Source organism: Rhizobium sp. NLR16a, assembly GCF_017948245.1.
Taxonomy (GTDB): Bacteria; Pseudomonadota; Alphaproteobacteria; order Rhizobiales; family Rhizobiaceae; genus Rhizobium.
The window spans coordinates 3950877-4008547 of record NZ_CP072865.1; the positions used below are offsets into that span (position 1 = coordinate 3950877).

The window sequence follows — 57671 nt, forward strand, 5'->3', positions numbered from 1 at the left end:
AACGCGTGAAATCCGGTTCCAGATCGGTTGCGCGCATCACGAAATCGATTCCGGGCAAGGCAAGCTGGAGCTGATTGAAGCGCGGCGTCAGCCAACGCGTTGCGAGGCCCGGCACGCACCAGATGCGCAACACGGTGCGGTTGACCGCTGGGCGCAATTCCGCCGTCGACTTGGCAATGAGGTCGAAAGCGATCCCCACGGTCTCGGCAAAAATCCGGCCTTCCGCCGTGAGCCTGATGCCGCGCGGTCCGGCATCGACAAGCCGTGTGCCAAGCCAGGCTTCGAGGTTACGGACGTGACGGGATATGACGGTGTGGCTGAGATTGAGATCGTCCGCGGCCCTGCAACAAAAAGCGCCTTTCCGCCCCTTGGGACATCCGCCAGCATTGTCCCTAGCAAAACCGTCCGCCTCTTGGAGATGACACATGGCAAGCCTGCTGCAGCCGGGCTTTGCTTATCCCACAGGCGCGGCTGACGAGATCGCCAACGATTCAGAAGATCGTGGCTGTCAACCAGGCGTCTGAGACGCTCAACAAACAAGGGAAGCGAATGAAACTCAAGAACAGGTCTACGATTGCAGCTCTGGGACTGCTGTCATTGGCAGTCGCTGCCGGGCCGAGCGTGGCCAGGGACCTCACCATAGCTTCCTGGGGTGGGAACTTTCAGGATGCTCAACGAAAGATTTTTTTCCAACCCTTTTCTGAAGTCACCGGCAAGCCCTTGCTCGATGAGGCCTGGGATGGCGGTATCGGTGTACTTCAAGCGAAGGCCAAAGCTGGCAATCCTTCCTGGGACGCCGTGGAGGTCGAGGCAGACGAGCTTGCGCTCGGCTGTGCAGACGGTCTTTTTGAAAAGGTGGACTGGAGCAAGCTCGGCGGCAAGGATGCATTCCTCCCATCCGCCGTCAGCGATTGCGGCGTCGGCTCCATCGTTTGGTCGACAGCAATCGCCTATGACGGCGCAAAGATTGCCAAGGGCCCGGAATCCTGGGTCGATTTCTGGGATGTGAAGAAATTTCCGGGCAAGCGTGCGCTGCGCAAGGGGCCGAAATACACGCTCGAATCCGCGCTGATGGCCGATGGCGTGCCGGCAGATCAGGTTTACGAGGTCCTGGCGACATCGGCAGGCGTCGACCGCGCCTTCGCCAAGCTCGACGCCTTGAAGCCGAGCCTCGTCTGGTGGACCTCGGGCGCCCAGCCGCTGCAACTGCTTGCCTCCGGCGAGGTTGCCATGACCAGCGCCTATAACGGCCGCATCACCGGCATCAACCGCTCGGAAGGCAGGAAGTTCAAGGTTGTCTGGCCGGGCAGCATCTACGCCGTGGACAGCTGGGTCGTCCTTAAGGGTGCCGAAAACAAGGATGCGGCCTTTGACTTCGTTGCCTTCGCCAGCAAGTCGGAAAATCAGGCCAAACTGCCGCAATATATCGCCTACGGTCTTACGAACACAGAAGCCGGCAAGACCCTGCCGCCCGACCAACTGGCGGACCTGCCGACGACCCCGGCCAACATGCAGGGTGCCGTCAGCCTCGATACAGACTTCTGGATCGACAATTCGGAAGCGCTGACCAAAAGATTCGACGCCTGGTTGGCACAGTAGCGGCACAATATCGCCCCACGGATCGCTCGTGCCGAGGATCCATGGGGGCTTCCGCACATCCTCGTCACTTCGTCTCCTTGAGAACCGATAATCCGAACGGAGGGCCGCCTTGGCTACGCCGCGCATACGCTTTGATAGAGTCTCCAAATCCTATGGCACGCTTCAGGTCGTCAAAGACCTGTCGCTCGACATCGAGAGAGGCGAATTCGTCAGCCTTCTCGGACCTTCGGGTTCCGGCAAGACAACCTTGCTGATGATGGCGGCGGGTTTCGAAAACCCAACCGGCGGCAGCATCTGTCTCGACGGCCGCCGTATCGACCATCTGCCGCCGCATCGGCGCGAAATGGGTGTCGTTTTCCAGAATTATGCACTCTTTCCGCATATGTCGGTCGCCGACAACATCGCCTTTCCGCTGAAGATGCGCGGTACCGGCCGCAGTGAGATCGAGGATCGCGTAAAACGAGCGCTCGACATGGTGCAGCTGTCTGCAATGAGCAGCCGCAAGCCGGCCCAGCTCTCCGGTGGCCAGCAGCAGCGCGTGGCACTTGCCCGCGCCCTGGTGTTCGAGCCGGCCGTCGTGCTGATGGACGAGCCACTTGGTGCGCTTGACAAGCAGTTGCGGGAACAGATGCAACTCGATATCCGCGCACTCCACAAACGTCTGGAGCTGACCGTGGTGTTCGTAACCCACGATCAGGCCGAGGCGCTTACCATGTCCGATCGCATTGCGGTCTTCGACCATGGGAACATTGAGCAGATCGGTTCGCCGCGTGATATCTATGACCGCCCGCAAACACGCGTCGTCGCCGAATTCATCGGCGAAACCAATCTGATAGAAGGAACGGTGAAGACGACGGGAGCAGCCGGGGCTTCCATCGAGATCGCCGATGGACGGCATGTGATGGTATCCGGCAACGGCTCCCTCTCGGTCGGAAGCCGCGTCCATATTTCGGTCCGCCCCGAGCGGATTTCTCTTATGGCCCGCGGCACCGGCTCTGCGATGAATGCCTTGCCGACGAAAATACTCGACAGCGTATACCAGGGCGATCACTTGCGGGTACAGCTTGACCACGATGCCTTCCGCTTCGTGGTTCGGACCGACAGGCGATCGGTGGAGTGGCCAGCCGGCGCCGAAGTGGTGGCGCATTTCGCACCGGACGATTGCTGGGTGATTGCGGCATGAGCGCTTTCCGTCAAAGCGTGGGCAGCCTCGCCCTCGTCCTTCCTCTTACCCTGTTCCTGGGTGTCTTCTTCATGTGGCCACTTCTGACAGTGCTCGAGCAGGCGGTGTCCGATCCTGTCGTCAGCCAAAACCTGCCCCGGACGACCGCCGCGGCCTCAACCTGGAACCGTATTTCCCCACCCTCCGACGACATGCAGACAGCGCTTGTCGACGACCTGAAATCGATCGACGACGATCAGAAGCTGGGCGAGGTGGTCCGAAGACTGAACAGCGCCCAGCCGGGCTTCCGCACTCTGATGAGAAAGACCGTCGCCGCGGTGAAAGACGGCGCTGGGGCGGCAACCCTCGGCGAGGTGGACGCGCGATGGAACGATGCTGCGTTCTGGAGAGCGATCGCCGAGGCGACCAATCCTTATACCGATCGCAATCTCCTTGCCGCGGTTGATCTTCAGCACGACACATCGGGAGCGATCGTGGCGATGCCGGATGGAGAGTCGGCCAATCAGGCGATTCTTCTAAGAACTTTCGGTGTGGCTGCCGTCGTGACCTTGGCGACATGCCTGACCGGCCTGCCATATGCGATGCTGGTCGCAGCCACCAGTGGCTGGCGGCGACAGCTTCTCCTTGCCGCGGTGCTCCTGCCGCTATGGACATCGCTGCTGGTGCGCACCGCGGCGTGGTACATTCTCCTGCAGGACAAGGGGCTTATCAACTCCTCCCTCCTGTCGCTCGGCCTCGTCAGCGACGCGTTGCCACTTCTCTTCAACCGAACGGGTGTCATTATCGCCATGACGCATGTTCTGCTGCCCTTCATGGTCCTCCCGATCTACAGTGTCCTCATCGCAATCCCTCGAAATCTCATGCCGGCGGCAGCCTCCCTCGGTGCGAGACCGATCCGGGCCTTCCTGCATATCCTGTTGCCTCTGACATTGCGCGGTATCGCTTCCGGCGGGCTGCTCGTTTTCATGGCAGCACTCGGTTATTACATCACGCCGGCGCTCATCGGCGGGCCGAAAGACCAGATGATCAGTTCGGTGATTGCCTTCTACGCCACCGGCTCCGCCAATTGGGGCATGGCCGGCGCGCTCGGTATCGTGCTGCTTGCCGCGACCATCGTGCTCTATGGCGTCTATGGCCGGCTCACGACGAAGACGGCAGGTGCATGACATGATAGTTCGTTTGCTTAAATCTCTGTACGGCGCGGCAACGGTGATTTTTCTGCTGGCCCCGCTTTTGGCGATCCTTCCGATCGCATTTACCTCCAGCAGTTTCCTGGCCTATCCCATCCCTTCTTTTTCGACCCGCTGGTTTGCGGAACTCGCAAACGAGGACGCCTGGCGCCGGTCCATCGTCAACAGCCTGCTGATCGGTACGGGGACCACTCTGCTTTCAACCGTGCTCGGCATGCTGGCCTCGCTTGCGCTGCGCAGGCGCATTGTCTTCGGCTCAACGCTGCGGACAATGTTCCTTCTGCCGATGGTCGTTCCAGCGGTCGTGCTCGGCGTCGGGCTTCAAATCCTATTTGCCAAGCTCGGATTTCCGAATACCTTTGCGGCCGTCATCATAGCGCATACCGTTGTCGCCGTCCCCTTCGTGCTGATCAGCATTACCGCATCGCTTGAAGGTATCGACTATCGTGTCGAGCGGGCGGCGACGAGCCTGGGGGCTTCCCCGGCAAAGGTCTTCTGGAAAGTGACGCTGCCGCTCGCCATGCCGGGCGTGCTGTCGGGCGCGGTGCTTGCTTTTGCCACCTCGCTTGATGAAGTCGTGCTGACATTGTTTGTTGCCGGCCCAAATCAGTTGACGCTCGCGCGCCAGATGTTCTCGTCGATTCGCGAAAACATCAGCCCGGCCATCGTCGCTGCGGCATTTCTCTTCATCCTCGGAACGGTCTTTCTCGGAGGCCTGCTGGCCGTCGTGCACAAACGCGCCGCCCGTTCCACAATCGTGGGATGATCCGGGGCTATGGAGTGCAGCGCCTCACGTCGAGCCGTGATGGCGCTGCTCATGCCGATCAATCGCCCTCGCTCCGTCCGGAAACGATCTCGCGCTTGCCGACATGGTTTGCTGGGCCGACGAGACCTTCCTTCTCCATGCGCTCGACGAGCGAAGCGGCTCTGTTGTAACCGATGCCGAGGCGGCGCTGGATATAGGAGGTCGAGCACTTCTTGTCGCGCATGACGACCTTGACGGCCTGCTCGTAAAGCTCATTGCCATCCTCCGAAGCCATGGCGCTCTTGTCGAAAACGGCGCCGGCGTCTTCCTCTTCCGGCTCTTCCTCCTCGTCGGCCGTCACGGTGTCGAGATATTCGGGGCGCCCCTGCGTCTTCAGGTGCGCAACGACTTTCTCCACTTCGGCATCGGAGACGAAGGGACCGTGGACGCGGGCGATGCGTCCGCCGCCCTGCATATGCAGCATGTCGCCCTGGCCGAGCAGCTGTTCGGCGCCCTGCTCGCCGAGGATGGTGCGGCTGTCGATCTTCGAGGTGACCTGGAAGGAGATGCGGGTCGGGAAATTCGCCTTGATCGTGCCGGTGATGACATCGACCGACGGGCGCTGGGTCGCCATGATCAGATGAATGCCCGCGGCACGCGCCATCTGCGCCAGACGCTGGATCGCGCCCTCGATCTCTTTGCCGGCGACCATCATCAGATCGGCCATTTCGTCGACGATCACGACGATATAGGGCATCGGCGCAAGATCCAGCTCTTGGCTTTCCTCGATCGGCGCGCCGGTCTGCCGGTCGAAGCCGACCTGGACCATGATGTGGATGGTCTCGCCCTTTTCGCGCGCCTGGGAGACGCGGCCATTGTAACCGTCGATGTTGCGCACGCCGAGGCGCGACATCTTGCGATAACGCTCCTCCATTTCGCGCACGGCCCATTTCAGCGCCATGACCGCCTTCTTCGGATCGGTGACGACGGGCGTCAGCAGATGCGGAATGCCGTCATAGACGGAAAGCTCAAGCATCTTCGGGTCGACCATGATCAGTCTGCATTGCTCCGGCGTCATGCGGTAGAGCAGCGACAGGATCATCGTGTTGATGGCGACCGATTTGCCCGAGCCGGTGGTGCCGGCGACGAGCAGGTGCGGCATCTTCGCGAGCTCGGCGATCACAGGCTCACCGCCGATGGTCTTGCCGAGTCCGAGCGCCAGCTTATAGCCGCTCTTGTCGAAATCCTGGCTCTCGATCATCTCGCGGAAATAAACTGTTTCACGGGTGACATTCGGCAGCTCGATGCCGATGACGTTGCGGCCGGGAACGACGGCGACGCGAGCCGACAGCGCCGACATCGAGCGGGCGATATCATCGGCCAGGCCGATGACCCGCGACGACTTCACGCCGGGCGCCGGTTCGAATTCATAAAGGGTGACGACGGGGCCGGGGCGGACATGAATGATCTCTCCCTTGATGCCGAAATCCTCAAGCACGCTTTCCAGAAGGCCGGCATTCTGCTCCAGCGTCTCCTGCGACATGATCTCGCCGAGACGTTCAGGCGGCTCCTGCAAAAGAGCGCGCGGCGGGAATTCATAACCCGATGCATCGATCTTTTCAGGCCTCGCCGCAAGGCGCGGCGACGGCAGGACTGCGGCGACCGGGGGCGTAGGCCGAGACACGGGGGCGGCCTGGGGCACGAGGGCAGCCTGAGACTCTGGGGCGGCCTGAGGCACCGGCGTGACCTGAGGCATCGGCGCAGTCTGGGGCGCGGCCTGCGGCGCCGGTGCAGTCGCCGCCTCGCGGGTACGGACGGGCCTTTCCAGGGAAATGGCCGCCGGCGGGCGCGGAGCTATCGGCGCGGGCGCTGCAGCCGGCGGCTGGACCGGTCGGGACGCCGCCTGAGTGGGCTTCGGCGCGCCCGGGCGCCATTCCATGATGCGAAACAGCGAGGTAATTGATTCGGGTGCGGTCTCGATCTTCGGAAGAATGATCGAGGGCGCGCGCACCGGTTCGCCCTCCTCGAAGGCCATGACTTCCCAGAAGGCAAAATCGGAAATCGAAGACAGTTCGGAAGCGACGCGCAGGGTAGGAGCCTCCAGCGCGGCGGCCGGCGGCTGCGGCGTCTCGGTCGCCTGAGCCGGTGCTGCGGCAGCTTCAGCGGGCTCCGGCAGGTAGATATCGAAGGGCACCTCTAGCGTGACCGGTTCTATCCGTATCGCCTGCTGTTCCGCTTCCGGTTCGCTGCGAACGGGGTCGTTCGACGGGCGGCGGCGGCTGATCAGCGTTTCGGGCGTGCGGGTGAAGCGAACATTCGGCGCGAGCGAGAAGTTGCTCTGCCAGATCGGCGCCGGCGGCCTCTCGCCTGGATTTTCCTCCGGAAGCTCCGTTTCAATGCCGCTGGAAAAATCTGCGGCATCCGTCAAATTGGTTCTGGGAAAACGCATGCGTCCGCTACTCACTCATGCCTAACAAATTACGACCCTACCGGGATAGAAAAGGAAGGTTAATAAGTTCCTTCCAGCCGTATCGTTCCGATACGAACCAGGAAAGCACATCGTCGTGAATTCAATAAGTTAGGGGAAGCGGAAAAATCTTTTTCGTTTTGGGGAGGCGGTTAATGCGCCTCGTCCCAATTGCTGGCGGCGCGAGCATCGACCTTGAGCGGCACGCGCATTTCGAGCGCCGGCATCGTGGCGTTTTCCATGACGGAGACAATGACCGGCATCGCCTTTTCGACGTCCTCGTCCTCGACCTCGAAAATCAGCTCGTCATGCACCTGCAGCAGCATGCGCACACGCTCGGCAAGACCGGCTTCGGCCAGCGCCGGCTCCATCTTGATCATCGCCCGGCGGATGACGTCGGCAGCAGAGCCCTGGATCGGCGCGTTGATCGCCGCCCGTTCGTTGAAGGCGCGCACCGAAGGGTTGGAGGAGCGGATTTCGGGATAGTTGATGCGGCGGCCGAAGATCGTTTCGACATAACCCTTGTCGCGGGCCATCGCCTTGCGGCTTTCCATATAGTCGCGGATGCCGGGGAAGCGCTCGAAATATTTCTTGATGTAGTCGCCGGCTTCCGAGCGCTCGATCGAAAGCTGGTTGGCGAGGCCGAAAGCGGAGATGCCGTAGATGATGCCGAAATTGATCGCCTTGGCGCGGCGGCGCACCTCACCCGGCATGCCTTCGACCGGCACGCCGAACATTTCCGAGGCCGTCATGGCGTGAATGTCGACGCCATCCTCGAAGGCCTTGGTCAGCTGCGGGATCTCGGCCACATGGGCGAGCACCCGCAGTTCGATCTGGCTGTAGTCGGCGGAGATCAGCTTGTGACCCGGCGTCGAGATGAAGGCGGTGCGGATCCTGCGGCCCTCTGCGGTGCGCACCGGAATGTTCTGCAGGTTCGGTTCGGACGAGGACAGGCGCCCCGTGGTCGTCGAAGCCAGCGAATAGGAGGTGTGGACCCGCCTGGTTTCCGGATGGACATAGCCCGGAAGCGCGTCGGTATAGGTGGATTTCAGCTTGGTGAGCTGGCGCCAGTCGACGATCTTGCGCGGCAGCTCGAAACCGGCGGCGGCGAGGTCCTCGAGCACTGAGGCGGAGGTCGACCATTGTCCGGTCTTCGTCTTGCTGCCGCCGGCAAGTCCCATCTTGCCGAACAGGATGTCGCCCAGCTGCTTCGGCGAACCGATGTTGAAACGCTCGCCGGCGAGCTGGTAGATCTCGTCTTCCAGGCGCGCCGCACCCTGAGCCAGTTCGCCTGACAGCCGCGACAGGATCTGCCGGTCGACGGTGATGCCGCGCGCTTCCATACGCGCCAGCACCGGCAGCAGCGGCCGCTCCAGCCGCTCGTAGACGCTGGTCAGCCCCGTCGCCGCCAGCCGCGGCTTCAACACCAGCCACAGGCGCAGCGTCACGTCGGCGTCTTCAGCGGCATAATGGGTGGCGCGGTCGATATCGACCAGATCGAAGGTGACGTTCGCCTTGCCGCTGCCCGCCACATCCTTGTAGGGGATCGGCGTATGGCCGAGGAATTTTTCCGAGAGCGGATCCATGCCGTGAGCGCCGGTGCCGGCGTCGAGCACATACGAGATCAGCATCGTGTCGTCGAAACTCTTCGTCTCGATGCCGTAGCGCTTCATCAAGAGGTAGTCGTATTTCAGGTTCTGGGCGATCTTGAGGACCGATTCGTCCTCCAGCAATGCCTTCAGCCGCGGCAAGGCGTCACCCATGGGAATCTGGTTGTCGGCCAGGCCGCCGCCGAGCAGATCGCCGACGCCGTTCTTGTGGGCAAGCGGCACATAGGCGGCGCGAATCTTCGTTCCAGTGGGATCGCTGACATTGTCGGCGATCGCCATCGCAAAACCGACAAGCTCGGCCTGCATCGCATCCAGCGACGTGGTCTCGGTATCGAAAGCCACGAGGCCGGTGTCGCGCGCATCGGCGATCCATCGGTCGAGCGCCGCCAGATCGCGGATCGTCTCATAGGTCGAATGATCGAAAGGCAGCGCCGCAAAAGCCTCGGCCCGCGCTTTGGCTAGATCCGCCGGCGAAAAAGCGCCTTCGACACCGCTCTTTGCCTTCGCGCGCGGCGGCACGGGCACCGATTCGCCCGAAACGTCGGGGATGCCGCCGGCAACGGGCTCCGGCTCGGCCGCATCGAGATCGGGACCATGGGCCGCCTTACCCCATTCGATAGGGACGACCGCCGGTTCGATCGCGCTCGCATCGCAATCGCAGACTTCGGCGACGCGTCGGGTCAGCGACGTGAATTCCATCGTCTTCAGGAAGCCGATGAGCTTCGGGCCATTCTGCGGTTCCAGCACCAGCGCGTCGAGATCGAGATCAAGCGGCACGTCGGTGCGCAGCCGCACGAGTTCGCGCGAAAGCCGCGCCATCTCGATATTGGCAAGGATCGTCTCGCGGCGTTTGACCTGCTTGATCTCGGTGGCGCGATCGAGCAGCGTGTCGAGATCGCCATATTCCTCAAGGAGCTGGGCAGCCGTTTTCGGGCCGATGCCGGGAATGCCGGGAACATTGTCGACGGAGTCACCGGTCATCGCCTGCAGGTCGATCATCTTTTCCGGCGGCACGCCCCATTTCTCGACGACATCGGGAATGCCGATCTGCTTGTCCTTCATGCTGTCGTACATGTGGACATTTGAGGTGACGAGCTGCATCAGATCCTTGTCGGAGGAAACGATGGTGACATCGGCGCCCGCCGCCTCGGCCTGGCGGGCGTAGGTGGCGATGATATCGTCGGCCTCGAAGCCTTCGGTCTCGATGCAGGGCAGGTTGAAGGCGCGGGTCGCCTCTCTTATCAGGCCGAATTGCGGGATGAGCTCTTCCGGCGGGGCCGAGCGGTTCGCCTTGTAGGCGTCATAGAGATCCTTACGAAAGGTCTTGGCGGAATAGTCGAAAATGACGGCAAGATGGGTCGGCGTTACGCCGACATCGGTGTTGCGCGCATCCCTCAAGAGCTTCCACAGCATGTTGCAGAAACCGGAAACGGCGCCGACCGGCAGACCGTCGGTCTTGCGTGTCAGCGGCGGCAATGCGTGAAACGCCCGGAAGATGAAGCCGGAACCGTCGACTAGGAAGAGATGATCGCCTTTTTTCATGCGTGCATGGATAGCGCGGGCAGGAAACCAGGTCCATATAAAGTTCGGTGCACCAGGAGCGGAACGGATTTCCGCTCACCAAACTGTTACCAATTTGTAACGTACCGTGACCCTTGAAAAACCACATTCGTAGCCACAAATCCATATCACCGGCGCTTGATCGCGTCGCGGGTCTGATTACCGGCTTGTCCCCCGCCGCATCAGGCTTGGACAAAGGCCTTATCCCCCTCTCCGGGCCTTTGTCCCCATTTTAAAGTCGCCATGGCCAACCTCCAGGTCATGGCGACTTTTATTTTCCAGGTCCGCGCAGTTCCGGCTTACATTTTTTGCAGCATCCTCTGCGATTTGCTGCATTGTCTCCGGCACGGTTTTGAGCCTAACTTGCAATCATGGGATTTAACCGCATGGATTCGGGAGCTTACCTTGCCAGCCAGCTGGCGAAGGGTTTTGCCCGCTCGCTGCACCAGCGCGCGGTAGGGCTCGGTTTCTCTCCCGGCCAGTTTCCCATCCTGCTGGAACTCTGGGCCGAGGATGGGCTGACCCAGAAACAGCTTCTCGACCGAGTTGCTATCGAGCAGGCGACCATGGCCAACACGCTTTCGCGCATGGTCCGCGACGGGCTGATCGAACGCCGGCCGCATCCGTCCGACAAGCGGGCGCAGCTGATTTTCCTGACGCCGAAGGCCCGTGCCATGGAGGCTGAGGCGATCGAGACCGCGCGTGAGGCGGACCTGGCGCTGTTCAAAGGCTTTCGCGGATTCGAGCGCGAGCTGACGCTCGAATATATCCGCCGGCTGCTGGAAAACGCCAAGGCGCTCTGACCGGGACTACTCGCAGGCAAGACGCGTAGGTCGCCGCCACGGTGTTGACAGCGCGTCGGAGTCGGCCGTCGAGGACAGAAGACTTTTGCGGGCGGCGAGCTTGATGCTCGGCTCGATATCCGGCTTGCCGAGCAAAAAGCCCTGTACCTGGGCGCAGCCTTCTTCGACGACGATCTGGCGCTGCGTCTCGGTTTCGACGCCCTCCGTTACGACAGGCATGCCGAGGCTGTGGCCGAGACCGATGATTGCGCGCACGATCGAACGTGACGCAGCGTCATGTTCCAGCATGCCGGTGAAGCTGCGGTCGACCTTGATCTTGTCGAACGGGAAGGTTCGCAGGTTGGAAAGCGAGGAAAAACCGGTGCCGAAGTCGTCCATGACGATGTGAACACCCAGACTGCGCAGGCGCTGCAGCGTGGCCATCACCCGATCGCGGTCACGGATGAGAGCGGCTTCGGTGATTTCGATTTCCAGCCGGTCGGGCGCGAGCCCCGTTTCCTCGAGGATTGCCTCGATCCGCTCGCAAAGGTTCGGCAGCATGAACTGCACCGGCGAGACATTGACGGCGATCGTCAGCGGATGCGGCCAGCGCGCAGCCTCTGTACAGGCCTCGCGCAGCACCCATTCGCCGAGCTGGACGATCGATCCGCTTTCCTCGGCGATTGGAATGAAGACATCCGGCTCGCTGATGCCGTGCCCCGGCCGGTTCCAGCGCATCAAGGCCTCATAACCGCTGATCTCGCCGCTAAGCGCACCGTAAATCGGCTGATAGCAGACATGGATCTGATTGCGGGTGATGGCGTGGCGCAGTTCGCTTTCGATTTGGCGGCGGGCTCGCGTGGCCTCGTCCATTTCCGCATCGAAGAAACAGGCCTTTCCGCGGCCGCCGTGTTTGACCCGATAGAGTGCGATATCGGCATTGTTGCAGATCTCGTCGACATCACGTCCGTCGGCCGGGTAAAGGGCGATGCCGAGGCTGACGCCGACGGCGGTGGGGTCGCGCGCCGTATCCATCTCGGCGGCGAATTCGTCGAGGATCGCGGCTGCGAGCTTCTGTGCGGCCGCCGGTTGCTGTCCGGCGGGCTGGATGATGGCAAATTCATCGCCACCGAGACGGGCGATCGTATCGCTTTCATCAGCGACGCGACGGAGAATCGAGGCGACCTTGCGGAGAATTCGGTCGCCCTCGGCATGGCCGAAAATATCGTTGACGCTCTTGAACCGATCGAGATCGATGTAGAAGAGAGCCACCTTGCTGCTCTTTCGTTCGGCCATCTGCAGCGCCTGGCGGATGCGCGTATCGAACAACGACCGGTTGGGAAGATCGGTCAGAACATCGTGGTGGGCGAGATGTTCTATCATCTCTTCGGCCTGCCTGCGCTCCGTCAGATCGCGCACCGCCAGCACGTCACAATTGTGACCGCGATAGACGATCCGGCTCGTATTCACTTCGACGGCGATCTCCTTGCCGCTGCTGGTGCTGAGCAAGGTCTCGCCGGGCCTGTTCTGCCCCTGGATGACGGTCAAGGCAGCGGACGCCGCCTTGCCGGCAAGATCGGCAAGCTTCCAGCCGGAAAGAGCCTGGAAGCGTTCATTGGCATCGATGATCCTGCCATCGCGCAGGATCAGCAATCCTTCCTGTGAGGCATTGGCGAGCCCTCTCAGATCCGTCAGATGGCTTTCGATAAAGACCACCGCGATAGCGGTCAGAATGAGAGCGGTCGCCGCTACCACCACGATCGCCGCCAGCAGACTGGTATCGAGCACCATCGCCGGAACCTCTTTGCCGGGATCCGGCACGAGCGTGATGCTTGCCATCGAAATGAAGTGGAGAGCGCAGATTGCAAGGACGAAGGTGACGGACGAGGTGAGGAGCCGCCTCGGGCCCCTCCACCGGAAGAAGGCGTGGAAGGCAGCGCTCGACAGCAGCGCCCCCGCCAGAACCGCACTCAGCGTCATGTAGGGATCATAGACGATTACCGCCTGTGTCTCGATCGCCTGCATACCGGTCAGGTGCATCGAGGCGATGCCGAGCGCCATCAGGACGCCGCCGCGGATGCGCGAAAACCTGCCGCGGCTCTCCGAAGCGACGACGATCGCCGCCCACGAACCGGCAACCGACAGGAGGAAGGAAAGCGCCGTCAGCCCCAGTTGGTAGCTGATCGGCATGCCGCCGTCATAGGCCAGCATCGCGATGAAGTGCGTTGCCCATACGCCGGTGCCGAAGGCGAAAGCCGAGGCGCCGATCCAGAGCTTGCGGCGCCCGGCATCGCATTCTTGAGCGCGCGAAAGCGGCAGCATTGCTGCCATCGCGCCGACCAGACAAACCGCGGCGGCCGCAAGTACCAGCCGCCAATCATGATCGTCCCGAATACATGTAATGACCGAAAACATCCGTCCCCCCGAACAGCTGAATTCAGTCAGATTATTTAGGTTGTACTAAATAACTGTAAATTGAATTAGAAGCTTCTTCTATATTAACCGGCAATCTTCTTGCACCCCGATCCGGATATGGCCGCGTTCGCGCCGCCCATTTTGCTTTTCCGCCTCGCCTGCCTTCCTCGTTTGGTCTATCGTCCGGCCAAATTTCAAAAAGGAGTCGACAATGGCGGATCTACAACAGGTGCTTGCGCGCGCGGATCACAACCTTTCCTCAAGCCTCGAAAAGCTGTTCGAGCTTCTGCGCATCCAGTCGATTTCCACCGATCCCGTCTACAAGGCCGAATGCCGAAAGGCAGCCGAATGGCTGGTCGCCTATCTCGAAGGCCTTGGCTTTACCGCCTCGGTGCGTGACACTCCGGGCCATCCGATGGTGGTCGCCCACCATGGCGGCGCTTCCGCCGACGCGCCGCATGTGCTTTTCTACGGCCATTATGACGTGCAGCCGGTCGACCCGATCGAGCTCTGGGAAAACGATCCCTTCGAGCCATCGATCAAGGATGTCGGCGATGGCCGCAAGATCCTGACCGGGCGCGGCACCTCCGACGACAAGGGCCAGTTGATGACCTTCGTCGAAGCCTGCCGCGCCTATAAGGAGATCAACGGCGCACTTCCCTGCCGCATCACCATTCTGTTCGAGGGTGAGGAGGAATCGGGCTCACCGTCCTTGAAGCCTTTCCTCGAAGCAAACGCCTCCGAACTCAAGGCCGATTATGCGCTTGTCTGCGATACCGGCATGTGGGACCGCGATACGCCGGCAATCGCCGCGGCACTGCGCGGCCTCGTCGGCGAGGAGGTGGTCGTGACGGCCGCCGACCGCGACCTGCATTCCGGCCTCTTCGGCGGTGCTGCGGCCAATCCGATCCATATTCTCGTCGAGGCGCTTGCCGGCCTGCATGACGAGACGGGCCGCATCACGCTCGACGGTTTCTACGACGGCGTCGAGGAAACGCCCGACAACATCAAGGCGTCATGGGAGACGCTCGGCAAGACGGCCGAGAGCTTCCTCGGTGAAGTCGGCCTTTCCATTCCCTCCGGCGAAAAGGGCCGGTCGGTGCTGGAACTCACCTGGGCAAGGCCGACGGCCGAAGTCAACGGCATCTGGGGCGGATATACCGGCGAAGGCTTCAAGACGGTCATCGCCGCCAAGGCCTCGGCAAAGGTTTCGTTCCGGCTCGTCGGTACCCAGGATCCGGCTGCTATCCGCGAAGCTTTCCGCAGCTATGTCAGGTCGAAAATTCCGGCCGACTGCTCGGTGGAATTCCATCCGCATGGCGGCTCGCCGGCGATTCGTCTCTCCTATGATTCGCCTGTTCTGACCAAGGCGAAGACGGCGCTTTCCGACGAATGGCCGAAACCTGCCATCGTCATCGGCATGGGCGGCTCGATCCCGATCGTCGGCGATTTCCAGAAGATGCTCGGCATGGAATCACTGCTCGTCGGTTTCGGTCTCAGCGACGACCGCATCCATTCGCCGAACGAGAAATACGAGCTTGTTTCCTATCACAAGGGCATCCGCTCCTGGGTGCGTATCCTTCAGGCACTGGCCGGCTGAAGGGCAATGGCGTGCCTGACCAGGAAAACAAAAACAAAAGGCCGGCCGCCCGGCCTTTCGTCATCCGCTCGGCTCGGTGCCAGTTCATCCGTGGTCAAGGAGCAAGCAGGTATTGACGCCAGATTGCAGCCGCAAGGTTAACAGAGCGTTAACGCTTCGAACGCAACCGATTTCCGGGACGAGCATGAGAGCACAAATCTCCCCCGTTCAAGCTACGTTCATCGCGCTCAATCTATAAAGCATTGAAAGACAAGCGAATGATGACGCCCTAACAAATGCCGGCGATCGCTCTATCTTTTGTTCCAGATGGCATATGCCAAGGAAACGCAGCCGAGTGCTGCCTGAAAACACGCCAACGAGGAGTAAGAAGCGTGAAAAACCTGATCGTCAAGATAGCCGGGGCCGCGCTGCTGTTGCTGGCTCCGGCAATCGCGCAGGCCGCCGAGGGTTACTCGACGGCAAACGTCAATATGCGTGCGGGTCCGAGCACCCGGTATCCCGCCGTCGCCGTCATACCCGCCGGATCATCGGTCGAAATTCGCGGCTGCCTTTCCAACGTCAACTGGTGTGACGTCGAGTTCTATGGCGGCCGCGGCTGGGTCTCGGGCCAGTACGTGCAGGCAGTCTACCAGCAACGCCGCGTCTATGTCGGGCCGGAATATTATCGCCCGCTGGGCATTCCAATGGTCACCTTCAGCGTCGGCAATTATTGGGACCGTTACTACCGCCATCGCGATTTCTATCGCGAGCGCGACCGCTGGAGCCGCGGCCCCGACTATTATTACCGCAACCGCGACGGCGATTATTACCGCAACCGCGACGGCGATTATTACCGTGACCGCGATCGCGGTTATTATTCCCGCGACCGCGACTACCGGGAACGCAACCGGGACTGGCGCGACGATGATCGCAGAGAGGAAGTCCGCCGGCCCGAGCGTCGGAAAACCGACACGGATTTCCGTGACCTGCCGCAGTTCAGAGGTGGTAAGGCCGACACCCACAATCGTCCGGATCCAAGGGCTTCGCCTTTCGTCTGCCGTCCGGGCGATCCCGCCTGCGACTGAAACATTGAGGGCGGCAGCGATGCCGCCCTTTCTGCGTCACGGGGTGCTTTTGCGAAAATCGAGCTAAGAAAGAGCCCGGCGCTCCTTGGGGGGATGCACCGGGCCTGATGTCGATCGGCGCGCGTTGAGGGGAGACGGCCGATCAATCGCGGGACGTGAGGGGCTGTCCCGCTTCCCTATAAACAATCGTCGAGCCTATTGGTTCCGCTCGCCGCATAATTCCTTAAACCGGAAATCCTGTTTGCTCGGCCGGCGCAACGCGTCCCTATCTCTCTGGTCATGACCATGCGGCTTCGACAATGCGCCGGGCGCTTGTCGGCCTTTAACACCCCGTTAAATCGCCGCAATTACAGTTCACTCGGATGATCGCGTCGCCCGCTGCATAGTTCCTTAAATCGAAACCAGTTTAAGGAAAAAATTATGCAGCACTTCAAAGTGCTACAGCGTCCTTCGCGCGTCTAAAGACACGCCCGGCGCTGTAATAGGGGCGCCGTTATGCGAAGTGGGCTTCGCGATCGAACAGGGGATGCGACCGGTCCGCGATGGCAGGCAGAGGCAAATCAGGCGACAGAATCGAACCGTCCTTCAGCGGCCGCCCGGCCCGCGAAGATGATGAATTTTCGCTCGACGCCGATGACCGCGTCATCGGAAGTGGATCCGTGCGCCGCGGCGGCTCCAAGCCGCCGCCGCAGCGTGCCGCCCGCCAGCGGCGGCGCGAGCCGCGGGAGCGTGAGGGCGGCGGCCTTTTCGGCTTCTTGCGCCGCGTGGTCTATTGGTGCGTCGTGCTTTTCATCTGGGCCGGCATCGGCATTGCCGGGCTCGTCCTCTACTACGGCTCGCGCATGCCGAGCGCCAGCACATGGGCGATTCCCGAGCGGCCGCCGAACGTCAAGATCACCGCCGTCGACGGCAGCGTCATTGCCAATCGCGGCGCCACCGGCGGCGAGGCGCTGTCGCTGGAAAACATGTCGCCCTATATTCCGGAGGCCGTCATCGCGATCGAGGACCGGCGCTTCTATTCGCATTTCGGCGTCGATCCGCTCGGCCTCGGCCGGGCGATCGTCACCAACTTCACGGCCGGCCACATGGTGCAGGGCGGCTCGACGCTGACCCAGCAGCTTGCCAAGAACCTCTTCCTCTCTCCCGAGAGAACACTGGAGCGCAAGGTGCAGGAGGTTCTGCTCGCGCTGTGGCTGGAGCAGAAATATACCAAGGACCAGATCCTTGCGATGTATCTCAACCGGGTGTTCTTCGGATCGAACGCCTATGGCGTCGAGGCAGCGTCGAGGCGCTATTTCAACAAATCGGCGCGGGATGTGAACCTCGGCGAGGCAGCAGTGCTGGCAGGCCTGCTCAAGGCGCCGTCGCGGCTTTCGCCGGCCCGCGACGCGGAAGCGGCGAATGCGCGCGCCCAGCTCGTGCTCGCGGCCATGCGCGAGCAGGGTTTCATCACCGATTCCGAGGTCAAGACAGCAATGTCGCAGACCCCGGCTTCGGCCAAGAGCTACTGGTCGGGCGCCGGGCATTACGTCGCCGACATGGTCATGGACGAGCTGCCGGGCCTGATCGGCGACGTCAAGGAAGACATCATCGTCGATACGACGATCGACAAATCGCTGGAGAAGAAGGCTGAGCAGTCGCTGGTCGACGTGCTCGACAAGGAGGGCGGCAAGCTCGACGCCTCGCAGGCGGCCCTGGTTTCGATCGACGGCACCGGGGCGATCCGGGCACTCGTCGGCGGCAGAGACTATGCGACGAGCCAGTTCAACCGCGCCGTCAAGGCCAAGCGTCAACCGGGATCTTCGTTCAAGCCCTTCGTCTATACCGCGGCGCTGGAAAAAGGGCTGACGCCTTTTTCGGTGTTCAACGACGCGCCGATCCGCATCGGCGACTGGACGCCGGAGAATTACGAAAAGAAATACAATGGCGAAGTGACGCTGGCGACCGCGCTCGCCAAGTCGCTGAACACGGTGGCCGCGCAGCTGGTGATGTATGACGGGCCGGATCAGGTGATCAAGCTCGCCCACCGGCTCGGGATCGAAAGCGAGCTGCAGCCGAACGCCTCGATTGCGCTCGGGACGTCCGAAGTGTCGTTGATGGAATTGACCGCCTCCTATGCCGCCTTCATGAACGGCGGCTACAAGGCGACGCCGCACGTCATCCGCCGGGTGACGACCGCCGAGGGCAAGGTTCTCTACGAAAATACTTATGACAGTCCGCCGCGCGTGCTTTCCGAGCAGATCGCCGCGCAAATGGATACGATGATGATGGGCGTCATCGAGAACGGCACCGGCAAGAGTGCTAAGATTCCCGGCTGGCAGGCGGCGGGCAAGACCGGCACGACGCAGAATTCGCGCGACGCGCTGTTCGTCGGCTTCACCAGCAATCTCACGACAGGCGTCTGGTTCGGCAATGACGACGGCAAACCAATGAAAAAGGTGACCGGCGGCGGTCTTCCTGCCAAGGCCTGGAAGGAATTCATGATCGCCGCCCACAAGGGTCTTTCGCCGGCACCGCTCTTCGGCAACGGCCAGCTGATCGACAATCCGAACAGCGGTCAGCCGATGGCGCAGGCAACGCCCGACGGCGGGCAGCCGGTCACGGCCGAAGTGCCGCCGCCAACGACGATCGGCGGCATCATTTCCGGCGTCTTCGGCGGCGGCGAGAATGCCGAGCGTTATCCGCAGGCGCCTGTCCGGCAACCGCGGGCAAGCCCCGGAAACGGCCCTGTTCCTCCTGCAGACGTTGCCGAAGGCGGCGGTTCAAGCTACGACGGCATCGTGCCGCCCGGCGATGTCGGTGGGCCGCAGACGACCTCGTCGGTGCAGCCTCGGCGCACGACTCTGCTCGATCTGATCATGGGTCAATGAGATTCCGTGCTGCATGCCCGGCGCAGGCCACATTTCCTAGAAATCGCACGCTTCCGGGGGATCGGGCGGCCTCTTTCCCGGCTGCTGCGAAAATTGAAGGCAACACATTCGTTTTGCTGGATTCCGGGCTATTTCCCGCCTTGCAGTCCAGAAAACCGCTCCTTATATACGCCGCATCACCGCAATCACGATTGCGTAATCTCAAATAGACCCATCCCGTAAGGGGCTGTCAGGGAAATGCCTTCTGGGGGTTCCGACAGCTTGCTTCAAGGAGAGAATGACATGGCAAAAGTAATTGGTATCGACCTTGGAACGACGAATTCCTGCGTCGCAGTCATGGACGGCAAGGACGCAAAGGTCATCGAGAATGCGGAAGGTGCGCGCACGACCCCTTCCATGGTGGCCTTTTCCGACGATGGCGAGCGCCTCGTCGGCCAGCCGGCCAAGCGCCAGGCGGTCACCAACCCGACGAACACGCTCTTTGCGGTCAAGCGCCTGATCGGCCGCCGCTACGAAGACCCGACCGTCGAGAAGGACAAGCATCTCGTTCCCTTCAGCATCGTCAAGGGCGACAATGGCGACGCCTGGGTCGAAGCCAATGGCAAGGGCTACTCGCCCGCACAGATTTCCGCGATGATCCTTCAGAAGATGAAGGAAACCGCCGAATCCTATCTCGGTGAAAAGGTCGAGAAAGCCGTCATCACTGTTCCCGCCTACTTCAACGACGCGCAGCGCCAGGCAACCAAGGATGCCGGCAGGATCGCCGGTCTCGAAGTGCTGCGCATCATCAACGAGCCGACTGCTGCCGCTCTCGCCTACGGCCTCGACAAGAAGGACGGCAAGACGATCGCCGTCTACGACCTTGGCGGCGGCACCTTCGATATTTCGATCCTCGAGATCGGCGACGGCGTCTTCGAAGTGAAGTCCACCAACGGCGATACCTTCCTCGGCGGTGAAGACTTCGACATGCGCCTCGTCGAATATCTCGTTGCCGAATTCAAGAAGGACAACGGCATCGACCTGAAGAACGACAAGCTTGCCCTGCAGCGCCTCAAGGAAGCTGCCGAAAAGGCGAAGATCGAACTGTCGTCCTCGCAGCAGACCGAAATCAACCTGCCGTTCATCACGGCTGACGCCTCCGGTCCGAAGCACCTGACGCTGAAGCTGACCCGCGCCAAGCTCGAGAGCCTGGTCGACGATCTCGTCCAGCGCACGATCGCTCCGTGCAAAGCGGCTCTCAAGGATGCCGGCGTCACCGCTGCCGAAATCGACGAAGTGGTCCTCGTCGGCGGCATGAGCCGCATGCCGAAGGTGCAGGAAGTCGTCAAGCAGCTGTTCGGCAAGGAGCCGCACAAGGGCGTCAATCCGGATGAAGTGGTTGCGCTCGGCGCCGCCATCCAGGCCGGCGTTCTGCAGGGCGACGTCAAGGACGTCCTGCTGCTCGACGTCACCCCGTTGTCGCTCGGCATTGAGACACTCGGCGGCGTCTTCACCCGTCTGATCGAACGCAACACGACAATCCCGACTAAGAAGAGCCAGACCTTCTCGACCGCCGAAGACAACCAGCAGGCCGTCACCATCCGCGTTTCGCAGGGCGAACGCGAAATGGCTGCCGACAACAAGCTGCTCGGCCAGTTCGACCTCGTCGGCCTGCCGCCGTCGCCGCGCGGCGTGCCGCAGATCGAAGTCACCTTTGACATCGACGCCAACGGCATCGTGCAGGTTTCGGCCAAGGACAAGGGCACCGGCAAGGAACAGCAGATCCGCATCCAGGCTTCCGGCGGCCTCTCCGACGCCGACATCGAAAAGATGGTGAAGGATGCCGAATCCCACGCTGCCGAAGACAAGAAGCGCCGCGAGACCGTGGAAGCCAAGAACCAGGCCGAGAGCCTGATCCACTCCACGGAAAAGTCGCTGAAGGATTACGGCGACAAGGTCTCCGAAGCCGACCGCACCGCCATCTCGGATGCGATCGCCGCGCTGAAGTCCTCGACCGAGGCAACCGAAGCCGACGCCGAAGACATCAAGGCCAAGACCCAGACGCTGATGGAAGTTTCCATGAAGCTCGGCCAGGCGATCTATGAAGCACAGCAGGCCGAAGGCGGCGCTGCTCCCGATACCTCCGCGGAAGGCGGCGACAATGTCGTCGACGCCGACTACGAGGAAATCAAGGACGACGACCGCAAGAAGTCCGCGTAATCCGCGGCGGCGTGGTTATGCTTCAACACCTGATCCGGCTGCTCACCATGGCAGCCGGAAATCCATTTCCGGGGTTTAATCCTTAATGGCAAAAGCGGACTTTTACGAAACTCTGGGTGTAGCCAAATCGGCGGACGAGAAAGAGCTGAAGAGCGCCTTCCGAAAGCTGGCGATGAAATATCATCCGGACAAGAACCCGGATGACAAGGAAGCCGAACGGAAGTTCAAGGAAATCAACGAAGCCTATGAAATGCTCAAGGACCCGCAGAAGCGGGCAGCCTATGATCGTTATGGCCACGCAGCCTTTGAGCATGGCGGCATGGGCGGCGGTGGCGGCGGCTTTGCCGGCGGCGGCTTCTCCGACATCTTCGAGGATATTTTCGGCGAGATGATGGGCGGCGGACGGGCGCGCCAGCGCTCGTCGGGAGGCCGCGAACGCGGCGCCGATCTTCGCTACAATATGGAAATAACGCTGGAAGAGGCTTTCTCGGGCAAGACGGCGCAGATCCGCGTTCCCACCTCCGTCACCTGCGACGTCTGTTCGGGTTCAGGCGCCAAGCCCGGCACGCAACCGAAGAACTGCGGCACCTGCCAGGGCACGGGCCGCGTGCGCGCGGCGCAGGGTTTCTTCTCGATCGAGCGGACCTGCCCGACCTGCCACGGCCGTGGCCAGATCATTCCCGATCCGTGTCCGAAGTGCCACGGCCAGGGCCGGGTGACGGAAGAGCGGTCACTCTCGGTCAATATTCCCGCCGGCATCGAGGACGGCACGCGCATCCGCCTACAGGGCGAGGGCGAAGCCGGGGCTCGCGGCGGACCGGCCGGCGATCTTTATATCTTCCTGTCGGTGAAGCCGCATGAATTCTACCAGCGTGACGGAGCCGACCTCTATTGCGCCGTGCCGATCTCGATGACGACGGCTGCTCTCGGCGGAACCTTCGACGTAGCGACACTCGACGGCACCAAATCGCGGGTGAGCGTGCCTGAGGGCACGCAGGCCGGCAAACAGTTCCGTCTCAAGGGCAAGGGCATGCCGGTGCTGCGTTCGGCGCAGACGGGCGACCTTTATATCCAGATCCAGATCGAGACACCGCAAAAGCTCACCAAGCGTCAGCGCGAACTGCTGCAGGAATTCGAGCAGATTTCTTCCAAGGAGAACAATCCGGAGTCGACGGGTTTCTTTGCCCGGATGAAGGAATTCTTCGAAGGCTGAGCCGTCGATCGATAGGCAATCGCGAAAGCCGGGGACGGAAACGTCTCCGGCTTTTTTTGCACCCGCAAATCCTGATTTGGGACATGGGCAGTTCCTGCCAGGCGATCTGTTCCAGATCTGCCGCGCAATCTGTTCCAGATCGACACGGTGCCCACTCGGAACAGGAACTTGCGTTAACGCAGCCCGATGATGCCGCTTGCAAGTTTTTAAAATGACTCCAATCTCTGCTGTCAGCGCATGACCCAGGAGCTCGGAATCGATGTCAGGGGGTGATGCGCAGTTTCAGAGCGACAGAGCGTTTCCCGCGCGTCCAATTGGACGCAGGCGCTCTAACGGGGACCACGAAGCAAGAGTATCCATCATGGCGCCAGCCTTTTCCTCTCAGTCCGAAGATGTCGACGTTCTCGCCGGCGCCATTTACACATGGTGTGCCGAGCGCAATATCAAGCTTCGCAGCCAGCAGGGCCTTTCCATCGCCAGTATCGCGATCGACCTCTACCACGCCGGCCACCAGACGCAGGACGACCTGCTAACGGCGTTGCATGGGTGCGAGATTCACTGATTCACCAACGCGTCGCGAAATGCGTCTACCGCTGGGGACAGGCAGCCCCCCCGACATGGCTCGGAGGTCATCCCTGTCTGGAGAAGTCTTGCTTCTCCCGAAGGTCAGCTAACCGCTTCAGCGGAGTCAGGCGGCGCTATCGACCGCTTCGCCGCTCATCAGTGTAAGGATTGTCTTGACCGCTTCCTTGCCTGCCGCCGAATTCAGCTTGTCGTAGCTCAGCGCAAGGGCATAGGCATCAGGGCTGAGTTCGATACGGCCGCCGAATTCCGATATATCGGTCCCCTCGAAGAGGGCGGCGATCTCGACGCCGAGAAAAACCGCGATCTGATGCAGCTTGCTGGCTGAAACCCGGTTCGTTCCCTTTTCATATTTCTGGATCTGCTGGAAAGTCAGTCCGAGTGCTTCACCGAGCTCGAGCTGGGAAACACGACGAATGGCGCGAAGCTGTCTGATGTTGCGACCAACGATGATATCGACCGGATCTGGCACTTCACCACTCTCTTATACATGAACCTTTTGTTCACCATATCGTTTTCCCGAGATAAGGCAATCCTGTAGTTGCAAAATTCAACCGGCTTTTTGCAGGCGTCACGTTACGTCAGCAAACGCCGAGAAATGCCGCAGAAGCCCTGTCATCCAGGTGATCGGAGCGCGACGACGACGGCTGTCGTCGGTAAGGACGGCCAATCTCGACGCCTCGGATTCGGTTGTATTTTTCGCGGGTTCGAGAAAACCGTACCGAAAAGTTCCGGAATTGACCGTGTTTACGATGCTCCCCGTCAAGCGGGCGCGATCCGCGCGCGAAGCTGCGCGCTTGCCATCTGCGCCGCTTCGGCTTAGCTGTCACGCTTCACGGACCCGGATACGCAATGCCGCATAAGGTTTCTCTCTCCCGTCTGAAGCTGACGGACTTCCGCAATTATGCGGCCGCGAGCCTTAGCCTCGATGGTCGGCACGCCGTGCTGACCGGAGACAATGGCGCCGGCAAGACCAATCTCATGGAGGCGGTCTCGCTGCTTTCGCCCGGCCGCGGCCTGCGCCGAGCCGCCTATGGCGACATTACCCGCGTCGGCGCGGCCGGCGGCTTTTCGATCTTCGCGGCGCTGGATGGCATGGAGGGCGAGGTCGAGATCGGAACCGGCATAGAAGCGGGTGAGGAGACCACAGCCCGCCGGCTTCGCATCAACGGCACCCCGGCAAAAACCGCCGACGAGTTGACCGATCACCTGCGTCTTCTCTGGCTGACACCGGCGATGGACGGGCTCTTCACCGGCGCCTCCTCCGACCGCCGGCGCTTTCTCGACCGGCTGGTGCTGTCGCTCGATCCGGCCCACGGCCGCCGCGCCAGCGATTTCGAGCGTGCCATGCGCAGCCGCAACAAACTGCTGGACGAGAGCCGCTTCGACCCTTCCTGGCTTGCGGGTATCGAAGAACAGATGGCAAGCCTCGGTATTGCCATGGCGCTCGCCCGCCAGGAAATGCTCGGCCTTTTGAGCCGGCTGATCGAGGAAACACTGGAGAGCTCGCCTTTCCCCTCGGCCTCACTGCAGCTCTCGGGCTTCATGGACGGCCAGTTCTCGCGCCCATCGGTCGACCTCGAGGACGACTACGCGGAAATGCTGGCCGAGAGCCGCTACCGCGATGCCGGCGCGGGGCGCACGCTGGAGGGACCGCACCGGGCTGACCTCATCGTCCACCACCGCGAAAAGGCGATGGAGGCGGCGCGTTGTTCCACCGGCGAGCAGAAAGCGCTGCTTGTCGGCCTGGTGCTTGCCCATGCACGACTCGTCGGCAATCTTACCGCCCATGCGCCGATCCTGCTGCTCGACGAAATCGCCGCGCATCTCGACGAGAACAGGCGCGCCGCGTTGTTCGACCTCATCGACGGACTGGGCGGTCAGGCCTTCATGACCGGAACGGATCGGGGAATGTTCTCGGCCCTCGGCGACAGGGCGCAGTTCTTTACGGTTGCGGACGGAAGGGTGTTCGGATGAGGGAGACAGCTTTTCCCGATGTCGCTTTTCCCGATGTCGGGGGCCATGCTACCATCGCCGCCATGGAACCTCTCAGCCCCGATGAAATCGCCCGGTATCAACGCCATATCCTGCTCCCCGAAATCGGCGGCGCAGGCCAGCAGAAACTCAAGGCCGCCCGCGTGCTGGTGATCGGCGCCGGCGGGCTCGGTGCGCCGATTCTGCAATATCTCGCCGCCGCCGGTATCGGCACGCTCGGCATCGTCGACGACGACCGGGTGTCGCTGTCCAATCTGCAGCGCCAGGTGATCCATGATTCCGGCACGATCGGCGAGCGGAAAACCGAAAGCGCCGCCTTGGCCATTGCCAGGCTCAACCCGCATGTGCGGCTCATCCGCTTCGAGGAACGCTTTTCTCGCGAGACTGCCCGGCGTCAATTGTCCGGCTTCGATCTCCTGATCGACGGCTCCGACAATTTCGATACGCGTTATGCCGCGGCCGATGCGGCGGAGGAAGCACGTATCCCACTCGTCACCGGAGCCGTCGGTCGTTTCGACGGTTCGCTGACGGTGCTAAAACCTTACGCGACGGCCGAGGACGGAGCGCCCAACCCAGGCTACCGCGACCTGTTTCCCGAGGCGCCACCGGCGGGCCTGATCCCCAGCTGCGCCGAAGCCGGTGTCATCGGCGCGCTCACCGGCGTCATCGGCACGATGATGGCGATGGAGGCGATCAAGCTCGTCACCGGCGCCGGCGAGCCGCTGATCGGGCGGCTGCTGCTTTACGACGCACTCTCGGCCCGGTTCGAAACCGTGCGCTACAAGCGCCGCCGCGCAAGGCAGGCCGGATGACGATTATCCGCCTTGATCGGAGCTTCACGCGCTGGGACGAGCTGCTCGCCCTCATCCTCACGGCCTTCGCTTCGATGAACGGGAGGATCGATCCGCCGTCCTCGGCGCTCAGTCTGACGGCGGAGGCGCTGGCAGCAAAGGCTGAGGCCGAGATCGGCCATGTCGTCATCGACGATGGCAAACTGACCGGCTGCCTGTTTCTGCGGCCGGAGGCCGATTGTCTCTATGTCGGCAAGCTCGCCGTTCTGCCGGCAGCGCAAGGCAAGGGCCTCGGCAGGCGTTTGCTCGCAGTTGCCGAGGAGACGGCTGCAGAACTCGGCTTTGCCGCTTTGCGGCTGGAGACACGCATCGAGCTCACCGACAATCACGCCGTCTTTGCCGCCTGGGGATTTTCCAGAAGCGCCGAAAAGGCCCATCCTGGTTTTGCCAGGACGACCTTCGTCGAGATGCGGAAGATCCTTACTCGCTGACGCGCATCGACCGAATCCGCTCCCCGAATTAGCTCACCGGCCCGGCAGCACCCGGTTCGGCGGTCTGTGGCCGTCGATGAAGGTGCGGATATTGATGATGACCTTGTCGCCCATGTCGATCCGGCCTTCGATCGTCGCCGAACTCATATGCGGCAGCAGCACGACCTTGCCCTCATTGGCGAGCTTGACGAGCTTCGGATTGACGGCCGGCTCGTTCTCGAACACGTCGAGGCCGGCGCCGGCGATCTTGCCCTCCCTCAGGCATTTGATCAGCTGGGCTTCATCGACGACGTCACCGCGCGCTGTATTGACGAGATAGGCGGTGGGCTGCAGCAGCGCCAGGCGGCGCGCCGAAATCAGGTGAAAGGTTGCCGGTGTCGAGGGGCAGTTGATCGAGACGATGTCGACACGGGCCAGCATCTGGTCGAGGCTTTCCCAATAGGTTGCCTCCAACTCGTCCTCGACGGCTGGATTGACGCGCTTGCGATTGTGATAGTGGATCGAAAGACCAAAAGCCTTGGCGCGGCGGGCCACCGCCGTGCCGATACGCCCCATGCCGACGATGCCGATGCGCTTTCCGTGAATGCGCCGGCCGAGCATCCAGGTGGGAGACCAGCCGGCCCACTCGCCCGGCTTGTCGGTCAGGATCCGCGCCCCTTCGCCGAGCCGCCTCGGAACCGCGAGAATCAGCGCCATTGTCATATCGGCGGTGTCCTCGGTCAGGACGTTCGGCGTGTTGGTGACGGTGATGCCCTTGCGCGCCGCCGCCTCGACGTCGATGTGGTCGGTGCCGTTGGAGAAGCTGGCAATAAGCTTCATCTGCGGCCCCGCCTCTTCGATCAGGGCCGCATCGATGCGATCGGTGACCGTCGGCACCAGCACGTCGGCAGTCCGGACAGCGGCGATAAGCTCGGGAACGGAGCGCGGCGCGTCATCGATGTTCAGCTCGGCATCGAACAGCTCCCGCATTCGGGTTTCGACGGCATCCGGCAGCTTGCGGGTGATATAGACCTTCGGTTTTTTCTTCGCTGTCATGGCTGCCTGCGGTGCCTTGTTCAGAGGTCTTTAACCAAGAGGGGTGATAATTTTCCCGTTCCGGGCAATTTCTACCAGACCCGCACGCGAAGACAAACAAAACTCGTGGTGCAGCCGGGGAATGTCAAAGCCCGGACCGCGTGCAGGCCGGGCTTGCCCGCGAATTCGAGCAAACGGAAGCCTCCATGCGCAGCAAAGTCCTGAAGTCCTGCCTCGCCCTCGCGATCGCTCTGGCCGCATCCATGGGAACCTTAGAATTTGCTCATGCGCAGGCGGCCAAAGGGCCGAGCGGCCTGCCGTTGCCGCGCTTCGTCACATTGAAATCGAAGCGCGTCAACCTGCGCATCGGCCCCGGAACGGATTTCGCCGTATCGTGGATGTATCTGAAATCCGGCCTGCCGGTGGAAATCATCCAGGAATACGACAATTGGCGCCGCATCCGCGATGCCGACGGCACTGAAGGCTGGGTCAATCAGTCGCTGCTGTCAGGCCAGCGCGCGGCGATCGCCGCACCCTGGATGAAGGCGAAGGGCAAGGGCGTCTATGTCAACCTGCGCCGCGAGGCGCAGCCCTCCGCCTCGATCGTCGCCAAGCTGGAACCCGGCGTGATGCTGACGATCGGCGAATGCAACGGCGATTGGTGCCACGCAGAAACCGACGGCGCCGCAGGCTGGGTGGCGCAGTCGGAAATCTGGGGCGCCTATCCCGGCGAGGCCTTCAAATAAGCCCCGCCTGTTTGGCGGCGTCGGAAAGCGAGGTCATCGGGCGTGGGCCGATCTGCTGAATGACAATGCCGGCGGCGAGACAACCGAGCTTGCCGCAATCCTCCAGGGACCTTCCCCGCGTGTAGCCATAGAGGAAGCCGGAGGCAAACAGGTCGCCGGCGCCCGTTGTGTCAACAACTTCCCGAATCCTGATCGCATCGACGTAATAACGCTCGCGGCCCTTCAGGATGACGGCGCCGTTCTCGCTCATCGTCACGGCGGCGATCTTGCAGTCCGCGGCGATCCTGTTCAGCGCCTCTTCGAAATCGTCGGTCTGGTAAAGCGACAGCGCCTCCTGGCGATTGGCAAAGACGATATCGACCTTGCCGGAGCGCATCAGATCGAGGAACTCGCCGCGATATCGGTCGACGCAGAAACTGTCGGACAGTGTCATCGACATTTCCCGGCCGTGTTGATGGGCGATGCGGGCGCAATCGAGAATCGCCTCCTTGGCGCGCGGCGGATCCCACAGATAACCCTCGAAATAGGTGACCTTGGCATTGGCGACGACATCGGCCTCGACATCCTCAGGACCGAGTTCGACGCAGGCGCCGAGATAGGTATTCATCGAACGCTCGCCATCCTCGGTGACAAAGATCATCGAACGCGCCGTCGGCGGGAAGGTGCCCTTCGGCTTCGTCTGATAGTGGACGCCCTGGGCGCGGATGTCGTGGGTAAAGATGTCTCCGAGCTGATCTGCGGCGACATTGCCGAAATAGGCGGCCTTACCGCCGAGGTTGGCAACGCCCGCCGCCGTGTTGCCGGCGCTGCCGCCGGAGGCTTCCAGTGCCGGTCCCATGCGCGAATACAAGAGTTCGGCGCGTTCGGCGTCGATGAGGTTCATCGCCGCCTTCGTGATCTGGTTGTCAATGAGGAACTGGTCGTTGCAACGGGCGATGATATCCACGATTGCGTTGCCGACCGTCAGAACATCGAATCTTGTCATGAAATGGGGGGTCCCGGATTTGTGATAGCCGGGGTTCGGTCTTAGCGAAATTTCTGCGGTTTGGAAGGACAAATGGTGAATGGCGCATCTATTTCTTCGCAAAAGTGCCGCTTATTCGTCACGCCGCTGTCATCTTCGAAATCTACAAAAACTCGCAGGAAAACCGGCATGAGCAGCTTTCAGTTGCGGCCGGGCGCCCGAGGGATGATCCCTTCGATCTTACCGGCGCGATGCTGACCACGGATGAACTGGCAGCTTCGTGATCGGGATATCCGGCAGGGCCGGAGCGGAAAAGCGGGCTGTGCCCGCTTTTTTTGCTTTGCGGAGAGCCGAGCGCCGGAGCGGGCGGCGCTTGCCTTTTCAATTCGAACCTTTTGCTGCCAGAGCGCCGTGCATCCGTTCGGATGCAAAGGACGCTCTCACTCTTTAAATCTACGCATCGGACTTACCGAAAATCGATTCCGATTTTCGGGCCGATGCTGTAGAAGTCGGATACTCCCCTCCCCCGCAGAGCATCCTGCCTCATGTCAGCCATCATTCTCGACGTCCTCCCCATCTTCATCCTGATCCTCATCGGCTGGGTGATCGTTCGCAGCGGCCTGATGACGTCGAATGTCGGCGACGCGCTCAGCGAATTCGTCTTCAAGATCGCCGTGCCGCTGCTGCTCTTCCGCACCATCGCCGAAGCGGATTTCCACGGCGCCTCGCCTTTCCGGCTCTGGATCGTCTATTTCTCCGGCGTCGCCATCACCTGGACGGCCGGGCATATCGCCGCCACGCGGCTTTTCGGCCGCGACGAACGGATCGGCGTTCTCGCCGGGGTGTCCTCAGCCTTCGCCAACAACGTCTTCATCGGGCTGCCGCTCGTTCAGCGGACCATCGGCGACGAAGGGCTGGTGGCGTTGTCGATCCTCCTTGCCGTGCATCTGCCTGTCATGATGGTCGCTGGCACAGTGCTGATGGAGCATGCGGAGCGCAAGATCGCCGGCAAAAGCGACCGCAGCATGATGTTCGTGCTTCGCCAGATCGCCATCAATCTCATACGCAATCCGCTGGTGATCGGGCTTGCGGCGGGCATGGCCATGCACCTTTCCGGCCTTACCATGACTGCAACGCTGGCGACGGTCGTCAATCAGATTGCCGGCATTGCCGGTCCGGCAGCGCTGATCTCGCTCGGGATGGCGCTGGAGAGATACGGCGTCTCCGGCAATTTTGGTATTGCCAGCGTCACCTCGAGCTTAAAGCTGCTGCTGCTGCCCGGTTGCGTCTGGGCGGCGAGCCATCTCCTCGGCCTCAACCCTGCATGGACGGCAGCGATCGTGCTGACCTCGTCGGTGCCGACAGGCGTCAACGCCTGGCTGATCGCCAACCGGTTCGGCGTCGGTCACAGCCTCGCCGCCTCGACGATCACGGTGACAACGGCTCTCGGCGCCATCACGGTCTCGCTCTGGGCCTATTTCCTCGGCGCCTGAGCATGTCACCCAAAATGCGCGGCGGTCTTGTCATAACGACGCGCGCAAAAACTCGCTCTTCGCGCAGCAAAAAGCCCGGCGCGCGGGCCGGGCTTTGAAAATCAGGCGATCATCCCGCCGTTCACTGCGTGGCCGTTTTCGGATCCGGCAGCGGCACCGGCGAATCAGCGAGCGTGTGCAGGTAGAGGATGACGTTGGCGCGATCCTGATCCTTCGCCAGACCGGCGAAGCCCATTGCGGTGCCGGGAACATCCTTCTTCGGCGCCAGCAGGAACTTGTTGAGGTTCTCGAAAGTCCACTTCTCGCTGCTACCCTTGGAGAAATCCTTCATCGCAGCGGAATAAGCGAAGCCTTCATGCGAGGCGATCGGGCGATCTACGACACCAAAGAGGTTCGGACCGACCTTGTTCGGTCCGCCTTTGGTGCCGTCATGACAGGCCTGACACTTCTTGAAGACCGCTTCACCGGCCTTGGCATCTGCAGAAGCGAGCAACTGCGCGATCGGAACGGCAGCGGCCGGCGCAGCTTCGCCACCGGCGGCCGGCGCCTCTTCGGCAACGATCGCGAAACCTTCCTTCTCCGGCGCTTCGGAATGGAAGATCCCCTCGGACGCGATGGAGACCGACATCAGAACGAAAATCGTTCCGAGCAGCGCCCCCACGGCCGTATTGACGTATGAATTCATCTGCAATGCTCCCCTTGCAGCCGGCAGACAAGAACCGGACCATCTTGAAATCGCGCGGAACCTATGTCTTTTGACTGTTCGTTGCAACTGTCTAAATGGTCTTATGCGTGAGACTTTTTGACACTTTTCAGCCCGGAATAGAAGGCCCGAACAATGCGTGATTCAAATTTCGACGACGTGCTCGTATTGATTCCGGCACGGATGGCCTCCACCCGGCTTCCGGGCAAGCCGCTCGCCGATATTTGCGGACTGCCGATGGTCGTGCAGGTGGCGATGCGCGCAAGAGAAGCCGAAATCGGCCGGGTCGTCGTCGCCGTCGACGATCCGCAGGTGTTCGATACGGTGGCCGCCGCCGGCTTCGAAGTTGTCATGACCAGCAAGGATCATCAATCCGGCTCGGACCGCATCTTCGAGGCGTTGACGAAGGTCGATCCGGACGGCAAGGCGAAGTTCATCGTCAACGTCCAGGGCGACCTGCCGACGATCGAGCCGGAAACAGTGCGGGCGGCCTTGCGCCCCCTCGAGAACGAGGCGGTCGATATCGGCACGCTGACCATCGAAATCGATAATGAGGAGGACAAGACCGCGCCGCACATCGTCAAGGTCATCGGTTCGCCGATTTCCGACACCCGCCTGCGCGGCCTCTACTTCACTCGCGCCACGGCGCCCTACGGCAAGGGGCCGCTCTACCATCATATCGGCCTCTATGCCTATCGGCGCGCGGCGCTCGAACGGTTCGTGTCGCTCGGCCCGTCGACGCTTGAAAAGCGCGAGTCGCTGGAGCAGCTGCGGGCACTGGAGGCCGGCATGCGCATCGATGCCGAGATCGTTGACACGGTTCCGCTCGGTGTCGATACTCCCGCCGACCTCGAAAAAGCGCGGCGCATCCTCTCTGCACGGCAGAACTGACAGGACGATCATGAACATCAAGACCAACAGGATCGCCTTCCAGGGCGAATTCGGCGCCAATTCCGACATGGCCTGCCGCGACATGTTTCCGACCATGGAGCCGCTGCCCTGCCAGACTTTCGAGGATGCCTTCACGGCCGTCGACAATGGCGACGCCGATATCGCAATGATCCCGATCGAGAACACCATTGCCGGACGCGTTGCCGATATCCATCATCTGCTGCCGGAATCGCGGCTGCATATCATCGGCGAATATTTCATGCCGATCCGCTTCCAGCTGATGGTGCTGCCCGGGGTCACCCAGGACGAGATCCGCACGGTGCACAGCCATATCCACGCACTCGGCCAATGCCGCAAGATCGTGCGCGCTCACGGCTGGAAGCCTGTCATCGCCGGCGATACGGCGGGGGCGGCTAAACTCGTCAAGGAAACCGGCGATCGCTCGATGGCGGCACTCGCGCCGCGCCTTGCCGCCGATCTCTATGGGCTGGAGATCGTCGCCGAGAACGTCGAGGATACCGAAAACAACGTTACCCGTTTCGTCATCCTGTCCCGCGATGAGGAATGGGCGCAACGCAGTTCGGCCGAGGAAAAGGTCGTCACCACCTTCGTCTTCAACGTTCGCAACATTCCGGCCGCGCTCTACAAGGCGCTCGGCGGATTTGCCACGAACAATATCAACATGACGAAGCTCGAAAGCTATCAGCTCGGCGGAAAATTCGTGGCGACGCAATTCTACGCCGATATCGAGGGCCATCCGAACGATCCGAACGTTCGCCGGGCATTGGAGGAGCTGCGTTTCTTCTCCGAAAAGGTGCGCATCCTCGGCGTCTACAAGGGGCATGTGATGCGAGGTCTGCTTTAACAGGCCTCGCGCTCTCTCATTATTTATCCGGCTCGCAGACGCGCAGCCGATGCCCGTCCGGGTCGAGCACCACGAAGGTCGGGCCGAAATCGAGTTCGGTCAGTTCCTGGGCAATCGGCAGGCCGCGCTGACGCCAGTCATCATATTGCCTGGCGACGGCATTTTCTCCCGCCACCATGAAGGCCACTTCGCCTCGATTGCCGATGGCGGAAGGCTGCGGCTCGACCTTGCTGCGCCGCCAGAGACCAAGGGTGAAGCCGCCATCGAGCGGGAAGGCGACGAAATTCGGCGCTTCGACGGCCGGCTCGCGGTTCAGGAGGTTCCGGTAGAAGCTGGCGCTTTCGGCAGGATCCTTGACATAGAGGATTATCAGATTGGGGCTGGTCATTTCGATTCTCCCGTTGCTGTAAGTTGGGTCATGCGAGATGTCCTGCTGCCAATTTGTGGCAGCAGGAAACGAAAGGCGCCGCGAAAGCAACGCCCCGTTCTCGTCAAGTGGATGAGCTGGACAATCAGATATTTAGAGCGGGAACCGGTCCTGGAGGCGCGGGTTGCGCCCATCCATGAAACCGAGGTCGCGCCTGCGGGAATCCGGCATGGCTTCGACATCGAGTTTCGAGCGGCTTGCCTCGGGGATCCGGAAAAGGCTCATAGCCAGGCGCAGCAGGCCGGAGCGTGCCGACTGCCGGACGTCGGCAAAAGTTTCGGCCGAAATGATATCTGCAAAACTATCGGAGGCGAAGCGATCGCCGGCCTGTTGAATGATTGGAGGCGTTACCATGATCAGTACTCCTTCCCAAGCGCATCGGCACGATGCGCAAAACCTGGATGTCACAGCCTCCTGCGTGTCCGAAGACGCGCGGCGCTGTAGTGAAGTGAGGCTGATAATAACTCTCCCTGCTGACAGTTTATGGCAGCAGCGTTCAGGTCTCCAGCGGCACGTCCTGCGTCTCGCGCCATTCCTTTAGGAGCACCGTGCGGCGACGGGGATAACGCATCTCATGGACCGCCATGTCGATGATGCGATCGGTGCGGAAATGGCGAAAATCCTGGCGCAGTTCGCACCAGGCCATGATGATGCGCACATGCTCGAAATAGCCGAGCGCGAAGGGCCAGACACGGCGGCGGGAGATACGGCCCTGCTCGTCGCCGTAATGCAGTTCGAGCACGCGCTCCAGGCGGATCGCCTTGCGGATAGCCGAAACATCAGCCCTGTCCTCGTCCTGGCGTTTGCGACCAACGAACAGTGTCGCCGAATCGACCGTTTCACGCATGTCGGCCGGCAGCACGGCGACGATCTTGGCGAGCGCATCGGCGCCGGCGCCCGCAAGGCGCGGCTCGGCGGCGCGGGCCACCCAGCGCGAACCGAGCACCAAGGCTTCCAGCTCTTCTTCGGAAAACATCATCGGCGGCAACATGAAGCCGGGCTTCAGCACATAACCGATGCCCGCTTCGCCTTCGATCATCGCCCCCTGGGCCTGCAGGCTGGCAATATCGCGATAGAGCGTGCGCAGGCTGACGCCGGTTTCCTGGGCAAGAACAGTTCCGGTCACCGGCCGCCGATAACGCCGGAGCGTCTGGAGCAGCGTCAGCAGCCGTTCCGAGCGGGCGACCGGCATCGTGTTACCGCTTCCACTCCGCCCAGTCGCGCATCAGGCGGTGGGCGATCGCCCCTTTCGGTGGAGAGGCCTTGCCCGTTGCACTCGGGCGTTCCAGCATCTCGATTGTTTCCTCGCGGGTGAACCAGCGGCAATCCTCGAGTTCCGTCTCGTCGCGTGTAATTTCGGTGGATTTGGCCTCGGCGTAACAGCCGATCATCAGCGAATGCGGCATCGGCCAGGGCTGCGAGGCGTGATAGCGGATGCGGCCGGTGCGGATGCCCGATTCCTCCAACGTTTCCCGGCGCACGGCATTCTCGATGGTTTCGCCGGGTTCGACGAAGCCGGCAAGGCAGGAATACATGCCGGGCGCAAAATGCGGGCTGCGGCCGAGCAGGCAAAGGTCGCGCGTCTCGTCGATCGTCAGCATGATGACGACGGGGTCGGTACGAGGGAAGATCATGTGTTCGCAGGCGGCGCAGACGCGCTTGTAGCCGCCGATATGAATCTCCATCGCCGCGCCGCAGCGGCCGCAGAAGCGGTTGTCGCCATTCCAGCGGATGAGGCTTGCGGCCTGGGCGAATTCGCCGAGCAAGACTTCGTCGATCAGCATCTCGCGAAACAGCGTGCGGCCGTCGGCCGGCTTGTATTGGCTGGCAAGGTCCTCGACGTCGATGCCGACGGGAACGGCAAGGCGCGGCTCGCCTGATTTGCGGTAGCCGAGCAGCACAGTCTCGTCCCAATTCGGCTGCAATTCCTGCAGTTCGTAACGGGCAAACAGCGGATCGAGCACCTGGCCGTCATGTTTCAGCACCAGCTTGTCCCGGGCAAAGGCGAAGATATGGGTACCGTCCTTTGCCAGCGCCCTTTCGACGGAATGTTCGTCGCGATGTTCGGAATCGCGATTGAGGTCGTTGGCGGCAAAGGCAGTGAGATTGCTGGGTTCCGGATGCGGCACATCCGAATCGAAAAGCGAATGGTTCATGATGAAAGGGCTTCCCGCAGCTTTGCTGTGAATTCGTCTCTCCTTGCGTCCTCGTAAGGCTCGGCGCGCTCGAAACCCCAGATGGGACCCGGCCAGTTGGCATCGCCTTCGAAGCGGGCAATGACATGAACATGAAGCTGGCGGACGATGTTGCCAAGAGCCCCTATGTTGATTTTTGTCGCGCCGGTGATGTTCTTCAAGGCCTTGGCGACAAGCTCCGTCTCGAAGGCGAGCAGCACCTGATCGAGCGGCGTCAACTCGAAAATTTCAGCAATGCCGGCCCGGCGCGGGACCAGAATGAGCCACGGCCAGCGGGCATCCTTGGATAATCTGAGATCACAGAGACCGGTGACCATGATGCTGACGCTGTCGTTTTCCAGCCGGGGGTCGAGCACAAAACCGTCCAAGGGACATTCCTCCTGTCTTTTCCTAGGACTAGCAGTTTTTTTGGATGTTGGCTTGCTTTTGATGACGATATTGCCGATATGTGCATCCGGGAGGTTGGTGGTGGACGAGCCACTCGCCAACCGGGTCAGGTCCGGAAGGAAGCAGCCCTAACGAGCCCGGCACGGGTCATCGTGCCAGCCTCCCACCTTCTCTCCACGAAATGCTCGACAATTTCGGGCGACAAGCAGGGCGATGAGCGATACCGAGCGACAATCAAAAGATGCCGCCTCGACGGGCACCGGGTACCGGGTGCTGGCTCGCAAATACCGCCCCAAGGATTTCACGGACCTGATGGTCGGCCAGGAGCCGATGGTCCGCACGCTCACCAACGCCTTCGAGACCGGCCGCATTGCCCAGGCCTATATGCTGACCGGCGTGCGCGGCGTCGGCAAGACGACGACGGCGCGCATCCTGGCGCGGGCGCTGAATTACAAGACGGCAGAAATCGACAAGCCGACGATCGACCTGCGTGTGCCCGGCGAACATTGCCAGGCAATCATGGAAGGCCGGCATGTCGATGTGATCGAAATGGATGCCGCTTCGCATACCGGTATCGACGATATAAGAGAAATCATAGAGCAGGTGCGCTACCGGCCGGTTTCGGCGCGCTACAAGGTCTATATCATCGACGAAGTGCACATGCTGTCGACCCAGGCCTTCAACGGCCTGTTGAAGACGTTGGAAGAGCCGCCGGAGCATGTGAAGTTCATCTTCGCCACCACCGAAATCCGCAAGGTGCCGATCACCGTGCTGTCGCGTTGCCAGCGCTTCGACCTGCGCCGCATCAGCGCGTCGGATCTCGTCGGGCTGTTTTCGACAATCGCGGCCAAGGAGGGCATTGAGGCGGAAGGCGACGCGCTGGCGATGATCGCGCGAGCCGCCGAAGGCTCTGCCCGCGACGGCCTGTCGCTGCTCGACCAGGCGATCGCCCATGGCGCAGGCGCCGTGCAGGCGGAAGCGGTGCGCGGCATGCTCGGCCTTGCCGACCGCGCCCGGATCGTCGATCTCTTTCAGCATATCATCAAAGGCGACGTGGCCGCCGCCCTCGGCGAATTCCAGAACCAGTACGAGGCCGGCGCCAATCCGGTGGTCGTACTCACCGATCTTGCCGATTTCACCCATCTGGTAACGCGACTGAAATATGTGCCGGATGCGGCAAACGACCCTTCTCTCAGCGAGATCGAGCGCACCAAGGCGGCGGAATTCGCCAAGGGTGTTGCGGTGACGACGCTGTCGCGCATCTGGCAGATGCTGCTGAAGGGCATTCCCGAAACGGAAGGCTCGTCGCGCACGGCGGGTGCCGCCGAGATGGTGCTGATCCGGCTTGCGCATGCGGCCCATCTGCCGGCGCCCGAGGATGCGGCGCGGCGGCTTACGGAGTTTTCCGGCGATAATGTCGGCCAACGGCCCTCCTCACCTTCGGGCAATGGCGGCGGCAACGGAACACGGGTTCCTTATCAGAGCAGCGTTACGGCACGGGCGACGGAGCCGACACCACGGCCGCAGCCTTCGGGGCCGACCGCGATGCTCCGCGCCGTGCCAAATCCGGAACCGCAGAATATCGGCCGCACCGAGGCCAGGCCCGCAGAGGCTCCGAAGCCGCTCGTGCGTGTCAATTCCATCGCCGACATCGTCGAGCTTGCGAGCGAGAAGCGCGACGTCAAGCTGAAGGCACTGGTGCGCAACTTCGTGCGCCCGGTCCGTCTTGAGCCGGGTCGGCTGGATGTGAACCTCACCGAAGGCGCTCCGAATACGCTGCTCAACGAGCTTGCCGTTAAGCTCAAGGAATGGACCGGCATCCACTGGATCGTCAGCACCAGCCGCGAAGAAGGCGGGCCGACGATGGTGGAGGCGGAAGCCAAGGCGCAGGAGCAGCGTGTGAGCGACGCGCGCCAGGACCCTGACGTAGCGGCAATCCTGGCGCAGTTTCCGGGCGCGAAAATCATCGACGTGCGCGTGCGGGCACCCGAACCGGAGGAGGAAGGCGAGGTCAAACCGCCGGCTGTCGCCGAATCCGAGGAAGGCGACATCCTGCCGGGCGACGACATAGAATTCTAAGGTTTCAAGAAGGAGCGAGACGATGCGCGACATCATGGGCATGATGGGCAAAGTCAAGGAAATGCAGGCCAAGATGGAGCAGATGCAGGCGGAAATCGCCGAGCTCACGGCCGAAGGCAAGGCGGGCGGCGGCCTCGTCACCGTCATCATCTCCGGCAAGGGCGAACTCAAGAGCCTGAAGATCGACCCGTCGCTGTTCAAGGAGAACGACGTCGAGATCCTCGAGGATCTGATCGTCGCCGCTCATAAGGACGCCAAGGACAAGGCCGAGGCGCTCGCCGCCGAAAAGACAAAGGCGCTGACCGCCGGTCTGCCGATCCCGCCCGGCTTCAAGCTGCCATTCTGATAGCAGGCAATTGGTCTTCATATTGACTGTGGTTCCAATAGCCGATGCGGCTATCGAGCCGGCGATGCCTACAGAACGCCGCTCTTAACGCTGTGCTTCCAGCATCGCCCGCAGCTTGCAGTGAATGGGGGCGGCGAGATATCGCGACCGGTCCGCCTCCGAAAGCTGCCGGCCGAATGTTCTCATCAGCTCCGGCATCGTCACCTTATTGCCTGAAAAGGGCTGATGCTCGACCGCCGTTCCGACCTCGGCCACACCGCGCCTGATGACACGAGAGTAAATGCCGGGACGGGCGGCATCGGTGTAGCGTTTGACGAATTTCGGATCGTGCATCCTGGCGGCGAAGGTGGCGCAGGGAATGCGGCATGCGGTGACTTCGAGGATGAGATCGCCTGATACGAACCGGTCGCCGACGGCAACGTCGCGATTGTCGAGACCGGAGATGACCATGTTTTCGCCGAAGGTGCCGGGCTCGTAAGACCGGCCTAACTCCTCGCTCCACCAGTCGAGCGTCAGCGATCCCTCGATATAAACCGCCTGATCGACACCGCCATGGTGTTTGCGGTTGCAGATGGCATCGCCGACCAGCCCCTCGGCGTCGATCATCACCGCGCCGTTGACGGGCCGTTTGAAGATACCGGTCTTGTAGCTCTTGCCGGCCAGCCTCTCCGGATTGCCGATACAAAGCGCCAGGATTTTCATGGGGCAGCCGATCCTTCCGCGATTCCGTTTTCGTTCCATATCAGTTAAGAACAGCGCATGGCAAAACGAGTCACCGGCCCCGAAATCGAAAAACTCATCCAGCTTCTGGCGAAGGTGCCGGGCCTCGGGCCGCGCTCGGCCCGCCGGGCGGCGCTGCATCTGATCAAGAAGAAGGACCAGTTGCTCGGGCCGCTGTCGAACGCGATGGGCGAAGCCTATAACAGGGTGAAGATCTGCTCGCGCTGTGGCAACGTCGACACGGTCGACCCCTGCACCGTCTGCACCGACACGCAGCGCGATCAATCCGTCATCATCGTCGTCGAAGACGTATCCGATCTCTGGGCGCTGGAGCGGGCGGGGGCGATGAACGCCGCCTATCACGTGCTCGGCGGCACGCTGTCGCCGCTCGACGGGATCGGGCCCGACGACCTCAACATTCGCGGGCTGGTCGCCCGGATCGGCGAAGGCGGCATTCGCGAACTGATCATCGCCGTCAACGCCACCGTCGAGGGGCAAACGACGGCGCATTACATCACCGACCAGTTGCAGGGACTCGAGGTGAAGATCACGCGGCTGGCGCATGGCGTGCCGGTTGGCGGCGAGCTCGACTATCTCGATGAGGGCACGCTGGCGGCGGCGCTGCGGGCGCGGACGGTGATGTGAGGGGTTTGTCTATGCTTCGAATATTCGCGCTCGCCGTAACAGCCGCGCTTCTCCCCCTCCCTTCCCACGCGGCCCCTTCCAAAGCCGATGTCGAGGCGCAGTTCGAAAACTGGGTGCAGAAGGACCTCTGGCCGGAAGCAAAGACAGGCGGCATTTCCGAGAAGACCTTCCAGGCCGCCTTCTCCGGCGTCACGCTGAACTGGAACCTGCCCGATCTCGCCCCGCCCGGCTTCCCGTCGCCGAAGGAGCAGAAGCAGACGCAGGCCGAATTTTCCTCGCCCGGTCCCTATTTCAACGAGGACCGGCTGAAGAGGCTTGCCGTAACGGGACGCGGCTTTGCCGCGCAATATGGCTCGACGCTGAAGCGGATCGAGAAGACCTATGGCGTGCCGGGCTCGATCGTGCTTGCCATCTGGGGCCGGGAGACGGGCTTCGGGGCCGCGAAGATCCCGAATTCGGCGATCGAGGTACTGGCGACCAAGGCCTTCATGTCGTCGCGCAAGGAGATGTTCCGTACCGAGCTGCTGGCGGCACTGCACATTCTCGACGGCGGCGACGTCACACCCGTCGATTTCAAGAGCTCATGGGCCGGCGCGCTCGGCCAGCCGCAATTCATGCCGACGAGTTATCTGAAATATGCGGTGGATTTCGACGGCGACGGCCACCGCAACATCTGGACCTCGGTGCCGGATACGCTCGCCTCGATCGCCAACTATCTGGTCAAGAAGGGCTGGCAGCGCGATCGTGACTGGGGCTTCGAGGTATCGATACCCGAAGCGGTCTCCTGCGCGCAGGAGGGGCTTGATCTCGCAAAGCCGCTTTCGCACTGGGCCTCGCTCGGCATTGAGCGCATCTCCGGCAAGGCCTTTCCCTCAGGTGAGATGAAGGCTCAAGGGATGATGCTGGTGCCGGCCGGCCGCGACGGTCCGGAATTCATCGTCACGCCGAATTTCTACATCATCAAGGAGTATAACAACTCCGACCTCTACGCGCTCTATATCGGCAATCTCGCCGACCGGATCGCCTCGAACGGCGGCACCTTCGAGGGCGAATGGGGCGATGTCGGCAAGATGCTGCGTTCGGATGTCGCCGCCATGCAGAAGGCGCTGGAGCGCCAGGGTTATGACGTCGGCGGTTCCGACGGATTGCCGGGCTACAAGACGCGGCGCTCGATCGGCCAGTGGCAGGAGAAGAACGGCATGAAGCCGACATGTTTTCCCGAAGCCAGCATGAAGGGCAAGCTGAAGTAGCCGGCTTCACAGGCTGCGCTTCATGCCCATATGGCTGGCGACGAAGCCGAGCTTCTCGTAGAAGCGGATCGAGTCTTTCCGCGTTTTGTCCGATGTCAGCTGCACGAGGCCGCAGCCGCGCTCGACGCATTGGGCGACCGCCCATTCGATGAACTGCGCGCCGAGACCCGAACCGCGAAGCTCTCTTGCGACACGGACGCTTTCGATCTGACCGCGCCACATGCCGGTCCGGGAGAGGCCGGGAAGAAAGCTCAGCTGCAGGCAACCGACGACCTGGTCGGAGGCGTCGGTTGCGACAGCCAGCAGCTGGTTGGCATCCGCCTCGATCGCCGCGAAAGCCGAGAGATAACGCGCGTCAACGGGATCGGAGACAATTTCTCTGGCGGCGCCGAGATCGTCATCGGCGAGAAGCCGGACGATGGCGGCGAGATCGGATCGGTGGGCAATCCTGAAACTGTGCATGGCTGGTCTCAATGATGCAGATCGATCGGCGCCTTGTGGAAGACATCGTCGTCTGGCGGGATGGCCTGGCGCTCGATCATGCGGTGGACATGGGGCGGGCCTTCGCCGCGGTGGAGCGCGCGCAGCCGGTCGATGTTTTCGGCGTCGGCCTGCGTGCGCCGCTGGTTGTGTCTTATATATTCGACCCAGGTCGGCGTATGGTAGGTCTCGGTCCACAGCCCGGGATTTTCGAGATCGCGCATCAGCGCCCAGTTGCGCGCGCCGTCCCGGATGCGGATGCGGCGGCGCTCGCCCATCAGCGCCATGAATTCCGCCAGGTCGTCGTCGGCGATCTGGTAGTCGACCTGAATGACGATCGGGCCGCTGCGCGGGGTGATGTCGAGGCTCAAGGCCGGCGCAGTGAAGCGGTTTAAGGGATCGAGATTGAGCGAGGCGAAGGCCGGCATGGAAAAGCGCAGGCCGATCGCAATGCCGAGCAGCATGACAACAGATGACATCAGCAGCGCATCGGCGACCCCATAGCGATCGGCGGCGACACCCCAGAGCCAGCTGCCGCCGGCGATGCCGCCGAAGGTGACGGTCTGGTAGAGCGACAGCGCGCGGCCGACCACCCAGCGCGGCGTCGACAGCTGCACGATGGTGTTGAAGAGCGACAACGCCGAGACCCAGCAGGCGCCGGAGACGAGCAAGCCGGCGGAGGTCAGCACGGCGCTCGGACTGTAGGCGGCGATGACGGCACTCAGCGCGAAACCGGCAAAGGCCAGGCGGATGATCGTCTCGCTGGACAGCGCCTGGCGAATTCTCGCACTCAGCACCGCACCGCCGATCGCACCGATGCCGAAGGCGCCGAGCATGAAGCCATAGGTCAGCGGACCGCCGGCAACGAGATCGAGGGCGACGACCGGCAGCAGCGCCAGGATCGAGCTCGCGCCGATGCCGAAAACCAGCCCTCGCACGAGGACCTTTTCAAGATTGGGCGACATCGAGACATAACGCAGGCCGGCGAAGATGGCGCTGCCGAGCGCTTCGCGCGGCAGGGTGGAGACGGGCGTGCTCGGGCGCCAGCGCAGCAGGGCGTAGATCAGGGCGAGGTAACTTGCGGTGTTAACCGCAAAGGCCGCGGCGGCACCCGCTGCCGCCACAATGACGCCGCCGATCGCCGGGCCGACGCTGCGGGTGATGTTGAAGCCCATGCTGTTCAGCGTGACGGCGCCGGGCAGATCGGCGCGCGGCACCATATCGCCGACGGAGGCCTGCCAGGAGGGGTTGTTGAGCGCCGTGCCGCAGCCGATCAGGAAGGTGAAGAAGAGCAGCAGCCAGGGCGTGACCCAACCAAGAAGGGCCGACGCCGTCAGCAACGCCGAAACCGTCAGCATCATGCACTGCGCCGTCAGCATAACCCGGCGGCGATCAAAATTATCGGCCAACGCCCCCGATATCAGTGAAAACAGCATAATCGGCAGCGCTGTCGAGGTCTGCACCAGCGCGACCATGTCCTCCGAGGCGGTAATCGTCGTCATCATCCAGGCGGCACCCACCGCCTGGATCAGGCCGCCGAAATTCGAGGAAAGGCTGGCGAACCAGATGGTGCGGTAGGTATCGTGCCGCAAGGGCGCCAGTGTCGACGATGTATAGCCCACGATGTCTCCCGCTTTTGTTATTGTGTGCCAACGGCAATATATGCGGAAGACGATCGCTGGCCATAGGTCCGTTCTCCTCGCCCGGCATGAATTGGCGGAATCGCTCTCAGACCTTGCAATTTCGGAAAAACCCGACTATATGGCTCTCAAATTCTTGATCGCTTGATGAAGAGTGGGCCGCAAGGACCCGCTCTTTTTTATTAGCTCGATCGCCTGAACAGCTTGAAATTGCGAGGAGCGCCGCTTGTCGGACATGACAAACGCAGACAACGAACTTGAGCCGCGGCTGATTACCGAAACCGGGCTCGACCAGCGTCTTGCCGATATCATCGAACCGGTTCTCGTCGGCATGGGCTTCCGGCTGATCCGCGTGCGCATGCTGAACCAGAACGGCGCCACGATGCAGGTGATGGCCGAGCGCAATGACGGCACGATGACGGTTCAGGACTGCGAAGAAGTCTCGATGGCGATTTCTCCCGTCCTCGATGTGGAAGATCCGATCGATAAAGAGTATCATCTCGAGGTGTCTTCGCCCGGCATCGACCGTCCGATGGTGCGGAAATCCGATTTCGTCCGCTGGCAGGGCCACCTTGTAAAGTGCGAAACGTCGATCATGATCGGCAACCGCAAACGCTTCCGCGGCAAGATCGTCGAAGCAGACGCCGATGGATTCACGCTCGAGCGTGACCAGGTCGCCTATGGGGAAGAGCAGAAGGTCGTCATTCCCTTCACGGCGCTTAGCGATGCGAAGCTCATTCTGACCGACGATCTGATCCGCGATGCGTTGCGCGCCGACAAGCTGGCGAAAGCGCAGGCCGCGAACCAGAACGAAGCAGACGACCAGGAATAACCGATCAACAGACCGCTACAGGGACGGGAACCCTGGAGTAAAGACGGAGAAACAAGACAATGGCAGTCAGTGCGAACCGGCTCGAACTTCTGCAGATCGCAGATGCAGTGGCGCGCGAAAAAGTCATCGACCGGGAGATCGTGCTTGCCGCAATGGCCGATGCCATCCAAAAGGCGGCGCGCTCCCGTTACGGCACCGAATCCAACATCCGGGCCGACATCAATCCGAAGACCGGTGAAATCCGTCTGCAGCGTCTGCTCGAAGTGGTCGACAAGGCCGAGGATTATTCGACGCAGATCCCGCTAGAGCTTGCCCGCGACCGCAATCCGGACGCAGCCCTTGGCGATTTCATCGCCGATCCGCTGCCGCCGATGGATTTCGGCCGCATCGCCGCACAGTCCGCCAAGCAGGTGATCGTGCAGAAGGTGCGTGAAGCCGAGCGCGACCGCCAGTTCGACGAATTCAAGGATCGCGTCGGCGAAATCGTCAACGGCACCGTCAAGCGCGTCGAATACGGCAACGTCATCGTCGATCTCGGCCGTGGTGAAGGCATCATCCGCCGCGACGAAATGATCCCGCGCGAGAACGTGCGCTATGGCGATCGCGTCCGTGCATACGTATATGATGTTCGTCGGGAGCAGCGCGGTCCGCAGATTTTCCTGTCGCGCACACATCCGCAGTTCATGGTGAAGCTCTTCACCATGGAAGTGCCTGAGATCTACGACGGCATCATCCAGGTGAAGTCGGTCGCCCGCGATCCGGGTTCGCGCGCCAAGATCGCGGTGATCTCGAACGACAGCTCGATCGATCCGGTCGGCGCCTGTGTCGGTATGCGCGGCTCGCGCGTCCAGGCCGTCGTCGGCGAACTCCAGGGTGAGAAGATCGACATCATCCCCTGGAGCCAGGACCCGGCGACCTTCGTCGTCAACGCCCTGCAGCCGGCGGAAGTGGCCAAGGTCGTTCTCGACGAGGACGCCGAGCGCATCGAAGTCGTCGTTCCCGACGAGCAGCTGTCGCTTGCGATCGGCCGCCGCGGCCAGAATGTCCGCCTCGCTTCGCAGCTGACCGGCTGGGATATCGATATCATGACGGAGGCCGAGGAATCGGAACGCCGTCAGAAGGAATTCAACGAGCGCACCAACCTGTTCATGGATTCGCTCGACGTCGACGAGATGGTCGGCCAGGTTCTGGCGTCGGAAGGCTTTGCCGCCGTCGAAGAACTTGCCTATGTCGATCTCGACGAAATCTCCTCGATCGACGGTTTCGACGAAGAGACGGCGCAGGAAATCCAGCAGCGCGCCCGCGAATTCCTCGAGCGTCTCGAAGCCGAGATGGACGAGAAGCGCAAGGCGCTCGGCGTTGAGGACGAGCTGCGCCAGATCGACGGCATGACCGCCCAGATGATGGTGGCGCTCGGCGAGGACGGCATCAAGACGATCGAGGACTTTGCCGGTTGTGCGGCCGATGACCTCGTCGGCTGGACGGAACGCAAGAACGGCGAAACGAAAAAATTCGAAGGACTGTTCTCGAAGTTCGACGTCTCGCGTGTCGAGGCCGAGCAGATGATCGTGCAGGCCCGCCTCGCGGCCGGCTGGATCACCGAAGAGGACCTGGCGAAGGGGACCGAGGAAGAGGTCATCGAAGCCGAACAGGAAGCATGATGACCGCGCATGAGCCGAACGTTCTTCCTGAGGACGACGATCTTGCAGGGTATGACGTGAACGGACGCATGTGCATCGTGACGCGCGAAAGCGGATCGCCGGAGGAGCTGATCCGCTTCGTCGCGGCTCCCGACGGAACCGTCGTCGCCGACCTGAAGCGCGAGCTTCCGGGGCGCGGCTGCTGGGTGAAGGCCGACCGGTCGCTGGTCGACAGGGCGGTGGCGAAAAAGCTGTTCGCCCGGGCGCTGAAAACGGAAGTGAAGGCAGCAGACGATCTCGGCGCGAGCGTCGACCGGCTGCTGGCGGCGCAAGTGATGCAGATGATGAACATGGCGCGCAAGGCCGGCCAGTTCGTCAGCGGCGCCTCGAAAGTGGATGCCGCAGTCAGAAGTGGAGCAGCCCTTGCGGTGTTTCACGCCACTGACGCAGCGGATGATGGAGTGCGAAAAATCGACCAGGCCCGCAAGGCCTGGCACCTCGGAATGGAGACCGAGGAGGAGATACCTTCCTACCGTTTCTTCTCGGAGAGCGAAATGGAAGGCCTGATGGGCCAGAATGCTTTTATCCATGCCGCAGTGCTTGCAGGGCAGGCGGGTGAGGGTGTAGTGAAGCGCGCAAAGATGCTCGAACAGTACCGTATTGGCGGTCAGTCCCGGGCAGCGGGCGGCGCTGGCCGGCAACAACAATGAGGCGGTCACCGGCATCGGCCGGTCTCATTCTCATTGATCGACAGTATTTGAACGACAGGGTCTGATCTAGTCATCGCTCCCTGTCCGAAGGAACGGGAACGAATGACCGATAGTAACGACGACAAGACACTCAGCGTAACGGGCAAGAAGACGCTCACCCTGAAACCATCGGGGATGAGCCAGGGCACCGTTCGCCAGGATATGGGTCGGGGTCGCACCAAGGCGGTCGTGGTCGAGACCCGCAAGCGGCGCCCGATGCGCCCGGAAGACGAAAAGCCGATCACGCCTGCAGCCCCCGCAGCTCCGGTTCGCGCAGCCGAACCGGCGCCGGCACCTGCTCAGGCGCGTCCGCAGCAGTCGACGCCGGCACCGCGGATTCATCAGCCCGGCGGCAGCCAAGCCAACCAGCGTCCGCAGCAGTCCTATCAGCAGCCGCGTCCGAACGATCGCCCGCGCCCTGTCGTGCTGAACCATCTGTCGCCTGAGGAAATGGATGCGCGCCGCCGTGCGCTCGCCGAATCTCAGGCGCGTGACGCCCAGGATGCGATCCGCCGCGCCGAGGAAGAAAAGCGCCGCGCCGCCGAAGAGGCTGTCCGCAAGGCAGCTGAAGCGGAGGAAGCCGCACGCAGAGCCGTCGAAGAGGCAGCCCTGCAGGCCGAAGCGGCCGCCGCTGCCGCCGCCGAACCGGTAGCCGCTGCTGCAGCGCCGGCTCCCGCTACGGCCGAGGCTCGCCCGAACACGACCCCGCGCCCGGCAGCACCCGCGCCGGCAGCACGCCGGCCCGATGCCGACGGAGCAGCCGCTCGCCCGGCGCCCGGCGCGCCAGCTGGCGTGCGCGGCCGTCGCAATGACGGCGACGATGACGACCGTGGCGCTTCGCGCAGCGGTCCGGCGCGCGGCCGCGTCGTTCGCCCCGAACCTGCAAAACCGGTGACGACCCGTCCGAAAACGGATGAGGAGCGCCGTCGCGGCAAGCTGACGATCACCACCGCCGACGTCGACGGTGAGGACGCCGGCCGCAGCCGTTCGCTTTCGGCGATGCGCCGCCGGCAGGAGAAGTTCCGCCGCAGCCAGATGCAGGAGACTCGCGAGAAGATTTCCCGCGAAGTCGTCCTGCCGGAGACCATCACCATTCAGGAACTGTCGCAGCGCATGTCCGAACGCGCCGTCGACGTCATCAAGTACCTGATGAAGGAAGGCCAGATGATGAAGCCGGGCGACGTCATCGACGCCGACCTTGCCGAACTCATCGCCGGCGAATTCGGCCATACCGTCAAGCGTGTCTCTGAATCCGACGTCGAACTCGGCATCTTTGACATCGCCGATGTCGAAGGCGACCGCGTTTCGCGTCCGCCCGTCGTCACCATCATGGGCCACGTCGACCACGGCAAGACCTCGCTGCTCGACGCCATCCGCCATGCCAACGTGGTTGCCGGCGAAGCCGGCGGCATCACGCAGCACATCGGCGCCTATCAGGTGGAACAGAACGGCCAGAAGATCACCTTCATCGACACCCCCGGCCACGCCGCCTTCACGGCGATGCGTGCCCGCGGCGCGCAGGCGACCGACATCGCGATCCTGGTCGTGGCAGCCGACGACAGCGTCATGCCGCAGACGATCGAATCGATCAATCACGCCAAGGCGGCCGGTGTTCCGATCATCGTGGCGATCAACAAGATCGACAAGCACGAAGCCGATCCGCAGAAGGTGCGCAACCAGCTTCTGCAGCACGAAGTCTTCGTGGAATCGATGGGCGGTGAAACGCTTGACGTCGAAGTGTCGGCCAAGACAGGCAAGAACCTCGACAAGCTGCTCGAAGCCGTTCTGCTGCAGGCGGAAATCCTTGACCTCAAGGCCAATCCGAACCGCACCGCGGAAGGTACCGTCATCGAAGCTCAGCTCGACCGCGGCCGCGGCTCGGTTGCCACGGTTCTCGTTCAGAACGGTACGCTGAAGCCGGGCCAGATCATCGTCGCAGGCGATGTCTGGGGCCGTGTGCGCGCGCTCGTCAACGACAAGGGCGAGCATATGAAGGAAGCACCGCCGGCGATGCCCGTCGAAGTGCTTGGCCTTTCCGGCACGCCGCAGGCGGGTGACAAGTTCGCCGTCGTCGAGAGCGAAAGCCGCGCCCGCGAAATCTCGGAATACCGTCAGCGTCTTGCCCGCGACAAGGCGGCTGCCCGCCAGTCGGGACAGCGCGGTTCGCTGGAACAGATGATGACGCAGATGCAGAGCACCGGCATCAAGGAGTTCCCGCTCGTCATCAAGGGCGACGTGCAGGGTTCGATCGAAGCGATTGCCGGCGCGCTGGAAAAGCTCGGCACCGACGAGGTCCGTGCCCGCATCGTCCATTCGGGCGCAGGCGGCATCACCGAGTCGGATATTTCGCTCGCCGAAGCCTCGAACGCGGCCATCATCGGCTTCAACGTTCGCGCCAATGCGCAGGCACGCCAGTTCGCCGAGCGCCAGGGCATCGAGATCCGCTACTACAACATCATCTACGACCTCGTGGATGACGTGAAGGCAGCGATGTCGGGCCTCCTGTCTCCGGAACGGCGCGAGACCTTTATCGGCAATGCCGAAATCCTGGAGGTGTTCAACATCACCAAGGTCGGCAAGGTGGCCGGTTGCCGCGTTGTCGAAGGCAAGGTCGAGCGCGGGGCGGGTGTGCGCCTCATCCGCAACGACGTCGTCGTTCACGAAGGCAAGCTCAAGACCCTCAAGCGCTTCAAGGACGAAGTCTCCGAAGTGCCGATGGGCCAGGAGTGCGGCATGGCCTTCGAAAACTACGAAGACATGCGCGTCGGCGACGTCATCGAGTGCTTCCGCGTCGAACATATCACACGCACGCTCTGATCCTCGGCGTTACAGCAGCTTGACAAAAGCCATCCGCTCTCCGGCGGGTGGCTTTTCTATCTGCCGGCTTGACCTTTTCGGCCAAAAGAGTCATGGACGCTCTCCTTTGACGGGTTCGATTCCCAGCCGCATCGGCAAACAGAGATAACAATGACCAGACCAACATCCTCCGCGCCTTCGCAGCGCATGCTGCGCGTTGGCGAACAAGTCCGCGCCGCGATCACCCAGGTGCTGCAGCGCGGTGAAGTGCGTGACGACATCATCGAGGCGACCGTGATTTCGATCTCCGAAGTGCGCATGTCGCCCGATCTCAAGATCGCCACGGCTTATGTGACGCCGCTCGGCGTTTCCGACCACAGCATCGTCATCGAGGCGTTGAACCGCCATGCGAAGTTCATCCGCGGCCGGCTCGGGCCCCAGCTTCGGCAGATGAAATACATGCCGGAGGTGCGCTTCCGCGACGACACCAGCTTCGACAATTACAAGAAGATCGACGAGCTGCTGCGTTCGCCCGAGGTGAGCCGAGATCTCGATGGCGACAACGACGAACAGTAACAGAAGAGACTGATGTCCAAACCACGCAAACCCAAGGGCCGACCGATTTCCGGCTGGCTGATTCTCGACAAGCCGGTGGATTTCGGCTCGACGGAAGCCGTTTCCAAGATCAAGTGGCTCTATAAGGCGCAGAAGGCCGGCCATGCCGGCACGCTCGATCCGCTGGCCTCCGGCATGCTGCCGATCGCGCTCGGCGATGCAACCAAGACCGTTCCCTATGTGATGGACGGCCGGAAGATCTATGAATTCACGGTGAGCTGGGGCGAGGAGCGCGCCACCGACGATCTCGAAGGCGAGGTCACTGAGAGTTCGAACAAGCGGCCGAGCGAACAGCAGATTCGCGATATCCTGCCCAAATATATCGGCACCATCAGCCAGGTGCCGCCGCAGTTTTCCGCCGTCAAGATAGCGGGAGAACGCGCCTACGACCTGGCGCGCGACGGCGAAGCCGTCGAGATCCCCTCGCGGGAAGTGGAAATCTTCCGGCTGACCCTGCTTGCCTGCCCGGACGCCAATACCGCGCATTTCGAAGTGGAATGCGGCAAGGGCACCTATGTCAGGGCGCTTGCCCGCGATTTTGGCCGCGAACTCGGCTGCTACGGACATATATCAGGGCTGCGGCGCACTTTTGTCGCGCCCTTTTCGGAAGAGGTCATGGTTCCGCTCGCAAACCTCGTGGCGCTGGAATCGATCGAGGATATGGATGAGCGGCTCGCCGCCCTCGATGCGCTGCTGATCGACACCTGCGAAGCATTGTCGGCCCTGCCCCATCTCGTCATCAACGACGACCAGGCGCACCGGCTGAAGATGGGTAATCCGATCCTGGTGCGCGGCCGCGATGCGCCGATTGCCGAGAGCGAAGCCTATGCGACGGCACGCGGCAGGCTGATCGCGATCGGCGAAATCGGCCAGGGCGAGTTTCGACCGAAGCGGGTTTTCGCCTGAATCCGTACCACTGACGATTGTCAGGCGGTAGCGATACGATATCCTTGCCCTTGGGCCATGGTGGCTCGAGGGGAAAACCATGCGTAGAATCGCGAAAGTACTGACGTTCTTTTCGTTGTTCCTGATCGTTGCCGGCGCCCAAGCCACCGAACGATGGGCCGAGCTTCCCGCCTTTCCTTCAATGCCCACGCCGAAGACGAGCGGCATGGCTGATGTGAACGACATCAAGATGTATTACGCCGAATATGGTGAAGGCGATCCGATCCTCTTCATCCATGGCGGTCTTGGAAATGCCGACGTCTGGGGTCATCAGGTGGCGGAGTTTGCTCGGGATCATCTGGTCATCGTCGCCGACAGCCGCGGTCACGGCCGGTCGACACGTAGCGGGCAGGCTTTCGGCTACGATCTGATGACCTCGGACTACGTTGCCCTTCTCGACTATCTGAAGATCGACAAGGTGACGCTCGTGGGATGGTCGGACGGCGGCATCATCGGCATCGACATGGCGATGAACCATCCGGAAAAGCTGACCCGCGTTATCGCTCAGGCGGCCAACGTCACGACGGACGGCGTTAAGGGCGACGTTTTGGAGAACAAGACCTTCAGCCACTATATCGAGGTTGCCGGTGACCAGTACAGAAAGCTTTCGCCGACGCCGACCGAATACGAGGCCTTCGTCACCCAGATCTCTCAGATGTGGGCGACGCAGCCGAACTGGACGGCGGCGGACCTTGGAAAGATCACCGTACCCGTCACGCTTGCGATCGGCGATCACGATGAAGCCGTCAAGCTCGACCATACGGAGATGATGGCAAAGGAGATCCCGGGCGCAAAACTTGTCATCCTCAAGGATGCCAGCCATTTCGCCATGCTGCAGGATCCCGGCGGTTATGATGCGATGATCCGGGACGCCATGGCCGGCCGTTGAAAGCGGCTGCGGGAGCCCCCTCTTTCCATCGCTGCATATTTGGTTTATAGGCAGCGCCAGCGTCAGGTCCGCCTGCTCGCATTCACGGCCAAAGCTGGACGACATCCCGGCTTTTGGCGACGTCTTCTCCTCTCATAGAAAGGAACGTCCGATGTCGATCACTGCTGAGCGCAAGGCTGCGCTGATCAAGGAATACGCAACCGCCGAAGGCGATACCGGTTCTCCGGAAGTCCAGGTCGCGATCCTGACCGAGCGCATCAACAACCTGACCGAACACTTCAAAGACCACAAGAAGGATAACCATTCCCGCCGTGGCCTGCTGACGATGGTTTCGAGCCGCCGCTCGCTTCTTGATTATCTCAAGAAGAAGGATGAAGGCCGCTATTCCAAGCTGATCAACAGCCTGGGTATCCGCCGCTAAAATTATCCGGCGGGCGCTTTTAAGCGTCCGCCGGATCTGTTTCGGGACGACGCTCCCGATGAAATGTTCCGCCCGCGCCCTATCTCATGCGGTGGAACGACCGGCAGACCCGGATGGGCCGGTTCTGCCAAACCAACCGCTGACCTGTCATGGGGCAGGATTGCCGGATGCTTTCGGCCAAAGCTCTCCAAGGCTTTGGCCCAAGTTTCTCAGGAACTCTCACGTTCGAGAAACTGCCGATGAAAAGCCTCCCGTTGTCTTGCCCGTGATACGTCACATTGATTGCGGTCGACTGTGCGCTGCGCCCTGAAATCGGCGATGGCGCGTGCTCCCGCATTGAAGGACAAGATATGTTTGATACACACACAGTGGAAATCGAGTGGGCCGGCCGCCCGCTGAAGCTCGAAACCGGCAAGATCGCCCGTCAGGCCGACGGTGCGGTTCTCGCCACTTACGGCGAGACCGTCGTTCTTGCCACCGTCGTCTCTGCCAAGGCGCCGAAGCCCGGGCAGGACTTCTTTCCGCTCACCGTCAACTACCAGGAAAAGACCTATGCAGCCGGCAAGATCCCCGGCGGCTATTTCAAGCGTGAAGGCCGTCCGAGCGAAAACGAGACTCTCGTTTCCCGCCTGATCGACCGCCCGATCCGCCCGCTCTTCCCGGAAGGCTACAAGAACGACACCCAGGTCGTCGTCACCGTCGTCCAGCACGACCTTGAAAACAATCCTGACATCCTGTCCATGATCGCCTCTTCGGCGGCGCTGACGCTTTCCGGCGTTCCCTTCATGGGCCCGGTCGGCGGCGCGCGCGTCGGCTACATCAACGGCGAATATGTTCTCAACCCGCATCTCGACGAGATGGATGAGTCGAGCCTCGACCTCGTCGTCGCCGGCACCTACGACGCCGTGCTGATGGTCGAGTCCGAAGCCAAGGAACTGCCCGAAGACGTCATGCTCGGCGCCGTCATGTTCGGCCACAAAGGCTTCCAGCCGGTTCTCGACGCGATCATCAAGCTCGCCGAAGTCGCCGCCAAGGAGCCGCGCGACTTCCAACCGGAAGACTATTCCGAGCTCGAAGGCGAGATGCTGAAGCATTTCGAAGCAGAACTGCGCGAAGCTTACAAGATCACCCAGAAGGCTGACCGCTACGCCGCCGTCGACGCCGTCAAGGCAAAGGTCAAGGCGCATTTCCTCCCCGAGGAAGGCGAAGCCAAGTATACGGCCGAAGAAGTCGGCGCGATCTTCAAGCACCTGCAGGCCAAGATCGTCCGTTGGAACATCCTCGACACCAAGAGCCGCATCGACGGCCGCGACCTTGAAACCGTTCGTCCGATCGTTTCGGAAGTCGGCCTTCTGCCGCGCACGCATGGCTCGGCGCTCTTCACGCGCGGCGAAACGCAGGCGATCGTGGTTGCCACGCTCGGCACTGGAGAAGACGAGCAGTATGTCGACAGCCTGACCGGCATGTACAAGGAGCGCTTCCTGCTCCATTACAACTTCCCTCCCTTCTCGGTTGGTGAGACCGGCCGCATGGGGTCCCCGGGTCGCCGCGAGATCGGCCACGGCAAGCTCGCATGGCGTGCGATCCGTCCGATGCTGCCGTCGGCGGAGCAGTTCCCCTACACGCTGCGCGTCGTTTCCGAGATCACCGAATCCAACGGCTCGTCCTCGATGGCAACCGTCTGCGGCACGTCGCTGGCGTTGATGGATGCCGGTGTCCCGCTGGCGAAGCCGGTTGCTGGTATCGCCATGGGCCTGATCCTGGAAGGCGATCGCTTCGCCGTCCTCTCCGATATCCTCGGTGATGAAGATCATCTCGGCGACATGGACTTCAAGGTTGCCGGTACGGCCGATGGCATCACTTCGCTGCAGATGGACATCAAGATCGCCGGTATCACCGAGGAGATCATGAAGGTCGCTCTCGGCCAGGCCAAGGGCGGTCGCGCCCATATCCTCGGCGAAATGGCCAAGGCCATCACCGAAAGCCGCGGCCAGCTCGGCGAATTCGCTCCGCGCATCGAAGTGATGAACATCCCGGTCGACAAGATCCGCGAAGTCATCGGCTCCGGCGGCAAGGTCATCCGCGAAATCGTCGAAAAGACCGGCGCGAAGATCAACATCGAGGACGACGGCACCGTCAAGATCGCCTCCTCTTCCGGCAAGGAAATCGAAGCGGCGCGCAAGTGGATCCACTCGATCGTCGCCGAGCCTGAAATCGGCCAGATCTATGAGGGCACTGTCGTCAAGACCGCCGACTTCGGCGCCTTCGTCAACTTCTTCGGCGCCCGCGACGGCCTCGTTCATATTTCGCAGCTCGCTTCCGAGCGCGTCGCCAAGACGACTGACGTCGTCAAGGAAGGCGACAAGGTCTGGGTCAAGCTGCTCGGCTTCGACGAACGCGGCAAGGTTCGTCTGTCGATGAAGGTTGTCGACCAGGCCACCGGCCAGGAGATCCCGAACGAGAAGAAGAAGGAAGAAGCGGCCGAATAAGCCGCCTCCGCCAGCTTTAGAGCTTTTCCGGGCGCGGGAATCTTCCGCGCCCCTTTTCTATTCTAAATGAGACGAGACCGATGAGCCGCGAAACGTTGAAGACCCTATTCCATCCGTTTGCCAGCGGTACAATCCAGCCGCCCGGCGAAGGCGAGCGTGTGCTCTTTCTCGGCGCCGAAGCAGGCTTTGCGCTGCCGGAAGGTTTTGCCGCCTCGCTCAGCGCCGTCCAGGGCTTCCGGCCGCTCTACCGCCAGCTGCTGGCGCAGCGGATCGAAGCCACACCTGAGATCGACGGCGAGGACTATGACGCAGCACTCGTGCTCTGCACCAAGCACAAAGGCGAGAACGAGGCCAACCTCGCCGCCGCGATCGCCCGCACGCGGGCCGGCGGGCTGATCGTCGTCGCCGGCGCCAAGGAAGACGGCGTCCAGCCGCTGCGCAAGCGGATGGAAGGTTTCGGCCTCGCCATCGACCACATGCCGAAATATCACGGCGTCGCCTTCTGGTTCGGACGGCCGGCCGAGGCCGGCGGCATCATCTCCAAACTGGCAAAGGCGCCGGTGCGCGTCGATAATCGCTTCCATGCGACAGCCGGCATGTTCTCGCATGATCGGATCGATGCCGGATCGGAACTGCTCGCCTCGCGCCTGCCGCAGGATTTTACCGGCGACGTCGCAGATTTCGGCGCCGGATGGGGCTATCTCTCGGTCGAGATGGCACAGAGATCGCGCGGGCTGGCCCGCCTTGACCTCTATGAGGCCAATCACGCGGCCCTGGAGGCCGCGCGGGGTAACCTGGCGGAGAACTGCCCGAACGCGCCAGCGCGCTTCTTCTGGCACGATCTGGCGGGCGAGCCGGTCAAGGACAAATACGACCTCGTCATCATGAACCCGCCCTTCCACGAGGGCCATGCCGCCGAGCCATCGCTCGGCCAGGCGATGATCAAGACAGCCGCCTCCGCCGTTCGCGGCGGCGGCAGGCTGATGCTGGTCGCCAATCGCGGCCTGCCTTATGAGCCTGTTCTGGCAGCGAACTTCAGGGAAAGCGGCGAAACCTGCCGCAATGCCCGCTTCAAGGTTCTGTGGGCGAAGAAATAAGGCTCAGGCCGCTTCGACCCCGAGTTCTTACCCGCAAAACAAAAGGCCGTGCGCAGAGGATGCGCACGGCCTTTGAATTTCAATCAGCGGCGTTTATTCGACGTCGGCGTTGCGCAGGGTCTCCAGCGTTGGCATCGAGGTGATGTTGAAGCCGGCATCGACGAAGTGGATTTCGCCGGTGACGCCGGCGGAGAGGTCGGAGAGCAGGTAGAGCGCCGAGCTGCCGACCTGATCGATGGTCACGGTCTTGCGCAGCGGCGCATTACGCTGGTTCCAGGAGAGGATCGCGCGCGCGTCCGAAATTCCGGCGCCGGCCAGCGTGCGGATCGGGCCGGCGGAAATGCCGTTGACGCGGATGCCGCGCGGGCCGTAATCGGCAGCGAGATAACGCACCGAAGCCTCGAGCGCCGCCTTGGCGACACCCATGACATTGTAATTCGGAATGACGCGCGTCGAGCCGTTATAGGTCAGTGTCAGCATCGCGCCACTGCCTTCCATCAGCGGAGCGCAGCGCTTGGCGATCTCGGTGAAGGAGAAGCAGGAGATGACCATGGTGCGGCTGAAATTCTCCCGCGTCGTATCGGCGTAGAGGCCCTTCAGCTCGTTCTTGTCCGAGAAGCCGATGGCATGGACGATAAAATCGAGCTTGCCCCAGCGCTCGCCGAGCGCGTCGACCACGGCATCGACGGAAGTGATGTCCTCGACGTCGCAAGGCAGCACGAAATCCGAGCCGACTTCGGCGGCCAGCGGCCGGACGCGCTTGCCGAGCGCATCGCCCTGATAGGTGAAGGCGAGGTCCGCCCCCTGTGCGGCGAGCGCTTTTGAAATCCCCCAGGCAATCGAATGGTTGTTTGCGACGCCCATGATGAGGCCGCGCTTACCCTGCATGATTCCAGTCATGTTGTTATCCGTTATAGCGCTGGAAGACGAGCGTGGCGTTCGTCCCGCCAAAGCCGAAGGAATTGGAGAGAGCGATATCGATCTTCGCATTGTCGATTCGCTTGCGCACAATCGGCACACCTTCGAATTCGGGATCGAGCTCGGCGATATGGGCGCTTTCGCCGATGAAACCTTGCTGCATCATCAGCAGGGAATAGATCGATTCCTGCACGCCGGCCGCACCGAGCGAATGGCCCGTCAGCGACTTGGTAGATTGGATATGCGGGATCTTGGTGCCGAACACCTCGCGGATGGCGCCGATTTCCTTGCTGTCGCCGACCGGCGTCGATGTGCCGTGGGTGTTGATATAGTCGACATCGCCTTTGACGGTGGAAAGCGCCTGGCGCATGCAGCGGACAGCGCCCTCGCCCGAGGGAGCGACCATGTCGTAACCATCAGAGGTGGCGCCGTAGCCGACGATTTCGGCGTAGATTTTGGCGCTGCGGGCCTTGGCGTGCTCCAGCTCCTCCAGCACCAGCACGCCGGCGCCGCCGGCGATGACGAAACCGTCGCGGTTGACGTCATAGGCGCGCGAGGCAGTATCGGGCGTGTCGTTATATTTGGAGGACATGGCCCCCATCGCGTCGAAGAGGTTGGACATCGTCCAGTCGAGATCTTCGTGGCCGCCGGCAAACATCATGTCCTGCTTGCCCCACTGGATCATTTCAGTGGCATTGCCGATGCAATGCGCCGAGGTCGAGCAGGCCGACGAGATCGAATAGTTGACGCCGTGGATCTTGAACCAGGTGGCGAGTGTGGCCGATGCGGTTGACGACATCGCCTTCGGCACGGCGAAGGGGCCGATGCGCTTCGGGCTGTGGTTCTTTACGGTGATCTCGGCCGCCTCGATGAGTGTGCGGGTGGACGGGCCACCGGATCCCATGATGATGCCGACGCGCTCGTTCTGTGCGTAGTCCGTCTCTTCCAGACCGGAATCGGCGATCGCCTGCTTCATGGCGACATGGTTCCAGGCGCCGCCCTGCGACAGGAAGCGCATGGCGCGGCGATCGACCAGTTCGCCAAGTTCCGCCTGGCCGAGCTTGGGGCTGCCCCAGACC

50 protein-coding genes and 1 other RNA gene (2 of these 51 cut by a window edge) are annotated in these 57671 nt (G+C 62.0%); 33 read left to right on the forward strand and 18 right to left on the reverse strand.

The annotated features are described in order from the left end of the window. Positions 1-427, reverse strand: partial view of a LysR substrate-binding domain-containing protein gene (locus tag J7U39_RS19205; RefSeq protein ID WP_247241697.1) — the 5' portion only. Its footprint begins 512 nt before the window's first position; the window shows 427 of its 939 coding nt (coding positions 1-427); the start codon lies at positions 425-427; its stop codon lies off the left edge, out of view. 122 nt (positions 428-549) lie between these two features. Between J7U39_RS19205 and J7U39_RS19210 the strand changes: the two genes are divergently transcribed. The 4 genes from J7U39_RS19210 to J7U39_RS19225 all read left to right on the forward strand — a co-directional run bounded on the left by J7U39_RS19210 (position 550) and on the right by J7U39_RS19225 (position 4738). Beyond that, positions 550-1599, forward strand: a complete 1050-nt coding sequence (locus tag J7U39_RS19210; protein ID WP_210629620.1) for an ABC transporter substrate-binding protein — start codon at positions 550-552, stop codon at positions 1597-1599. Positions 1600-1708: 109 nt separating this feature from the next. After that, the gene (locus tag J7U39_RS19215) at positions 1709-2782 is read left to right on the forward strand and encodes an ABC transporter ATP-binding protein (RefSeq protein WP_210629621.1); all 1074 of its coding nucleotides are present in this window, start codon (positions 1709-1711) and stop codon (positions 2780-2782) included. Then, on the forward strand, positions 2779-3948 hold the full coding sequence (locus J7U39_RS19220) for an ABC transporter permease (RefSeq protein ID WP_210629622.1): 1170 nt from the start codon (positions 2779-2781) through the stop codon (positions 3946-3948). Before J7U39_RS19215 ends, J7U39_RS19220 begins: the two co-directional genes overlap by 4 nt. A 1-nt stretch (position 3949) precedes the next feature. Beyond that, positions 3950-4738 (forward strand): ABC transporter permease, encoded by a 789-nt coding sequence (locus J7U39_RS19225; protein WP_210629623.1) that lies wholly within the window; start codon positions 3950-3952, stop codon positions 4736-4738. Between the two features lie 58 nt (positions 4739-4796). Here the strand turns inward: J7U39_RS19225 and J7U39_RS19230 are convergent, their stop codons facing one another. Then, positions 4797-7166, reverse strand: coding sequence for a DNA translocase FtsK (locus tag J7U39_RS19230; RefSeq protein ID WP_210629624.1), 2370 nt, complete (start codon positions 7164-7166; stop codon positions 4797-4799). 170 nt (positions 7167-7336) lie between these two features. Further along, on the reverse strand, positions 7337-10336 hold the full coding sequence (gene polA, locus J7U39_RS19235) for a DNA polymerase I (protein WP_210629625.1): 3000 nt from the start codon (positions 10334-10336) through the stop codon (positions 7337-7339). A gap of 404 nt (positions 10337-10740) precedes the next feature. On the opposite strand from polA, the gene J7U39_RS19240 reads away from it, so the two are divergent. Beyond that, positions 10741-11157 (forward strand): MarR family transcriptional regulator, encoded by a 417-nt coding sequence (locus J7U39_RS19240; RefSeq protein ID WP_011423544.1) that lies wholly within the window; start codon positions 10741-10743, stop codon positions 11155-11157. 6 nt (positions 11158-11163) lie between these two features. Here J7U39_RS19240 and J7U39_RS19245 read toward each other — a convergent pair whose 3' ends face one another. Then, positions 11164-13551 (reverse strand): EAL domain-containing protein, encoded by a 2388-nt coding sequence (locus J7U39_RS19245; RefSeq protein ID WP_210629626.1) that lies wholly within the window; start codon positions 13549-13551, stop codon positions 11164-11166. A gap of 211 nt (positions 13552-13762) precedes the next feature. Between J7U39_RS19245 and J7U39_RS19250 the strand changes: the two genes are divergently transcribed. From J7U39_RS19250 to J7U39_RS19275, 6 genes are all read left to right on the forward strand, one after another. After that, a complete protein-coding gene (locus tag J7U39_RS19250; protein WP_210629627.1) occupies positions 13763-15151 on the forward strand; it encodes a M20/M25/M40 family metallo-hydrolase in 1389 nt (462 codons plus the stop codon). 371 nt (positions 15152-15522) lie between these two features. Beyond that, positions 15523-16215, forward strand: a complete 693-nt coding sequence (locus J7U39_RS19255; RefSeq protein ID WP_210629628.1) for an SH3 domain-containing protein — start codon at positions 15523-15525, stop codon at positions 16213-16215. A 542-nt stretch (positions 16216-16757) separates the two neighbouring features. Beyond that, a complete protein-coding gene (locus tag J7U39_RS19260) occupies positions 16758-19085 on the forward strand; it encodes a transglycosylase domain-containing protein (protein WP_210629629.1) in 2328 nt (775 codons plus the stop codon). A gap of 282 nt (positions 19086-19367) precedes the next feature. Further along, positions 19368-21284 (forward strand): molecular chaperone DnaK, encoded by a 1917-nt coding sequence (dnaK, locus tag J7U39_RS19265; RefSeq protein ID WP_210629630.1) that lies wholly within the window; start codon positions 19368-19370, stop codon positions 21282-21284. An 85-nt stretch (positions 21285-21369) separates the two neighbouring features. Beyond that, positions 21370-22497, forward strand: coding sequence for a molecular chaperone DnaJ (gene dnaJ / locus J7U39_RS19270; protein WP_210629631.1), 1128 nt, complete (start codon positions 21370-21372; stop codon positions 22495-22497). 361 nt (positions 22498-22858) lie between these two features. Then, the gene (locus J7U39_RS19275) at positions 22859-23059 is read left to right on the forward strand and encodes a hypothetical protein (RefSeq protein WP_085776534.1); all 201 of its coding nucleotides are present in this window, start codon (positions 22859-22861) and stop codon (positions 23057-23059) included. 126 nt (positions 23060-23185) lie between these two features. On the opposite strand, the gene J7U39_RS19280 is transcribed toward J7U39_RS19275, so the two are convergent. Further along, positions 23186-23551: a helix-turn-helix transcriptional regulator gene (locus tag J7U39_RS19280; RefSeq protein WP_210629632.1), complete on the reverse strand. Its 366-nt coding sequence runs from the start codon at positions 23549-23551 to the stop codon at positions 23186-23188. 380 nt (positions 23552-23931) lie between these two features. Between J7U39_RS19280 and recF the strand changes: the two genes are divergently transcribed. The 3 genes from recF (at position 23932) to J7U39_RS19295 (ending at position 26356) form a co-directional block, all read left to right on the forward strand. Then, on the forward strand, positions 23932-25056 hold the full coding sequence (recF, locus tag J7U39_RS19285) for a DNA replication/repair protein RecF (protein ID WP_210629633.1): 1125 nt from the start codon (positions 23932-23934) through the stop codon (positions 25054-25056). Positions 25057-25118: 62 nt separating this feature from the next. Then, on the forward strand, positions 25119-25886 hold the full coding sequence (locus J7U39_RS19290; RefSeq protein ID WP_210631713.1) for a molybdopterin-synthase adenylyltransferase MoeB: 768 nt from the start codon (positions 25119-25121) through the stop codon (positions 25884-25886). Next, positions 25883-26356: a GNAT family N-acetyltransferase gene (locus J7U39_RS19295; protein WP_210629634.1), complete on the forward strand. Its 474-nt coding sequence runs from the start codon at positions 25883-25885 to the stop codon at positions 26354-26356. The genes J7U39_RS19290 and J7U39_RS19295 overlap by 4 nt, the downstream gene beginning before the upstream one ends. A 33-nt stretch (positions 26357-26389) precedes the next feature. Here the strand turns inward: J7U39_RS19295 and J7U39_RS19300 are convergent, their stop codons facing one another. Continuing rightward, on the reverse strand, positions 26390-27391 hold the full coding sequence (locus J7U39_RS19300) for a D-glycerate dehydrogenase (protein WP_210629635.1): 1002 nt from the start codon (positions 27389-27391) through the stop codon (positions 26390-26392). Between the two features lie 185 nt (positions 27392-27576). Here J7U39_RS19300 and J7U39_RS19305 point away from each other — a divergent pair, with 185 nt between their 5' ends. After that, entirely contained in the window at positions 27577-28116 is a 540-nt protein-coding gene (locus J7U39_RS19305; RefSeq protein ID WP_210629636.1) for an SH3 domain-containing protein, read from the forward strand. Here J7U39_RS19305 and J7U39_RS19310 read toward each other — a convergent pair. Continuing rightward, on the reverse strand, positions 28109-29101 hold the full coding sequence (locus J7U39_RS19310) for an adenosine kinase (RefSeq protein WP_210629637.1): 993 nt from the start codon (positions 29099-29101) through the stop codon (positions 28109-28111). The two genes, J7U39_RS19305 and J7U39_RS19310, sit on opposite strands and share 8 nt — an antisense overlap. A gap of 524 nt (positions 29102-29625) precedes the next feature. Between J7U39_RS19310 and J7U39_RS19315 the strand changes: the two genes are divergently transcribed. Beyond that, on the forward strand, positions 29626-30573 hold the full coding sequence (locus tag J7U39_RS19315) for an AEC family transporter (protein WP_210629638.1): 948 nt from the start codon (positions 29626-29628) through the stop codon (positions 30571-30573). A gap of 121 nt (positions 30574-30694) precedes the next feature. Here the strand turns inward: J7U39_RS19315 and J7U39_RS19320 are convergent, their stop codons facing one another. Then, positions 30695-31258: a cytochrome c family protein gene (locus J7U39_RS19320; RefSeq protein ID WP_210629639.1), complete on the reverse strand. Its 564-nt coding sequence runs from the start codon at positions 31256-31258 to the stop codon at positions 30695-30697. 153 nt (positions 31259-31411) lie between these two features. On the opposite strand from J7U39_RS19320, the gene J7U39_RS19325 reads away from it, so the two are divergent. Further along, the gene (locus J7U39_RS19325; RefSeq protein WP_210629640.1) at positions 31412-32167 is read left to right on the forward strand and encodes a 3-deoxy-manno-octulosonate cytidylyltransferase; all 756 of its coding nucleotides are present in this window, start codon (positions 31412-31414) and stop codon (positions 32165-32167) included. A gap of 10 nt (positions 32168-32177) precedes the next feature. Next, entirely contained in the window at positions 32178-33032 is an 855-nt protein-coding gene (locus tag J7U39_RS19330; RefSeq protein WP_210629641.1) for a prephenate dehydratase, read from the forward strand. Positions 33033-33051: 19 nt separating this feature from the next. Here the strand turns inward: J7U39_RS19330 and J7U39_RS19335 are convergent, their stop codons facing one another. From J7U39_RS19335 to J7U39_RS19355, 5 genes are all read right to left on the reverse strand, one after another. Then, positions 33052-33420: a VOC family protein gene (locus J7U39_RS19335; RefSeq protein ID WP_210629642.1), complete on the reverse strand. Its 369-nt coding sequence runs from the start codon at positions 33418-33420 to the stop codon at positions 33052-33054. A gap of 132 nt (positions 33421-33552) precedes the next feature. Continuing rightward, on the reverse strand, positions 33553-33813 hold the full coding sequence (locus J7U39_RS19340) for a hypothetical protein (protein ID WP_210629643.1): 261 nt from the start codon (positions 33811-33813) through the stop codon (positions 33553-33555). A 142-nt stretch (positions 33814-33955) separates the two neighbouring features. Then, on the reverse strand, positions 33956-34651 hold the full coding sequence (locus J7U39_RS19345) for a YafY family protein (protein ID WP_210629644.1): 696 nt from the start codon (positions 34649-34651) through the stop codon (positions 33956-33958). A 4-nt stretch (positions 34652-34655) separates the two neighbouring features. Then, complete coding sequence (gene nudC / locus J7U39_RS19350; protein WP_210629645.1) at positions 34656-35615, reverse strand: NAD(+) diphosphatase; 960 nt, start codon at positions 35613-35615, stop codon at positions 34656-34658. Next, positions 35612-36022, reverse strand: coding sequence for an HIT family protein (locus tag J7U39_RS19355; RefSeq protein ID WP_210629646.1), 411 nt, complete (start codon positions 36020-36022; stop codon positions 35612-35614). Before J7U39_RS19355 ends, nudC begins: the two co-directional genes overlap by 4 nt. Before the next feature lie 89 nt (positions 36023-36111). Between J7U39_RS19355 and ffs the strand changes: the two genes are divergently transcribed. The 3 genes from ffs (at position 36112) to J7U39_RS19370 (ending at position 38466) form a co-directional block, all read left to right on the forward strand. Next, positions 36112-36208, forward strand: an RNA gene (gene ffs, locus J7U39_RS19360) — signal recognition particle sRNA small type. A 46-nt stretch (positions 36209-36254) separates the two neighbouring features. After that, positions 36255-38120 carry a DNA polymerase III subunit gamma/tau gene (locus J7U39_RS19365; protein ID WP_210629647.1) on the forward strand — a complete coding sequence of 622 codons (1866 nt, stop codon included), beginning with the start codon at positions 36255-36257 and terminating at the stop codon, positions 38118-38120. Between the two features lie 22 nt (positions 38121-38142). Then, positions 38143-38466 carry a YbaB/EbfC family nucleoid-associated protein gene (locus J7U39_RS19370; RefSeq protein WP_210629648.1) on the forward strand — a complete coding sequence of 108 codons (324 nt, stop codon included), beginning with the start codon at positions 38143-38145 and terminating at the stop codon, positions 38464-38466. A gap of 84 nt (positions 38467-38550) precedes the next feature. Here J7U39_RS19370 and J7U39_RS19375 read toward each other — a convergent pair whose 3' ends face one another. Next, positions 38551-39168, reverse strand: coding sequence for an MOSC domain-containing protein (locus J7U39_RS19375; RefSeq protein WP_210629649.1), 618 nt, complete (start codon positions 39166-39168; stop codon positions 38551-38553). A gap of 57 nt (positions 39169-39225) precedes the next feature. Between J7U39_RS19375 and recR the strand changes: the two genes are divergently transcribed. After that, entirely contained in the window at positions 39226-39831 is a 606-nt protein-coding gene (gene recR / locus J7U39_RS19380) for a recombination mediator RecR (protein ID WP_210629650.1), read from the forward strand. 11 nt (positions 39832-39842) lie between these two features. Then, entirely contained in the window at positions 39843-41081 is a 1239-nt protein-coding gene (locus tag J7U39_RS19385; RefSeq protein WP_210629651.1) for a lytic murein transglycosylase, read from the forward strand. A gap of 6 nt (positions 41082-41087) precedes the next feature. Here the strand turns inward: J7U39_RS19385 and J7U39_RS19390 are convergent, their stop codons facing one another. Together J7U39_RS19390 and J7U39_RS19395 are read right to left on the reverse strand one after the other, a co-directional pair. Next, positions 41088-41543, reverse strand: coding sequence for a GNAT family N-acetyltransferase (locus J7U39_RS19390; protein ID WP_210629652.1), 456 nt, complete (start codon positions 41541-41543; stop codon positions 41088-41090). Between the two features lie 8 nt (positions 41544-41551). Then, the gene (locus J7U39_RS19395) at positions 41552-43183 is read right to left on the reverse strand and encodes an MFS transporter (RefSeq protein ID WP_210629653.1); all 1632 of its coding nucleotides are present in this window, start codon (positions 43181-43183) and stop codon (positions 41552-41554) included. A 244-nt stretch (positions 43184-43427) separates the two neighbouring features. Here J7U39_RS19395 and rimP point away from each other — a divergent pair, with 244 nt between their 5' ends. From rimP to J7U39_RS19445, 10 genes are all read left to right on the forward strand, one after another. Then, positions 43428-44033, forward strand: coding sequence for a ribosome maturation factor RimP (rimP, locus tag J7U39_RS19400; RefSeq protein WP_088396888.1), 606 nt, complete (start codon positions 43428-43430; stop codon positions 44031-44033). 59 nt (positions 44034-44092) lie between these two features. Further along, positions 44093-45694 (forward strand): transcription termination factor NusA, encoded by a 1602-nt coding sequence (gene nusA, locus J7U39_RS19405; RefSeq protein WP_210629654.1) that lies wholly within the window; start codon positions 44093-44095, stop codon positions 45692-45694. After that, positions 45691-46383 carry an RNA-binding protein gene (locus tag J7U39_RS19410; RefSeq protein WP_210629655.1) on the forward strand — a complete coding sequence of 231 codons (693 nt, stop codon included), beginning with the start codon at positions 45691-45693 and terminating at the stop codon, positions 46381-46383. The genes nusA and J7U39_RS19410 overlap by 4 nt, the downstream gene beginning before the upstream one ends. A gap of 102 nt (positions 46384-46485) precedes the next feature. Then, entirely contained in the window at positions 46486-49239 is a 2754-nt protein-coding gene (gene infB, locus J7U39_RS19415) for a translation initiation factor IF-2 (protein ID WP_210629656.1), read from the forward strand. A 150-nt stretch (positions 49240-49389) separates the two neighbouring features. After that, on the forward strand, positions 49390-49794 hold the full coding sequence (gene rbfA, locus J7U39_RS19420; RefSeq protein ID WP_009993666.1) for a 30S ribosome-binding factor RbfA: 405 nt from the start codon (positions 49390-49392) through the stop codon (positions 49792-49794). A 12-nt stretch (positions 49795-49806) separates the two neighbouring features. Then, a complete protein-coding gene (gene truB, locus J7U39_RS19425) occupies positions 49807-50739 on the forward strand; it encodes a tRNA pseudouridine(55) synthase TruB (protein ID WP_210629657.1) in 933 nt (310 codons plus the stop codon). A 79-nt stretch (positions 50740-50818) separates the two neighbouring features. Continuing rightward, entirely contained in the window at positions 50819-51667 is an 849-nt protein-coding gene (locus J7U39_RS19430) for an alpha/beta hydrolase (RefSeq protein WP_210629658.1), read from the forward strand. Positions 51668-51818: 151 nt separating this feature from the next. Further along, positions 51819-52088 carry a 30S ribosomal protein S15 gene (gene rpsO, locus J7U39_RS19435; RefSeq protein ID WP_009997779.1) on the forward strand — a complete coding sequence of 90 codons (270 nt, stop codon included), beginning with the start codon at positions 51819-51821 and terminating at the stop codon, positions 52086-52088. Positions 52089-52438: 350 nt separating this feature from the next. Continuing rightward, positions 52439-54577: a polyribonucleotide nucleotidyltransferase gene (gene pnp / locus J7U39_RS19440; protein ID WP_011423507.1), complete on the forward strand. Its 2139-nt coding sequence runs from the start codon at positions 52439-52441 to the stop codon at positions 54575-54577. Between the two features lie 80 nt (positions 54578-54657). Further along, positions 54658-55674 (forward strand): class I SAM-dependent methyltransferase, encoded by a 1017-nt coding sequence (locus J7U39_RS19445; protein WP_210629659.1) that lies wholly within the window; start codon positions 54658-54660, stop codon positions 55672-55674. Positions 55675-55767: 93 nt separating this feature from the next. On the opposite strand, the gene fabI is transcribed toward J7U39_RS19445, so the two are convergent. Both fabI and fabB read right to left on the reverse strand, forming a co-directional pair. Beyond that, complete coding sequence (gene fabI, locus J7U39_RS19450) at positions 55768-56574, reverse strand: enoyl-ACP reductase FabI (RefSeq protein WP_210629660.1); 807 nt, start codon at positions 56572-56574, stop codon at positions 55768-55770. A gap of 4 nt (positions 56575-56578) precedes the next feature. Continuing rightward, positions 56579-57671, reverse strand: the 3' portion of a protein-coding gene (gene fabB, locus J7U39_RS19455; protein ID WP_210629661.1) for a beta-ketoacyl-ACP synthase I. The gene runs 140 nt beyond the window's last position; only the last 1093 of its 1233 coding nucleotides appear in the window; its start codon lies beyond the right edge, outside the window — the gene reads right to left on this strand; the stop codon is at positions 56579-56581.

Coding starts and splice junctions, on each gene's coding strand:
- J7U39_RS19210 (WP_210629620.1), top strand. CDS start 550: ATGAAACTCAAGAACAGGTCTACGATTGCAGCTCTGGGACTGCTGTCA.
- J7U39_RS19220 (WP_210629622.1), top strand. CDS start 2,779: ATGAGCGCTTTCCGTCAAAGCGTGGGCAGCCTCGCCCTCGTCCTTCCT.
- J7U39_RS19225 (WP_210629623.1), top strand. CDS start 3,950: ATGATAGTTCGTTTGCTTAAATCTCTGTACGGCGCGGCAACGGTGATT.
- J7U39_RS19230 (WP_210629624.1), bottom strand. CDS start 7,166: ATGCGTTTTCCCAGAACCAATTTGACGGATGCCGCAGATTTTTCCAGC.
- polA (WP_210629625.1), bottom strand. CDS start 10,336: ATGAAAAAAGGCGATCATCTCTTCCTAGTCGACGGTTCCGGCTTCATC.
- J7U39_RS19240 (WP_011423544.1), top strand. CDS start 10,741: ATGGATTCGGGAGCTTACCTTGCCAGCCAGCTGGCGAAGGGTTTTGCC.
- J7U39_RS19245 (WP_210629626.1), bottom strand. CDS start 13,551: ATGTTTTCGGTCATTACATGTATTCGGGACGATCATGATTGGCGGCTG.
- J7U39_RS19250 (WP_210629627.1), top strand. CDS start 13,763: ATGGCGGATCTACAACAGGTGCTTGCGCGCGCGGATCACAACCTTTCC.
- J7U39_RS19260 (WP_210629629.1), top strand. CDS start 16,758: ATGGCAGGCAGAGGCAAATCAGGCGACAGAATCGAACCGTCCTTCAGC.
- dnaK (WP_210629630.1), top strand. CDS start 19,368: ATGGCAAAAGTAATTGGTATCGACCTTGGAACGACGAATTCCTGCGTC.
- dnaJ (WP_210629631.1), top strand. CDS start 21,370: ATGGCAAAAGCGGACTTTTACGAAACTCTGGGTGTAGCCAAATCGGCG.
- J7U39_RS19275 (WP_085776534.1), top strand. CDS start 22,859: ATGGCGCCAGCCTTTTCCTCTCAGTCCGAAGATGTCGACGTTCTCGCC.
- recF (WP_210629633.1), top strand. CDS start 23,932: ATGCCGCATAAGGTTTCTCTCTCCCGTCTGAAGCTGACGGACTTCCGC.
- J7U39_RS19290 (WP_210631713.1), top strand. CDS start 25,119: ATGGAACCTCTCAGCCCCGATGAAATCGCCCGGTATCAACGCCATATC.
- J7U39_RS19295 (WP_210629634.1), top strand. CDS start 25,883: ATGACGATTATCCGCCTTGATCGGAGCTTCACGCGCTGGGACGAGCTG.
- J7U39_RS19300 (WP_210629635.1), bottom strand. CDS start 27,391: ATGACAGCGAAGAAAAAACCGAAGGTCTATATCACCCGCAAGCTGCCG.
- J7U39_RS19305 (WP_210629636.1), top strand. CDS start 27,577: ATGCGCAGCAAAGTCCTGAAGTCCTGCCTCGCCCTCGCGATCGCTCTG.
- J7U39_RS19310 (WP_210629637.1), bottom strand. CDS start 29,101: ATGACAAGATTCGATGTTCTGACGGTCGGCAACGCAATCGTGGATATC.
- J7U39_RS19315 (WP_210629638.1), top strand. CDS start 29,626: ATGTCAGCCATCATTCTCGACGTCCTCCCCATCTTCATCCTGATCCTC.
- J7U39_RS19320 (WP_210629639.1), bottom strand. CDS start 31,258: ATGAATTCATACGTCAATACGGCCGTGGGGGCGCTGCTCGGAACGATT.
- J7U39_RS19325 (WP_210629640.1), top strand. CDS start 31,412: ATGCGTGATTCAAATTTCGACGACGTGCTCGTATTGATTCCGGCACGG.
- J7U39_RS19330 (WP_210629641.1), top strand. CDS start 32,178: ATGAACATCAAGACCAACAGGATCGCCTTCCAGGGCGAATTCGGCGCC.
- J7U39_RS19335 (WP_210629642.1), bottom strand. CDS start 33,420: ATGACCAGCCCCAATCTGATAATCCTCTATGTCAAGGATCCTGCCGAA.
- J7U39_RS19340 (WP_210629643.1), bottom strand. CDS start 33,813: ATGGTAACGCCTCCAATCATTCAACAGGCCGGCGATCGCTTCGCCTCC.
- J7U39_RS19345 (WP_210629644.1), bottom strand. CDS start 34,651: ATGCCGGTCGCCCGCTCGGAACGGCTGCTGACGCTGCTCCAGACGCTC.
- nudC (WP_210629645.1), bottom strand. CDS start 35,615: ATGAACCATTCGCTTTTCGATTCGGATGTGCCGCATCCGGAACCCAGC.
- J7U39_RS19365 (WP_210629647.1), top strand. CDS start 36,255: ATGAGCGATACCGAGCGACAATCAAAAGATGCCGCCTCGACGGGCACC.
- J7U39_RS19370 (WP_210629648.1), top strand. CDS start 38,143: ATGCGCGACATCATGGGCATGATGGGCAAAGTCAAGGAAATGCAGGCC.
- J7U39_RS19375 (WP_210629649.1), bottom strand. CDS start 39,168: ATGAAAATCCTGGCGCTTTGTATCGGCAATCCGGAGAGGCTGGCCGGC.
- recR (WP_210629650.1), top strand. CDS start 39,226: ATGGCAAAACGAGTCACCGGCCCCGAAATCGAAAAACTCATCCAGCTT.
- J7U39_RS19385 (WP_210629651.1), top strand. CDS start 39,843: ATGCTTCGAATATTCGCGCTCGCCGTAACAGCCGCGCTTCTCCCCCTC.
- J7U39_RS19390 (WP_210629652.1), bottom strand. CDS start 41,543: ATGCACAGTTTCAGGATTGCCCACCGATCCGATCTCGCCGCCATCGTC.
- nusA (WP_210629654.1), top strand. CDS start 44,093: ATGGCAGTCAGTGCGAACCGGCTCGAACTTCTGCAGATCGCAGATGCA.
- J7U39_RS19410 (WP_210629655.1), top strand. CDS start 45,691: ATGATGACCGCGCATGAGCCGAACGTTCTTCCTGAGGACGACGATCTT.
- infB (WP_210629656.1), top strand. CDS start 46,486: ATGACCGATAGTAACGACGACAAGACACTCAGCGTAACGGGCAAGAAG.
- rbfA (WP_009993666.1), top strand. CDS start 49,390: ATGACCAGACCAACATCCTCCGCGCCTTCGCAGCGCATGCTGCGCGTT.
- truB (WP_210629657.1), top strand. CDS start 49,807: ATGTCCAAACCACGCAAACCCAAGGGCCGACCGATTTCCGGCTGGCTG.
- J7U39_RS19430 (WP_210629658.1), top strand. CDS start 50,819: ATGCGTAGAATCGCGAAAGTACTGACGTTCTTTTCGTTGTTCCTGATC.
- rpsO (WP_009997779.1), top strand. CDS start 51,819: ATGTCGATCACTGCTGAGCGCAAGGCTGCGCTGATCAAGGAATACGCA.
- pnp (WP_011423507.1), top strand. CDS start 52,439: ATGTTTGATACACACACAGTGGAAATCGAGTGGGCCGGCCGCCCGCTG.
- J7U39_RS19445 (WP_210629659.1), top strand. CDS start 54,658: ATGAGCCGCGAAACGTTGAAGACCCTATTCCATCCGTTTGCCAGCGGT.
- fabI (WP_210629660.1), bottom strand. CDS start 56,574: ATGACTGGAATCATGCAGGGTAAGCGCGGCCTCATCATGGGCGTCGCA.